Origin of the sequence: Chromatocurvus halotolerans, from assembly GCF_004340525.1 — a bacterium.
GTDB lineage: Bacteria > Pseudomonadota > Gammaproteobacteria > Pseudomonadales > Halieaceae > Chromatocurvus > Chromatocurvus halotolerans.
The window spans coordinates 1-57,671 of record NZ_SLWX01000019.1 but is presented as its reverse complement, the minus strand read 5'-3'; the positions used below and the strand labels follow the sequence as shown (position 1 = coordinate 57,671).

The following is a 57,671-nucleotide window of genomic DNA, read 5'->3' as shown; positions in this document are numbered from 1 at the left end:
CCAGCCGCCCGAAGCGTTCGATGGCCGTCGCCACGATTGCCCGGCACACTGCGGGGTCGGCGTTGTCACCGACGGCGGCCGCCATGGCATCCCGATCGAAGCCCTCGGCGACCAGCGTCTCGATAAACGCATCAAGCTTGTCGCCGTTGCGGCCCGCCATGACCACCCGGGCACCCTCGCGCAGCAGGCTGCGGCTGATCCAGCTGCCGATATTGCCGGCAGCGCCGGTGAGGACGACGACCTTGCCCGCAAGACGTGCGCCGCTGGTGCTTTCAGGGATAGCTGTGTTGTCGCTCATCGCAGTGCTCCTGCTGATCCAGTGTCGATGTGTGCCAGAGTCTCACCGCGCTTTTCCGCCTCGCTGATGGCCCATGCCCGGTAAAGTTCGTCGCGGGTTTTCAACCCCGCGCGGGGTAATCCGTGCACCGCAACGTAATTTGCACCGGCGTGACGGTTCTCCCACATGGCCTGGTGTGCCCCGGCAATGTCCTGCAGCGCAACCGGCACTGGGGGCATCACATCTCCCATGCCCGCGGCAATACGCTCCTGCATCTCGGCAAACTCGCGCGCCGTGTTGAGGTGGGTGCCGCGGATCTCGGCGCTGGGCATGAGGATGCGTCGCTGCCGCATCCAGACCTGCGGTGCGTAGAAGGACAGACGCTGACCCGAGAGATCCTCGGCGTAAAGCACCTTGCCGACGTTGGGCTTGACCAGCGCCGTGGCGAGGCTGAGTCCATCCCGCCCGGGGCGTTCGAAGATCACATCCGGCAGGCCCCGCTTGTCCAGCGTATTGCGCAGCAGCGGGGCGACCGCGGAACCGATGGGCTTGAGTGTGCGATCAGAGAACCGCCGTACCGCTTCCTTGAATTCCGCCGATTCCGTGAAAGCATCCGGCAACAGGGGGAAGGGTCCCGGCGGATCGAAGTCATCGCCCAGGCGGCGGGCGATCGAATCCATGCTGACAACGCCTGTCAGCCGTGTTCCAAAGCCAAGCGAGGTCACGAACTCACGCTGTGAGGCGGTATCGGCAAGCACCGCAACCTGAGCCCCCAGGGCACAGCCAACCTCGATGGCTTCAATGGCGACGGGGTCGACGATACCGTCATCCGCGCCGGGTCCGTAAACGATGAGGAGCGTGTTGCCGGCGCGCAGGCCAGCACGCTTGAACATTGCCGCCGGGGTGCTGGCTCCGGCCTTGCCCATGAACGAGAAGCGGTAGCCTGACGACGCACCGTAGAAAGTGAGCACGCCGCCCTCACCCAGGGCCTGGAAGGAGCGCGGGAAGGCGTTTTCGCCAGCGTGGGACACAACATAGTCAATCTCTCCACCGGCCTGCTCACGCACAACATTGACAAAGGGCTCGCCGGCCTGTTCCCAGGCCGCCCAGTCTGCGGGATTGTCCGGCACGGGCGTAAAACACGCGGCCCAGCGCTCGTCGCGTCGATTGACCGGCTGACCGCCATGCTGTCGCACCCGCTCGCCACGCTCCTCCGAGGACACCATCCCGACAACGGCAAGGCCGGTCTGCCTGGCCATACGCAGGCAGTCAAGGCCCGTGCCGGTGGAGGCGCCTTCCACGAACAGGCGACGCCCCGGCTGAATGGCCAGCGTGGTGAACAAGGCGCGGTGAATGGTGCCCTGGGTCAGGCCGTAGGAGCCGGCCTCCTCGATAGTGAGTCCCGGAAGCTTGCGGTGCATCTGCGGTCCCTGAACTACCAGGAACTGGGCATGACTGCCATCGTTGCGCTCGTAGCCCTGAATGCGAAAATCCGCCGCCATGGGGTCGAGACCCTGGTCCGGAGAGAGCAGTTCGCTCTGCCCGGAATAAAGGGTGACCAGGTCGCCTACCGCGAGGCGGCCTTCGCGCACCAGTTCTTCGCCCAGTTGCGCAACCATGGCAACGCCGCCGGAGCCGGTGACCTGTACATCTGCGTCACGGGCATCGAAGGGCGACACCGGGATACCGGTGATGGCCCAGATATCGTTGAAGTTCATCTCCGAGGCAAGCACGTACACCAGTGCCTCGTTCGGGCCCGGCTCCGGGGTCGGGAACACCAGCAGGTGCTCGGCGTCCACGGGGTCGCCATGCGCGGGTGCGCCATCCTGCGGGCTCTTGGCCACGCCCATGCCATACTGATAGCGCGGCAGCGGGGTGACCCCCGGATAAAAAGGCGCGTCCAGCGGCAACAGGTCTCCCCTGCCCTCAAGCTCACCGCGCAGCGCCGCGTCGGCATCCGGCGGCACGACCGTGTACTTGACAGGAAGCGGCGCACTGCGGCGCTCCAGGAAGGCACTGATGCCGACCGGGCCCGCAGACGGATCGCACACGGCTTCGGCGAACAGCTGGGCCTCGTGCCTGAGGCCGGCTGCCTGCCCTTCCCGCGCGCCAAAGCTCACAGCATCGAGAATCCTGTCGAGACAGCGACCACGTCCACCGGCCCGCAGCTGCGCGAGGGTTGGTGCGAGGCGCGGGTCCTGCAGCAGGCCGTCGTCAAAGGGCAGGGTTTCCTCCCGCGCCGCCAGGTAGGCCGTGTGCTGAGCCATGGCCTCCTTCAGGGGACCGTCGCCGGACAGGTACTCGCGCACCAGAGCCATCGCCGCTTCGACTGGGCCTTGCCGCGACACCACGCTGTCGACGAGACCCGCGGCCAGCGCTTCCTGCGCATCGATGGCGCGGCCGGACGCGATCATGCGCACAGCCTCAATGAGACCGGCTTCGCCCCGGCGCTGGTACAGGCGGCGCACCAGACGCTGTGTCCCGCCGTAGCCCGGCAGCAGGTTGAGGTTAATTTCGGGCTGGCCAAAGCGCGCATGGCGATCGGCAACCACGCAGGCGCAGGCGAGCATCAGCTCACAGCCCCCGCCGAGTGCCGGCCCGTTGACCGCGGCAATTACCGGCTTGCCCAGATTTTCCAGCAGCGAGAATGCCGTGTGTGCGGCATTGGGCGGCGTCTGCGCAGATTCAAGATCGCCCGCCTCACCCACTTCCAAAAGTTCCTTGACGTTGGCGCCGGCGACGAAGGCGCTGCCGGCGCCGGTGATCACCAGTGCCTCGATGTGGTCCTGATGGCCGATATGCTGAAGCACGGTGTTCAGCTCATCCAGCGAGCGCTCGTTCAGCGAGTTCACGGGCGGTGAGTCGATAACCAGAAGCGCGACCTGACGCCCGGGGGCAACGCTGTGGGTCTCCACCCGCAAATGGCGGTAACTCTGGACGATCTGTCGCGCCTGGGCCAGCTGCCCGAAGGCTTTCCAGCCGGCAACCGTATCGCGGATCTCATCGACGACTTCGGGATTGCGTAGAGTGGACAGGTCACCGAGCGGGTCGTCCAGCAGCAGGGCGCGCAGCGTGCGTCGCATATACTTGCCGGAGCGTGTCTCGGGCACTGCGGAGACAACAAGGAAGTCCGAGGGCACGGCCGTCACCCCCTTCTCGCTGCGCACCAGACCCTGCAGCCGGGCGAAATCGTCGTCGCCGAGGCGTGCGCCCGGCGCCGGCACGAGGAAAGCCACCGGCGTCTCGCCCTTCTCATCGTGGGGGGCACCAACAACGACGGCGTTGCCCACCGGGGAGTCCTTGCGCAGGGTCTTGTCGCGCAGGATGGCGCCCTCAATCTCCTCGGTGCCGATGCGGTGGCCGGACACATTGATGACGTCGTCGGAGCGCCCGTGCAGGGTCACGCCGCCGTCGTCATGCTCCCGCGCATAGTCGCCCTGGGTGTAGGCCAGGCCGTCGCTCCATCGGTGGAAATACACCTCGGTAAAGCGCTCGATATCGCCGCGCCAGTCATCACTGCCAAGATTCCCGGCATCGCCCCAGAGGGTACGCGCCAGATACGGATAGGGCTGCGTAATGACCAGCTCGCCTTTTTCGCCTGGCTCAGCCCGCCGCCAGGCAGTGGCCCGCCCCGCGCTATCGCTTTCCGTGGCGATGCGGACTTCGGCCTGTATCCACGGCAGGGGCCAGGTATGGGCGTCCGGCTTCAGGTCCTTGATATCGCCCCAGGGACAGGAGAACACCATGCCGCCGTGTTCGGTCGCCCAGTAGGAATTGATGTAGCGCGGGCAGATGCGCTCCATACCGAACTGCTGCACCGCCGGTGACACCGGTTCCGCGCAGAAGGTTGCCACCTTGACACCGCTCATGTCGTAGGCGGCCATGTCATCGACGCTGGCGGGGTCGGTCATCACGGCCTTGAGGAAGGTCGAGCCCGCCTTGAAGATCGTGACCCCGTGGCGCTCGATAATGGAGGCAAAGCGCCCGGCGTGGGGGAACAGCGGTGATCCCTCGGATAGCACCGTGGTCATGCCGAGGGCCAGGGGCGCCGCGACAAGGTAGGACTGCCCGGTAATCCAGCCGGGATCGCCGACCACGTACAGGCGATCGTCTTCCCCGGCGTTGAACACCATGCGCATGGTATGCGCGATACCCGCAAGCCAGCCGCCGTGGGTATGTACGACGCCCTTCGGTTTCCCGGTGGAGCCGGAGGTATAGATGATGAAGAGCGGCCAGTCCGCGGGCACGGGCTCGGCTGGGTGGCTGGCATTGAAGGCCCGCCAGTAATCCCGGTCGTCGAGATCGTCCAGGGCGTCGAGGCTCGGCGCATCAAAGCCCGCCTCGCGCGCTGCCGCAAGCACGCACCCGGCGGCGTCGCTCACCAGGTCGTCGGACCAGCGGTCCCGGGGTTGCACAGTGATATCCTGGCCGGTGTACCGCACGACGATGACCTGGTCCACGGCGTGGCCAACTCCGGCGAGCTCCCGGGCAACCGTGGTGCGCAGCGCAGCGGAGCGCTCCGCAGGCAGCTCGGCCTCGGCCGCGAGAGCCACCCCGAGTTCACGCATGAGGTCGCTGCGCTCCAGGGTGATTTCGCCGGCGACACCCGCGCGCACGGCGTCGACAATCCGCGTCCGGGCATCGCCAAGGTCGCAGTCGTCGAGGACAGCCTCGAAACACGCAAGGGCCGCGGTGCGGGGTATGAAATTGTCCAGCGCCGGATCAGTAAAGGTTTCCTTGTAGGCCACCACCTCCGCATTTCGGTAGCCGCCATCTGCAGTGACCACAACCCGGGCGCCGGCATCGAAAACGCGGTCTGACAGGGTCTTGGCAGAGAAGCCGCCGAACACGGGCGTGTAGATGATGCCGAGCCGTTTGGCGGCCTCGGTGTAATAGATCTGCTCGAGAATATTTGGCAGGTTGAAAGCGATGCGATCACCGCGCGACAGTCCGAGGCTCGAAAGCACCTGGGCGCGAAGAACGCTCTCTCGCAGCAGTTTCCGGTAGCTGATGTGTTCCTCGTGAACGGGGCCGCCCTTACCGGCATTGCGGGACGGGTCCCAGCGGTCGCCCTCAAAGACAATCGCGGTGTGACTGCCCCGCCCCGCCAGCACGTGTCGATCGACTTCGTTGAAGCAGGCGTTCGTTTCTGCGCCCACGAACCAGCGATAGTAGGGAGCGGCGCTATCGTCCAGGCCCTGCTGCCAGGGGCGCCAGTCATCGTCAGGCGTCTCGCTTTCCCCCGTCAGTCGCTGCCAGCTGCCGCGGGAGCTCCGCGTTAGCCAGCCATCGCCGTCGAACCAGTGCAGCTCGCTTGCGGCAATGTCGCCGTGGTAGCTGCCGGGATCGTCGATAGCACGCCGTCGCTGCCGGCTCTCATCTGCCTCGTCGGGCAGCAGGCCCCATAGGTCACTGTTCACAGTCACGCGATTCCCCCTCATTACCGGTTGTGCTGCTATGACATTGTTGAAATATACCTGTGCGCCTTTAACGACCTGTCCCGAAAATAGACTGACCGAAGATCAATCGCAAGGGTTCATCTTCGGTGATTTGTCGCTACCCTCCCGATGGCGTCAGTCTGGAATGACGCTGGCGTTATGCGGTAACATATTGCCATGAGTGGACTGAAGCGTAGCGGCAAGATGGTGCGGCAATCCCTGGAAGGCGCAGAGCGCGCCTGTCGTACTCAGGGCCTGCGACTGACGGATAAGCGAAAGCGTCTGCTGACATCGCTGCTGAAGGCCGCCGGCCCCATCTCAGCCTACGATCTTGCACACCATTACCGTGCAGACCACGGCGAGGAGCTGCCGGTAATGACCGTTTATCGCATGCTCGACGTGTTCATCGATGCGGGCGTTGTCCACAAGCTTCGCTCCACCAATCGCTTCATGGCTTGCCGGCACATGGCCTGCGACCACCCTCACGCGGCCACGCAGTTCCTGATCTGCGACAGCTGCGGCATTGTGCGGGAAATGGACTTTGCCGATGCCGAGATCAGCAAGCTGAACCAGAAGGCCCGCTCTTCAGGGTTTCACCTGTACCAGGAACAGCTTGAACTGCATGGCGTGTGCGATCGCTGTCATTCGGGGATCGAGGAGAAAACGCCGGATGCACGCGCTCATGGCTAGCGTTGCCTAGCGGGCACACATCTCCACCCTTGCCACCGCAATCTCAACCGTCCCGGGCGCGCCGATAGCCACAATGCCGAGTCGGCGCACGGCGTCCGTTGCCAGTGGCGCGTCCAGTCGATGAGCCTCGAATGCGGAAAACGGCAGCCAGACCCCCGACCATTCCCGGGGCGCCGTGAAGCCCGCCCTGTAGCTCTGCCAGGGACGCCGACAATCCACCGTGCGCAGGTGAACATGCCATTTCTGATCTTTTCCCCGCACTGTCAGCGCCACGCCTGACCACGGCGACACATCCACAAAACCGCCATCCGGTGACAGGTCCAGCGCGACCTGAACGAAGCCGCCGTTGTTGGCCAGACTTACCTCCCCCTTCAGGCAAAGCGCCGCACTCCCGCCCAGCTGCTCATGACTCGCGCGCGCCCGTGACACGCCACCCATCACCTGATCAGTAAAGCAGCGCCAGGCCGTACCGGTGCCCGTCGCTGCAGTGGGCCGGGTGAAATCGTCCAGACACCACGGTTGGTTCCCGGGAGCAGTTTCCGTCATGACATTGTCCTGTGGGGAAGTTGATCGGGCGCACTGATGCGACCGCATTGATCACGGCAAAGCGAGTCTCGCGATGAACCATGCCTTGCGGACATCCCGGTATTGTCGGGCCGCCGCGCTGTCGGCGTCAAAAACCGCGAAACGGAACTGGAATGACAGGCGTTCATTCATCTGCCAGCTCACGTCGAGGTCAAATTCGTGCCCATACCCCGCGTCTCCCCGGTCTGCTTCGAAGCGGTGCCCGACTACGCGCCACGTCAGGTCTTCCACGCTGCCCTGAAATGCCAGCGATGTGTCCTCGATGCCGTCCGCGGGTGTAGTGAGAAAGACATCAGCCCATCCCTGGAATTTATGCAGCGTGGCAAGCGGCGTTCGAAAGCCCGTATTGCTGTCCGAGCCCAGCACCTCGCGGGCGATTTCCACCTGCACAGCGCCAAAACGGTAGATGCCCTGCGCCAGGGAGTAGTTGGCCGCGTAGTCCAGCGTGCTGTCACCGTGCTCCCATTGACGAGCATAGGCGCCGCGGAGTGTCAGGGGGCCCACGGACCAGTCGGCTTCGATGCCCACGGTGTCGGTACTGTTATCGACGGTGAGTGCAGGTCCGAAATCGGCATCGGCATTGACGTCGAGGCGATAGGCGAAAGGACGCAGTTCGATGTCGTCTGTTGGCTGCCACACAGCTCTCAGAAACAGACTGTCGCCGTCCCAGCTGGCAGGCTGGGCGCCGTCGTCGGGACCAAAAATCCTGCGCACGGCGCCAACATAGCTCATATCAAGGGACGCCGTCTCCGAGAGCTGCCACTGGCCGCGCAGTCCGTCATAGGTCTGCTCATTCTGGCGCCAGGCCACCCCGCCGACGAAGCGCTCGCTGCCGTGCACGATTCGCTGTCGTCCGGCTCGCAGGCTCACATCAGTGTGGTGCCAGGCCAACGCTGCCCGGTTGAGGTCAGTACCTTCCGGATCTGCCACGATCGGGTAGTGGGTCTGTCCGTTGCCTGTAGAGTTGTATCGTTCCGCGCCGATCACGCGCACATCATCCACCTCGACAACCCAGGACCACCCGGTAGCCGGCTTACCCGTCAGCGTCAGGCGCGAGCGCAGGGTGGACGCGAGCGCATCCTCGGCAGCGCCGGACAGATCCACGGACTCGGCCCGGTAACGAAAATCTGCCGCCAACGACAGCGCATCCGCGACCCTCGACTCTGCGGCGACAAGCGCGCCCGAACGACCGCTACAGACCAGTAGCGTCAGGATGAGCACGCGCCATCTCTGCAGTACGCTGCGGAGCATCATCATCATGAGCGTTGCTACCATTTGCTGCGCGTGTACAGGGATTGTCCCAAATCCGGTTGCCGCGACCAAGTCTTGTGTCATTTCGGTCTCAAATAATGTGTCAAGTCAGGTTGACACGCCCTCTGTCTGCTTCGTAAGCTTCCCCGGCTTTCGCGTACGGCACTTCCCGGGCTTGCCGGCGGGGCGCTACTACCCTCCACAATCGAGAAACTCCATGAAAAAGACGCATCCGCAGACTCGCCACGCTCTTCTGCCGCTCGCCCTGAGTGCCACCCTCCTGGCACTTTCCCCGCCCGCACAGTCACAGGACAGCGCCTCGCGCGACGCGGGTCGACTGGAGGAGGTTCTGGTAACGGCACGCAAGATGGAGGAAAAAAGCCAGAGCGTGCCCCTTTCCCTGCGTGTACTCACCTTTGACGAGATGCAGAAGCAGGGCTTCGACACGCTGAGCGACAGCGGACTGCTGCTCCCGGGGGTTACCTTCGACATCGGTGGCTTTGTACAGGATACGCGACCCGCCATGCGAGGCATGCAGAATGAGCGCGGCCGGCCAAGCGTCGCCATCCTTATTGATTACATTGACGCCTCTACGGAAAACCTGAGCATAGCCGGTGGATCCAGCGCGCTCTATACCCGCCTGCTTGATGTTGAGCGTATGGAGGTTGTGAAAGGACCACAGACCCTGCTGTATGGACGCAATGCGTTCGGCGGTGCCATCAACGTGGTGACGCGCCGGCCAGCCTTCGAGTGGGAGGGGCGTGCCGGTGTGGAAGTCGGCAACGAGGGCAGACGCACCCTGGACGCGGGCGTCTCCGGCCCCATTATTGATGACGTGCTTGCCGTTCGGGCATCGGTAGCGAAACACGACTTTGACGGCTTTTACGACAACCCGAATACCGGGGCCGATGTTGGCACCGAAGAGTCCCTTGCGGGCTCTCTGGCCCTGCTCTGGACACCGACAGACCGCCTCAAGGTCTACACTCGGTATCAGCAGAGCGATGAAAAGTACAGCCAGCCGGCGTCAGCGCTGGTCACCTGGAGTGATAGGCTGCCCGTGCCCGGTGGAACCTTCAGCGCCGGCCCTCCCGGATCGCCGGGACAGCCCTGCCCCGCTGACCTCGGCGGCGTTCCGCCATCAGTCCTGCAGGCCTGCACGCGGGGCGTGGTGACAGGAAAGCTCGAAGCCAGCGAGAGCGATATCGATTTCTCCCTCGATCCGGCAACGGGCGCCCCTTTTCCCGGGCTTGAGCAGACTCAGCGGTTCGGCACTCTCCAGGCGGATTACGAGGTCTGGAACGGCACACTGACCTACCTGGCGGGTTTCATGAAAAACGACAGCTCCGACCGCTCGGACACAGACTACACGGATTACCCCGCGACAAATCCGTTCTCGTTTTCCACCTCGACAATCAATCTCCTCGACTACCAGTTCGAGCACCAGTCACATGAAATCAGGCACGTCGGCGAGCATGGCGCCTTCAGCTGGATCGGCGGCGCTGCTGTCTACCTGGAGGAGTCCACGCTGGACAATGCGTCCCTATTCTGGATGCGCAACCCTGACTCACTGCTCGGGGGGCCGCCGTTCAATCTCGCCACCGAGCCGAACCCCGGTGCGAAGCCCAACAATCCGCAAACCCGCGAAACGGAGCATTATTCGGTGTTCTTTTCGTTGGGCTACCAGCTGAACGATCAGTGGCGCATCACCGGTGAAGGACGCTATTCCGAGGACACCATTGACTACCGGGTTCCCACCTGGTCGCGACAGCAGGTCAGTCTGCAGCAGCAGGTACCTCTCTCCTTCTGCCCCCCGGAAACGGACGACCGCGACGTACCGCAGTCCCAGAAGTATCCCAACGTTGCCTATGACTGTTTTGACCAGGACCGGGTGAAGAGTCAGGTGTTCACGCCGCGAGCCCTTGTTGAATACATGCCATCTGCGGACGCGCTGTACTACGCGTCTGTGACGCGGGGCTTCAAGCCAGGGGGCTTTGCCGCGAATGAGGCGGTTATTCTCGAGGGGCAGCGCTACCAGGAGGAGACGGTTACCACCTACGAGATTGGTGCCAAGACCGAGTGGCTGAATAATCGGTTTCGGCTGAATGGTGCGCTCTACTTCAACGACTACCGGGATCAGCAGATTGGTGTCCAGCAGCAGCCCCCCGGCAGCGTGACACCGATACCGGGCATCACCAACGCCGCCCGGGTCGAGGTCTGGGGGCTTGAGTTCGACAGCAGCTGGCTGGTCACCAACAATTTTCAGATATCCGCCGCTTACGCCTGGACCGATGCGGTGTTTGAGCGCTTTACGCAAACCCGGGAGGGGTCCACGGCCCTGAACAAGGCCGAAGCCGGGAATATCGATGCGGATTTCTCGGGTAACTACGTGGGCAAGAACCCGAAGCACGCGTTCAATGCCTCCGTCGACTGGTTTGGCCAGCTGGGTGGCAGCGATTATGAGTGGTTCGCGGGAGCGACCGGGCTATACCGCTCCAAGCGTTACATGGATGAATCCAACCTCAACTACCTGCCCGAGTTCACGCGGGTCAATCTGCGTGCCGGCATAGAGAATTCACGCTACCGGCTCATTGCCTACGTTGACAACGTCTTTGATGACGATGAAATTACCAATGGCCAGCGCGTGGTGGATCTGGGTAACCCGGATGGCTTCGCCCCGGGGCGCGGCTATCTGCTGCACATGCCACTTCCCAGGGTTTATGGCCTTCGCCTGAGCGCTCAGTTCTGACGACAACGGGGCGGCCGCCTGATGACCTGCCGCCCCCCTCTTCCTATGAACCCTGTGGCGTTCTATCCGCCTGGGCGGTTGTCCGGGACCCTGAAGAGAGAGTAGACGAAGCGACGCCTCACACCATGGGTGCTGTCAAGATCGCTCCAGTGATCGGCCGCAAAGGCGTCCAGCCGGGACATGACACGCGTCAGCAGATCGTCGGGCAGAACCCAGCTTTCGGCATCATCCCGCGAGCGAATACCGTCCAGGACCTGGCGCGGACTCAGAGCGGTCTGCCACTCCACGGCGACCTGTTCCTCACCGTTATAGACCGGTTCGCCACCGAGCTCGCTCAGCTGCTGCACCAGGCCTCGCGCGCCGGTAGGGAAATCAATGGACTCCGCCAGATCCACCACGGCCTGCCGGAAGGCATTGCGCAGGGCGCCGGCAAAGGATGCGGGGTCTACCCAGTCCCTGCCGAGGACAATCACGCCGCCGGGCCTGACCATGCGCAGCAGGTCGGCGAGCACTGTCCTGGAATCCACCAGGTGCAGTACGTGAACGCACACCGCAGCGTCGAAGGCATTGCTGCAGAAGGGCAGCCGGGTGATGTCGCCTCGGACCAGCGCCAGATTCGGCTGCTCCCTCCCGGCGAGCGCGCGAAGCATTTCCGCAGAGAGGTCCACACCGACGACGTCGCCACCGGCAGAGACCGTAGGCAGGGCGATACGTCCGGTACCAACGCCTACCTCGAGAATGCGGGCGCCGGAACCGGCGAGGCCGGCAATGGCCTCGCCAATGCGCGGCGACACCTCCGGCGGATGTCCACGCAGCGCGTCATATTGCACGGCGACGCGATCATCGAAGCGGTAATCCAGCCTGTCTGAAGAGGGATGCAAGGGCTTACGCGCTCGCAGTTGCGACGTCGAGAATCACCGCGCTGTCTGTGCTTGTCTCCTCGACTGACCGCACTGCCGTGCGCTGGAAGGCCGCGACATCCACGCGTGTCAGTATGGCGGCGGCGCCGAGAAGCACAGAGGCTTCCAGCGAAAAGATCATCCAGTAGGCGTGCTGGGGTTCCAGCAGGCCACTTCCGATCAGCGATGTGTGCAGAGCCCCCGCCGCTACCGAGGAGCCACCCATCCCCATGGCCTGGGCCGTGCCCCAAAGCCCCATGTAGAGGCCGGTGGCGCCCTCCACCGTCATGTCCATCATCATGGCAAGCGCACCGACATTGAATACCCCGGCGCAGATCCCCATCACGAATAGGGTGGGCACCAGCAGGAATTCGAGGCGCAGCAGGGCAATGATGCCCAGCAGAAAGAATCCGGCGGACGCTGCGGCACAGCCGACCAGCGTCAGTGTTTTCTTGGGCGCACGATAGAACGCGCTGAGCAGGCCCATTCCCAGCATACCGAGAAGAATACCGCCGCCCCATATCGGCTGGAAACGGGTGGTTTCCCGTATTCCTGCACCGAATACCTCAGCGCCCAAAACTTCGATAAGGCTTTCCTGCAGGAACAGGGCAAAGATGGCGCAGGCCACGAAGATGAAGAAATACCGCGCCTGCCGGTTGCCCGCGACCAGCCGTGCCGCGGATGCCAGCGGGTTGCCAGGCGGTGCCATGGCGCGCGCCCGGGTCGCCGCCTGCGTGAGTTCCGAAGGGCTCAGGCGGCGTTCAACGCCAATGACGCCGAGAAGCACGGCCCCTAGCACAATCGGGGGCGTCATGTTGTAAAGATTCTGCATGGCTTCCGGCGAAAATTCCGGTCGTACGGCGTTCATGACGACGGCGGCGAGAATCGTCGACAGGATCATCACGATCCATACCACGGAAATCACGCCGGCGCGGGTGTCCTTGGTAGTCGTTTCGGCGATCAGCGAATGATAGCTGTCAGCCATGACGGCCATACACAGGCCGAACAGAACAAAGAGTACCACCGCCACAGCTGTCGCAAGGGAGGACCCCTCCCCCATGGCGAACGTCACACTCGGCAGGGCGAGAAACAGCAGACTGGCAACCGCACTGGCGCCGATCAGGTAAGGTGTGCGGCGATAGCCAAGAATGGGCCGGGTATCGGCGATGCGACCGGCGATTACCTGAAAGGGCGCGATGAAATAGTGAATGGACAACAGCGTGGTGACGACCACGGCTGCCACCCCCATTTCGACAATGGCAACCCGATTGAAGTCGATGGTAAGCAGCGCGAACATCCAGCCCACAGCCACCTTGGGGAGAGCAATTTTCAGTGTCCACAGGAAGCTCTTCAAGGCTCGCCACATAGTCCGGTCTCGTACCGATGAATATTCTGCAGTTATAGGGTAGTCCGGCAGGTGTGTCAACTAAATTGGACAGTTATAGATGTTAAAAGTAGATGACAACCGTCCCATGCCATGGCAATCGTGCGCCCGGCAGGCGAGAGCGCCGATTTCCGGTACAGTAGCCGCTGTTCCGTTGGCAGACTGCTGGTTGCAATGCTGGCTTCAAGAGACAGGCCACACATGAAAACATCACCGCCGATGGGAGCGCGCTCGCTATCCCGTCAGTACCAGTTTCGCCCCGCCAGCGAGCTGGATCTCGATGCCCTGCTGCAGATTGAGGAGCGCGCCTACCAGACCGATCGTCTCAGCCGGCGCAGCTTTCGGCGCTGGATCGGAAGCGATCATGCCGCGTTGATCGTCGCGGAGCACGCCGGCACCGTTGCCGCCTATGCCCTCGTCCTCCTGCACAGAGGAACGCGCCTCGCCCGTCTGTATTCAATCGCTGTGGATCCCGAGTATACGGGCCAGGGTCTGGGTCTGGCGCTGCTGCAGGAAGCCGAGACGGCGGCGCTGGATGCCGGACGTATCGACATGCGGCTTGAGGTACGACGGGACAACATCGGCGCCATCGCCCTCTATGAGAAGCAGGGGTATCGCCGCTTCGGCGAGTATGCCGACTACTACGAGGATCACGAAGGCGCCTACCGCTACCAGAAGCGCATCCGCACCTTCGATCCGCGCTTGCGCCATCACCCTGTCCCCTGGTATCGACAAACCACCGAGTTCACCTGTGGTCCGGCAAGTCTGATGATGGCCATGCGGGCGCAGGATGCGAGCTACCGCATGTCCCGCGCCGAGGAACTCCGTCTCTGGCGCGAGTCCACAACCATCTACATGACATCCGGCCACGGCGGCTGCCATCCCCTGGGGCTGGCACTCGCCGCCCACCGCAGGGGTTTCCATGCAGAGGTCTGGATCAGCGTCAGAACGCCTCTGTTTATCGATAGCGTGCGCAACGAGGACAAGCGTGCCGTGATCGAGCAGGTGCACCGGGATTATCTGCAGCAATCACGGGAGGCAGGCCTGCGCGTGCATTACAGCGAGGTGACCCAGATCGACCTCGACCGGGCGTTGAAAGCGGGTGCGGTTCCCGTGGTGCTGATTTCAACCTGGCAGATGGACCGCAAACGCGCACCGCACTGGGTGGTGGTGTCGGCCATCGATGATCGATTCATCTACCTGCATGATCCGGACCCCGAGGACAGCCTGCAGAACGAACTGGATTGCCAGTACCTGCCCATCGCCCGGGACGATTTCGAGCGCATGGCCCGCTTCGGGCGCGACCGACTGCGCGCTGCGCTGGTCATCTGGCCGCCGCCGGCAACATCCAGTGATTGACCGCGGCTGCCAATACCCCTACTCTTCGCACCGTTGCGCCCGTAGCTCAGCTGGATAGAGCACCTGGCTTCGAACCAGGTGGTCGGGAGTTCGAATCTCTCCGGGCGCGCCAACCTTCACCGATGACCTCCATCAACGATCAGAAGCCGTCGTAACGTACCCGGGCAACCTTCACCCGATTTGCGTCACCGACCTGTGTCCAGGTGACATAGACCGTATTGCCGACGCTGTGAATGCGGGGGAAGCCACTGCGCCGCGACGCGAGGATCGGCGAGACTGCCACGGTGTCGATAAACTCTGCATCGGCGCTGTAGCGGGACAGCATGACGTGCGCGTCGGTTCCACGCAGGTCAAGCCAACTGGCGATGATCTCGCCGTTATCGAGCAGGGTCGCATCAACGCGGCCCAGGGTGTCGGCACCGGCGATCAGTGTCGGCGCGGTGAAGTGCTCACCGTCGTCCCGGGAGACCGCGAGCTGTACCGCCGGCAGGTCATCGCGGAGGGTGAACCAGACCACGACGACGGTGTTTTCGCGGGCCGCCACGGCAGGGCCATTGACGGGGCATCCCGCCACCTGCCAGCCGTCGTCATGCACCGTTTGCGGCTCGGTCCACTGGCCCTCAATCTGGCGTACGATGGCGATATCGCGGATGTCGTGTGGCGATCGATCGCGGTAGACCACGATCGGACCGCGGCTCGTCATCGCGGCAGCGGTCTGGCAGCAATCGCAGACGCGAGAATCGAGTTCCCATTCGTCCAGTCGCTCCCCCGTGCTGGCGTATTCGGCGCCGCGAAGCGTCATCGGTCCCGGCTCGGGCTCGCTCTTCGTCCTGCGGCCGTCCAGCCAGGTGATCAACGTTCGATACGGACCCGTAGGGACCATCGCAACAAATCCGTGCTCCGCCTGTATGCCGTCCGTGTTGATCAGGGTACCGTCGCGCCAGCGCTGCCGTGAGGGGTCGTAGAAGCTTGCGACCACGTCGTAGTCGTAGCTGCTGCTGCCACTGCGGCGCAGCCAGTGCGCAAGCTTGCCGTCGCCGTGGACCGAGAGCCTGGGAAAGTCAGCCCAGTTCACAAACCAGTCCCTGCCTTCGCTGATGATCGCTGCATCGCTCCAGTCGCTACCGTCCCAGCTGGCGAAGGCGAACTCGGCCAGGCCATCGCGCTCGGTCACCCAAGACAGATAAACGGTACCGGTGTCATCGCTGGTGACTCTCGAAAGATGGCTGTGCGCCGGTGCCGGTGATGCCAGCAGTTCCGGCGTCACGGCGTCTCTGCCCGACTCCCCCGCAGCAACCGGACAGATCAGGCCGAAAACACCGAGCATCACGCCCGCCATACGCGGGACGAGGATCTTTTTCGCCTTCATGGTTGTCTGCTCGAGGTAGCGGCTATGGGCAAGCCGAGGCGGGCGAGCTGCGTCATGATCGCTTCCTCGTCCTGAAGACCAACGAGGCGGGCCGCGACGTCGTTCGCGGGAGTCAGGATGACGGTGGTGGGCATGGCCTCCGGTGGGCGCAGATTGAGCGCCGCGACCTCGTCCCCCGTGAGCGTTGGAAACGCGATGCCAAGGCGCGCAGCAATCTCCAGGGTGACTGCGCGGGGATCCTCGTCGAAATTCACGCCGACCACGGAAATACCCAGGGGTTCGAGGCTCCGGCTCAGCGCATTGAGCATCGGGATCTCTTTGCGGCACGGCGCGCACCACTCAGACCAGAAATTGACAATACGCCAGGTGGCGGCGTCTTCCGCCTGCGAAACTGGACAAAGCATCGCGGCGATCAGAATCGCTGCAGGCAGGGCAGGCTTCATCGGTTAGGCCTCCAGTCAACATATAGTGAGAGAGGGAACACAGAGGAAAGAGCGTAGCAGAAGGCCCGAAATCCGTCACGATGAGACCCAGCGGGACACCAATAGTCACGGCGCAGGCGACGGGGCAGAGTGACAGGCCGCTTGATTATCCCGGGCAGCACGCGGTTATACTCTGGTCACATTTTTTCGAGGAGTGTACCGGCATGGGCTTCGCACTATCCGAGCTTCAGCTTACCAGTCCCGCTTTCGGGCAGGGAGACCCTATCCCGACCCTCTACACGGGAGAGGGAGACGATGTTTCCCCGCCGCTGTCGTGGCGTGACGCGCCCGAGGGCACCCGGTCTTTTGCCGTGATCTGCCACGATCCGGATGCGCCGCTTGTGAGTGGACACGGCACCTATGGGTTCGTGCACTGGGTGCTATACAACATTCCCGGAAGCGTCAGCTCGCTGGAAAAGGGAAGCACAGATTACACCGTCGGCAGGAACGACTTTGGCAATTCGGGCTACGGTGGCCCCATGCCACCGCAGGGACACGGTGAGCACTACTACTATTTCTGGCTGCTTGCGCTGGATAACGATGCACCGCTCGAGGAGGGACTTACGCTGTGGGAACTGCTGGCGAGGGTGGAGCCAACCCTCAAGGGGATGAATCGTCTGGTCGGGCGTTATCGACGCGATTGAGGCCACCGCCACGCCCTGCCTCGACCCTGCTGCGCCGCTGCCACGGCAGCCACGGGCTTCGGGGGACCTCATGCTGTCCTGACTCTGCCACGAGCCATCGCGAGGTCTCCCGCGACCCCGGTGCCGTCGGGCCCGAACCGGCTGCAGGCTCTCGAGGTCAGCGTCAGCGAATGCAGCCTCGCCTCATGGTCAAAGACATCGGTTACCAGCATCAGCTCATCCGCGCCGGTCTCCGTTGCCAGTTGTTCGAGACCGGATGCCACTGATTCCGCGCTCCCCACCACGGAACAGGCCAGCATTTGCTGCAGGTGGGCGCGCTCCGCCGACGTCCAGTAATCGTCGATGGAATCGATCGGAGGCTGGCTGAGCCCGCGCGTGCCGCGAATCAGGTTGACAAAGGACATCTGCTGGGTGGTTGCCAGCCGCCGTGCTTCGATATCGGTGTCTGCGGCTATCACGTTCACGCCCACCATGGCGTAAGGCCGCTGCAGCTGTTCGGACGGCCGAAAATTGTCGCGATAGACACGCAGTGCCTGGTGCAGCTGTGCCGGTGCAAAATGTGACGCAAACGCGTAGGGCAGGCCGAACTCCGCGGCAACCGCGGCGCCAAAGGTGCTTGACCCCAGTATCCAGAGCGGCACCCGGGTGCCCGCGGCCGGCACCGCCTGTATTCGCTGGTCTGCGGCCTCCTCCGAGAAATAGGCGCGCAGCTCGAGAACATCGTCCGGAAATGTATCTGCTGAGGCGGGGCTACGCCGCAGTGCGCGCAGCGTGGCCTGGTCAGTCCCGAGGGCTCTGCCAAGGCCGAGGTCGATGCGCCCCGGGTACAGTCGGGCGAGCGTGCCGAACTGCTCCGCGATCACCAGCGGAGCGTGGTTCGGCAGCATGATGCCGCCGGCACCGACCCGGATATCGCGGGTTACCTGCGCCACGTGTCCGATCACTAGCGCGGTGGCAGCACTGGCTATGCCCGGCATGTTATGGTGTTCGGCGTACCACAGTCGGTGAAAACCGTGGGCCTCCGCGTGGCGCGCGAGGTCTGCGGCACGCTGTAGCGCTGTCGCCGCATCACTTCCCTGCGTGACCCGCACGAGATCGAGAATCGATAATGCAACGTTCATGTTTTCTCCCGCTGCGGGAGCAGCCCCGCAGAATAATGGATCAATGAATCGGGCGGACTCATCCCCTCGATTAGCGTCCGATGATACATCATGCATAATCCTCCCGCGTTTGCCACGGTTCCCAATGGCCGTGAACTTGACCCATACTGTCGCCCGCTGCACGGCGCAGAAGACCCGTTGTCCCGCAAGCGCCGATTACCCGATAGCGAAAAGAGATGGAATCCTATGTTTTACCAGCGCAGCGAGCGGGCCGCATGAGCACGACAGGCGTCATTGATGTGCAGCGGCTCGAGAGGGAATTCGACAGCGCCATCGCGCGGCTGCAGCAGGCCGGTCCGGTCACCCGGCCCGGCTGCCAGAAACCCGTCCTTGAGCTCGCCAGACAGCTGCTGACTGTGGAAGACGGCGCCGAGAGACTGCACCGGCGTGCCGCCGCGCTGGACTCGGCAGGCCTGTTTGCCGGTAGCGACTGGGATGCGCCCGGGTCGCTGCTGCCGTCGCTGGTCAAAACCACGCTCGAATCCGGGGATCCGACGACGGTCACGCTGGACAGCATCAGTCATCTTCGGCTGCTGTCCATCGTCCGCGGTGAGCACGAGCACGCGGGGGTTTCACCGGAGATTGCGCGTCACTTTCTCACACAGATGCTGGCACTCAATCTCAACCGCCTGTTTGACACCGGCGATGAAACGCTGCGCGTGCGCCTTGGCGATCTGGCTCCCGGAATTGATCGCCTGTTTCGCTACATCCTCGAGCATGTCGGCTTCGAGGACATCATTGGCAGCCTGATTGACGAAATCTGGCGTATCCTCGCCCAGCGACCGATACAGGTCAGTCACGTCAGGGCCATGGTCACCCAGATCGCGCTGGTGCTGTCCCAGCCGCGGGGGGATATCGGCGAGGCCCGGCTGGGCGCCGATCGACTCACCAGTGCCCTGTTCGGGCCCACGAAAGGCTGTCAGGATGATCCCGGGATAGCGGTTTACCGTGATCGGCTGGCTGCCATGGACAATGCCTCGCTGCAGCAGGAAGCGAGCGGCTTTGCGCGGGCGATGCACGATGTCGGTCTGGCCTCGGATTACCACGCTGCATTCCTTCGCTGGTTGCTGAACAACGATCAGGAACCGCTGGTGCCCGGTGCGCTCGGCTTGAGCAGTACGGGTCTTGACGTTTTCGCAACCTACAACGAACTGGTGACAGCACTCATTCGTGAAGCCATTTATCTGGAGACGGCGCAGGCGGTTTATGGCCTGGCCATGCTGCTCGAACGGGGTCTGCTCTATTCTGCCCCTCTGGCGCCCAGTCTGTGGCGGCAGATCAGCCTGGTCCTGTCGGCGGATAACGCGCAGCGACTCTCCGCGGTATTCGGCACGAGTTTGCCGCCGCGGGTGCATCTCCTCGCGGGCGTGATCAACCTGCTTGGTCTGCCGCTCGGGGTCGGTCAGGGCAACAACCCGACCTGCCAATCCGCGCGCGCAGTTTCCATGTGGGCCTACAACGACCCGGATTACCTGATGCACCTGATCGCCCAGGCGGCCCGCTACGACAATATCCAGATGCATTTCGAAGGGATCACGATTGACTCCCACGGCCTGCCTGCGGGCCTGGTGAGTGACGTTCCGCTGGACACGGATCCCGTATCCATGGTGCTGGTTCCACACCTGGATCGCGTCTACAGCGAAATGGGCCGACTCTGCAGCGACCGCGGTGAGGACCCGCATCGATGGATCAATCCCGAGTTCCATGGCTGGTGGGTGGGCCGCGACTTTGTCATCGCTGTCGACGTCGCCACCGGCGCCCTGCTGGACTACGATACCTTTCTGCGGCGGTTCTACTGCAGCTTCCACCCCATGTTCAATGGCAACCAGCCGGTGATCCACCCGCAGCCGGCAGGAATTGCCATCACTGACAGCAATGCCAGCTTTATCGGCTGGCACGCAGTGACTCTGGTGCGTGTTGCGCTGGACCAGCAGCAGGTGATGCGGGTGTACTTTTTCAACCCCAACAATGACAGCGGCCAGGACTGGGGCAATGGCGTGGTTGTCTCTACCCAGGGCCACGGTGAGCGTTTCGGTGAGGCATCGCTGCCCTTTGCCCAGCTCGCCTCACGTCTGTACATCTTCCATGACGATCCCCTGGAGGACCACGTCATCGCCAACATCCCCGAAACAGAAATCGCCGAGGCCAGGGAACTGGCCCACCAGAGCTGGGCGGCGGATCGCCTCGGGCATCAGCGGGCTGTGAGTTAACCGCGGCTCATGGAGCGCCTACAGTCGGTCCTCCAGGAACGCCATGAAGGAAGCCCACGAGTGCTGGTCAGCGGCCTCGCGGTAGCGATCGCTGCCGAACACCGTAAACGCGTGGGGTGCGCCGCCGTAGCTGATCATCTGATGGGGGATATCGCTCGCCTCCAGGCTTTCGGCGAGCGCCGCGAAATCCGCCATGGTCACGGCGGAGTCTGCTGTGCCGTGATAGATGCGAACCTCACCGGCGACGTCGGCGTAGTCCTGATCCTGCGGCGTGCCCAGACCGCCGTGAAAGCTGGCGAAACCTCGCAGCGCCGCGCCTGATCGCGCAAGTTCAAGAACCGCTGCCCCGCCGAAGCAGTAGCCTGCGGCAACGGCGTTATTGGTGTCGGCCCCCTCCTCGCCGGCTGCGGCCAGCGCACCCTGCAGGATGGCGCGCATCTTTTCACGGTCCTGGTAGAGCTCACCCGTATGCTGGCGTCGATCCTCGACTTTCTCCGGACGGATGCCCTCACCGAAAAGATCAACCGCAAAGACGCTGTAGCCAGCATCTGCCAGCATGTCTGCCCGACGCTTTTCATACGCCGTGAGGCCATCCCAGTCGTGGATCAGCAGCACCAGGCCGCGACTCTCTTCGCCGGTCACGAAATAGCCCTCGTAAGGCCGTCCATCGACGGTATACAGCACGTCCCTGCCGTCTGCAGAGCTCTGCGAGTAGCCGAGTACGGGAAAAATCAGCAGAAGGGTTCCGAGGATGCCTGCTGTGAGTGTCTTTGCCGGCGTGAACTGTGAAAACATGGGCGTGACCGTCGCTAAGAGAGTGGATCTCTACGATACTGCACCGGTCGGCTGCACCGCAATCGGGGGTGCGGAATCGCTAAGTCACGCCGCCTGACAGATGTCAGTAGACAGCAAAGCCTGCTATCCTTGCACCTGCAGGCTGCACGCCAGATACGGGATCGCGCAGCAGTGGTGCCCAGGCGACAGGCCGTCGGGAACTGCCACTCAGTCGCGGTGTCATACAGGTGGATGGCCAGCATCAGTCGGTTTGTCCGAATTCAGTCACAATCTGGAGTCAGTGATGGAAAATAGAAGTGTCTATAACGTGGCAGGCAGTGGTGTTGACAGTGTCGTCAGCACGAACAAGGTATTGAAAAATACCTACATGCTACTGGGCATGACGTTACTCTTCAGCGCGTTTACCGCTGGCGTCTCCATGGCAATGGGGCTTCCGGCAGGTGCGGGTCTGATTCTTACGCTCGTGGGTTTTGGTCTGTTGTTCGTGGTTCATAAAATGGCCGATACAGCGAAGGGCCTCCCGGCCATCTTTGCCTTCACCGGCGTGATGGGCGCCTCGATCGGTCCCATGCTGAGCCATTATCTGGCCATGCCGAACGGTCCTGCCCTTGTCATGCAGGCGCTGGGGGGCACTGCCGTGGTGTTCTTTGGTCTCTCGGCGTATGCCCTGACCACCCGCAAGGATTTCTCCTTCATGGGGGGATTCCTCATGGTGGGTCTGATCGTGGCGGTGGTGGCGATGATCGCCAACATCTTCCTCGCGATACCGGCGCTGTCGCTGACCATCTCGGCGGCGGTCATCATGATCATGTCCGGGCTGATACTGTTTGACACCAGCCGTATCATCCACGGTGGAGAAACCAATTACATACGTGCGACCGTCGGTCTGTATCTGAACATTTACAACCTGTTCATTCACATGCTTCACCTGTTGACCGCACTCGGTGGCGATGACTGATCGCAACGTCAACCAGCCTGTAAACCCCGGCCACGGTCGGGGTTTTTTTGTTGATACTCCCGCCCATGCAATACACCCTACTGGCGCTGTCCTCGCCCTCTGACGGGCAATGCCTGTTGACTGCGGCGCGTGTTGCCGAGGCGATCATTGGCAAGGGCCACCGGCTGGATACGGTGTTTTTTTCCGACGCCGCCACGACTGTCGGTCTGGCAACACTGTCCATGCCGCAGGACGAGATCGCCGTGCAGCGACAGTGGCAGCGGCTCGCCGCCGATCATGCGGTTGAACTGGTGCTCTGCGTGGCGTCCGCGATGCAGCGTGGTGTTGTCGGTGTGGATGAGCTCCCGTCCGACAGCGAACTTCACCCCACCCTGGCGGAGGGTTTCAGGATCGGCGGCCTCGGACAACTGGTCGCGGCAACCCACGCCGCAGATCGCGTACTGACCTTTGGAGGCTGACAGGTACGTGGCGAAAAAGTCGGTTCTTTTCATACTCCAGCACGCGCCATTGGGCGCCAGCCTGGCGCGCGCGGGCATCGATACTGTGCTCGCCTATGCGGCCTTTGACCAGCCGGTGAGTGTCCTGTTCAGTGGCGCTGGGGTATTGCAGCTGGCGCCCGGTGCGGATTGTCAGCGCGTCGGACGCCGGGATCTGCGGCGCATGATTGACTCCATGCCACTGTACGATATTGACGCGGTATTCGCCGATGCGGCCGCATTATCGGCCTATGGTATTTCAGGCAATCTGCCCCCCTTTGTGGAAGCGGTAGAGAGCAATGCCATACGCCAACTGCATGAACGCAGCGACCACATTCTGAGTTTCTGACGGTGACCCTGCATACAGTCAACCTTTTGCCGGATCACGCTGACTGCCGGCGCTGCATCAGCCAGCTGGCGTCTGGCGATAGCGTCGTGTTCCTGGGGCACGGCGCCTGGATCGCGTCCGTGCCAGGCGGCTGGCATGAGACGTGGCATCGGGCTGGCGTGGCGCTGTATGTGCTGGATGATGATCTGGCCGCCCGCGGACTGTCGGAACACTGCGCCCGGTCAATCTCCACCATAGATATCGCGGGTCTCGTCGCGCTGACCGAGCAGCACAGCCGTCATCGTGCCTGGTTCTGATCCGGTGGACATCGCCTCCCCTGCAGTTGACCCTGAGGGCTTTCTGCGCGATCTGGATGCCTGGAATCCCGAGGCGGCCCGGATTATCGCCGCAAGGGAAAATATTCCGCTGACGCCGGCGCACTGGGAAATCATCGAGCTGGTGAGGCGCTATTACGAACGCTTCGACAGCTCACCTTCCATGCGCCCACTGGTGAAGTACTGTGCTCTTGAGCTCGGCAGGGAGAAAGGCAGTAGCCTGTATCTCCTGCGCCTGTTCCCGGGTTCGCCGGCGAAGCTCGCAAGCAAGATCGCGGGCCTGCCAAAGCCCCCCAACTGCCTTTGAGCCCGCCGATGCAGCACGATACCCCTCCCATTGCCGACTACGATCGCCTGCTCGAGCGCAAGGTTGAAAAGACGCTTGATCTTTTTTCCGGGCTGTCTCTGCCGGCCCCGGCGGTGGTCGCTTCTGCGCCCGAGGGCTTTCGCATGCGCGCAGAGTTCCGTGTCTGGCATGAGGCGCAGGACAGCTTTTACGCGATGTTTAACCCGGATGCGCCGCGCGTGCCAGTCCCGATCCATGCATTCCCGATCGCCTGTGCACCGATACAGGCATTGATGCCGGAACTGATGCAGCGCATAAAGGCCTCGCCTGAGCTGCGACGGAAGCTGTTCCAGGTGGAGTTCCTGTCGACCCTGGCGGGAGAAAGCCTCATCACGCTGGTGTATCACCGCCCGCTGGAAGACGCCTGGGAAATTGAGGCACAGGAGCTGGCTGAAGCGCTCGAGGTGTCCATCATCGGGCGCAGTCGCAAGCGTAAAACCGTGATCGGCAGGGACTACGTGACCGAAACGCTCAAGGTCGATGGTATCCGCTACCGCTATCGCCAGTACGAGCAGGCATTCACGCAGCCCAACGCCGCGGTAAACACGGCAATGCTCGAGTGGGCCAGTGCCTGCGCATCGACGCTAGGCGGTGATCTGCTGGAGCTGTACTGCGGCAACGGCAACTTCACGCTGCCACTGTCACGCCATTTCGGTGCCGTTATTGCCACCGAGCTGTCCAAGGTGTCCACCCGCGCGGCGCAGTACAACCTGGAAGACAACGCGATCGGGAATACCCACATCATTCGGCTTTCTGCGGAGGAAGTGGCCCAGGCCCTGGGCCGGGAACGCGAGTTCCGTCGCCTGCAGGTGCTGCCGCAGGCGCTCGACGCCTACCGGCTGGACAGCGTATTTGTCGACCCGCCACGTGCCGGCCTGGATGCGGCGACGCTCGACATGGTCAGCCGTTTCCGCAATGTCCTGTATATCTCCTGCAATCCGCGAACACTGCACGACAATCTGCTTGCGCTCAGGGATCACTTCGATATCACGCGTTTTGGCTTGTTCGACCAGTTTCCCTACACTGACCATATGGAATGCGGTGTCCTGTTGCGGCGCCGCTGAATCAACCCGGTATGCAGAAGGAATGGACTCATGGCACTGTTGAATGACGCGGAACTGACCACGGCGCTGGCGCGACTCGACGGCTGGGAGCGCAAGGAAAAGACGATCGTGCGTGAACTCGAATTTGACGACTTTGTGGCTGCCTGGGGTTTCATGAGCGGCATTGCCCTGATTGCCCAGGCCATGGATCACCACCCGGAGTGGAGCAATGTGTACAACCGCGTGTCCATTGCCCTCACCTCCCACGATGCGGGTGGCATCACCGAGCGCGACGTGCAGCTCGCCACCGCCATCAATGAGCGCGCTCGGCCGGCCTCGGCTCAGTAACGCACGCCGTAAGCGAGCAGACGACGGCCGATCAACTCGTCGAGACGCTCCGCGTCACGGGCGTTGACCTCGAGGTAGCGCAGCTTGAGCTCGTCGTAGCACTCGCGTTTGCGCAGCCGTCCGCTGAGCTCCATGGCGGGAACGTTCTCCTCCCAGCAATCAATATAGACGGCGGCACCGGGCAGGTAGAAATCGGCGACCAGGTCTTCCTCTGTCGGCAGGGCACGCCGGTGCGCATGCGCAAGCTGTGCCAGATAGAGCCAGTTGCAGACCTGCATCTGCAGAGGCGTATTCAGGCAGTGTCCGTCCACCGCAGGATAACCCCGCGCCTCTGCCTGCGCGCCGGATGAAAACAGATCCGGCATGATACTGTCGTCCACGGGCGGTGCACCGAATGCCGAATGACGACTCAGCTCGCGGTGCACGACGGGGTCGTCGATAATCTCATGTGGCCAGCTGACATACAGTGAGCCCGAGTCATCGCTTTCTTCCTGCTGGCCCGAGAAGTGCCGGCCCAGCGGCGTCAGCTCCCACCCCAGCAGCGTGTGCTGCTGCAGGCCAAGCTCGGCCAGTGCGCGATTAACCTCCCGCGGCCTCAGATGGGGATAGTAACGGCACAAGGCGGCCCCCGTAATGCGCTGGTTGGACTCTATCGCCAGCAGCAGCGGATGTTCCGCCAGCGAAGACGGCCAGACGATATAGCGGCCATAGCGTTTGCTGGTGTGATACTGCCCACCCTCGAATTCCCCTTTGGCTGTGAGCATCCAGGTATCGGCGCGCCGCTCTATCCAGCCGTAGTCGCGGAGCGTGGCGAATAGCTGCTGTATAGGGAGCTGCAGGCGCTTTGCCAGCGCCGAGGTTGAAAAGCCCTCAAAGTCCCGCGACGACACGGCGAGGCGTCAGGCGGCTTCGCGGTAGCGCCGCGCCAGCGCGGCGTACAGATCGTCGGGAAAGGTCGGGCTGGTATTGTCCAGATTCGCCAGCAGTTCGTGCAGGTGCTCGTTGTCCTCGCGCCCCTGCCACTCCTTGCGGTAGGTACCTTCCTGATACCCGTGATCCTGGCGGAAAAAGTTCAGCACATTCTTGCCGACATAAGTGGCGTATAGCGTATCCGCCGTGAGGCCGGCAGCATGCATCACGTCGAGGAAGGCGGCCAGCGGAAAGGCCCGGGATGCCAGCGTGTCACGCGCGAGGTTCTCGGTGGCCAGACGCAGGTCTGGCTCTGCGATGTCATGCGCATGTATCTGCGCATCCAGCTGCACCGCGAGCGAGGGAATATCGCGATTCTCCACCAGCATTGCCGAGAGTCCGAAGTGCCAGATATCGACCACCTCCATCTGCACCTGCGGCATGTCGGGGTGCTGTGCTTTCCACCATTTGTAGCCGTAGTGGTCGAGCAGCTCTGCGCACTCGATCCACAGGGCCCGGTACCAGGCAAATCCCTGATCCTGCCAGTCGGGGTGCACGCGGGCATTCATGGCGTTCTGCATGGTCAGCATGGTGGCGAGTGCCTGCTGCACGGCTGTTCCTCCGCTGTGGTGTTTTGATAACGCCGACAGTGTAGCGCCCTGGCGCGGGTTGTCACGCCATTGACCACTCGTGCATGACCTTGGTCGCGCGTCACGCCATGACCTTGCTCTGCACAATACGAAAGCGCTGGGCCACAAAGGCCAGATCCGCAAGACAGGCATTCCCCGCCGGGTTGAGTCCGGTCACGTGGTAGTCGGAATAGGCGGCGGCAAAATTGATCGGCATTCCGGTCAGGTTGCAGGCCACGGAGGCGCCCGCAGCGTGGTAGGCATCGATGGCCTGCTGCATGAAGCCGTCATCCGTTGTGTACACATGCGAGGTAATTGCGCCGCACTCGCGCGCATTGCCGGTGGCGTCGGCCAGGCAGTCTGCGCGAGAGCCGTTGGCAATCACGAACGATACGGGACCGAACACCTCCTGGCGATACCACTCCCGGTGCGCCGGATCCGCCGCAATGATCAGCGGCGTCGCTGTGCGTGCTCCGGGGAATTCTTCATGGGAATAGGCTGCAGAATCGCGCAGGATCGTGGCGTCGGCAGCGGCCTTTTCGCGGTAGCGATCGACGGTGGCCTGCACACTGTCATCAAACAGGGTGCCGCAGAGCGTTGCCGCGCGTCGCGGGTCAGCCAGCCAGAAGTCCACCGCTTCCACCAGCGCCCGTGACACCGCGTCCACGCCGACGCGCTCGCCGCCCACGCGAACCCCATCCGCCGGCACATGAATGTTCTGCACACTGGTGCACATCTGCGCGGAGGCCTGGCAAAGCGATTGCGCAATCGCACGTGCCGTCGCCGTAAGATCGTCGGTGGATTCAAGAATCACGGAATTGCAGCCCGCGGTCTCGGTGTAGACAAGCCTGCCCGGCAGGTTGTTCTCGAGCCAGGTGCCGAAGGCGGGACTGCCGGTAAAGTCGACGATTGCTGTTTCCGGCTGTTCCAGCAGGGCCATGGTTGCCGGAGCGTCGCGTTCGTCAGCGACCAGGGACACCAGGTTCGGATCGAAACCCGCATCGGCGAGCACCTCGCGACAGGTCCTGACCACCAGCGCAACGGGCAGGATGGCGCTGGGGTGCGGCTTGAGCACCACGGGATTGCCGGTTGCCAGCGACGCGCACAGTGCCGGGTAGGCGTTCCACAGAGGGAAGGTGGCACAGCAGATCACCACCCCCACGCCGCGGGGCATCAGGCGGTACTGCTTGTGCAGATCGGCAACGCCGTCGCGACCGAACTGGCGCTGCCAGCGGGCCTCCCCGGGCACATCCGCCATTGCCTTGTGTGCATAGGCCAGGGCTTCAAGACCGCGGTCGAGCGCATTGGCGCCGCTGCCGGCGAACGCCATGACATAGGACTGGCCGGAGGTGTGCATGGTGGCGTGTGCGTTCTCGAACAGGTTGTCACCACAGCGCTGCAGAATTTCCAGGCAGACACCGACGCGCTCCTGCGGCGACGCCTGCGCCCAGGCCGGCTGCGCCTTGCGGATGGCGTCATAGAGTGCCGGCACATCCGTGGCAGGATAGCGAACGCCCAGCGGCTTGCGGGTGTAAGGTGAGACCTCCGCGCCAAGGTGTCCGGTCGTGCCTGGCTGGTCGAGCGGAAAATCGGCCTGCAGCCGTGACTCGAACGCCGCCTTGCCCGCGGCGGGCTTTTCCTCGCCGTGGATCTTGCTGCTGGGGTTTTCAGGCCAGGCGCTCCAGGAGTAACGCTGGGCACAGGCATCCAGCGCCTTGTCCAGCAGATCGACATGCTTCTGGAAATAGTCAGTCACGGCATTCCTCCGGTGTTGTCTGGCGCAATTTCTAAGCGCCGAAGTCTACAGGTCTGTTTATGCAATTTTCGAGAGAGTGGCGTCCGTTCCGCGCCGCTCTCAGGGGCACGCAGGTCAGTTCAACGTGATCCTGACATTGTAGGCTTTCAACGCCTCCCCGCAGTGACTGCAGACCACGTCTCCGCGCAGTGGTCTATCGCAGCTGTCATGATGCAGAAGTATCGGAGGCCCGCCCCCCGGGCCATCACACCATTTGTCGCCCCACTGCAGCAGCGTGACGAAATAGGGGAACAGGTCCCAGCCTTTTTCTGTCAGGTAGTATTCGAAGCGACGCGGACGCTGCTGGTAGGCGCGGCTGCCAAAGACGCCCTCCTGCTCCAGGAGACGAAGGCGGTCAGAGAGAATGTTCGTAGCAACCGGCAGCTCTCTGTGAAACGCTTCAAAGCGGTGATGTCCATGGAATGCCAGAGATATCAGATTGGCGGTCCAGCGATCACCCACGATATTGATCAGGTTGCGATACACGCTGCGTTCGCTCGGTACGTCATCGACAGAGATGGACGAGCGACGGCGAACCTTTTTTTCACGTTCATCGATCGTTGCACCGGGTCCCGCCCGGTAGGACACGTGGCGACCGTCCACCGACTGTCTGCATTCCTGACACTGCATTCGCGGTGAAAATGCCATTCCACAGCGGTTGTGGACCAGCTTGACGGCGTCCAGCGCGGGCTTGCGGTAATACCTGCGCTCCCACTCTACCGCCATCATGGCGCTGTCATAGAGGTCAATGGACTTGCGGGTCAGGTGATAGCTGCCGCCACGGCTACCTTCGGTCGGCAAGGCCTTGCGCAGGCAGCCGACCCGCTGCAGCCACTTCAGGCGGTTGGACAGCACCCCCCGGGACGCGCCAATCGCCTCAAGCATGCCACTGAAGGTGTTGATACCCCAGAAGACCTCCTGGATGATCAGAAGGCACCATTTGTCGCCGATTTCGTCCAGTGCCCGATTGATGGAATTGGCACGGGTGGACAACGTGGTGTTCACGGTAGTGGCGATGACGGCCCCCGGTAACCTGTGAGGGCCGGACTTCAGACGCTGAACAGATCCTGGCCGCGAACCCAGGTGGCATGGAACCCAAAGGGCACACGATGTGGGAGGTTGACCCGGGCCACCGGGCCCTTCTCGATATCCTGTGCATCAAACACCAGGCAATCCGATTTCCAGGTGCCGCTGTCGGTGACCAGCGTAATGACGTAACCGTCGTCTTCGGGACCGCTTCTGTCGGCACCCACTCGCGGCGCAAATACCGCCTCGCTGCCGAAAACGCCTTTGCCGTAGTCATACTCCCAGCGCCTGCCGGTCTCGTTGTCGTATTTCACCAGTCCTGTAAAGCGCAGCGTGTGGCCGCCCTCATGCAGAAGAGGAATGCGTTGATGGTAGGCGAAACGGCTTTTTTCGCCGTGAAAAATCGGATTGGTCTTGTTGAACTCGGTGTTGAGATCGTCAATCGGACCCTCACGCACTTCGCCTGTCCGGAGATTGAAGCGCCACCGGTAGTTGTTCGCCTCGAGGCGCATGTAGGCGAGCATGTGCGATAGATCGCCCTCATTATCCTGGGCCTGGGGCATGGGATTGATGGAACGGCAACCGTCCATCACCACCCAGTCACCCTCTTCCCAGCAGTTGCTGGTGTGCAGGATGTAGCAGGGCTCGCATTCAAACCAGCGCACCTCACTGCCCTTGCCGTAGCGGGGAATGATGCCGAATCGGGTCGGGATATCACGGTGGAACGTCAGCACCCGCAGTCGGTGCTTGCGCAGCACGTCAATGTCGTGGAAAAACGGCAGGTCGTGCAGGACTGCATAATTGCGGGTAAAACCGAGGTCATGCGGCAGTCGCGGGCCCGGCAGATCGATATCAGCCTCGTGCACGAGCTTTCCCGACGGGTCGGCAACGCCGTAGGTCATGAAAGGCGGTTCGTCACCGTAGTCAAAGAACAGCATCTCGCCCGTTGCCCAGTCGACCTTGGAATGCGCCGACAGCCGGCGATGGCGACGCCCGGGGATATCAAACGCGCCCTGTGTCTTCAGGGACTGCCCATCGAGGGCATAGGGGTTGCCGGCGTTGTACCAGAGCGTAACCAGCTGGTCATTGAAGAAAACCACGTCGGTATTCGATGTGTCCTTGATGCCAAAGGGCGACACCGAGTAGTCGAACGGACCCATGACACCGGGTGAGATGGAGCGGCCGTCGGCGCGTTCAGACAGCAGCGCTTCGGTCTCGACATAGCGGTTGCGGTAGGAGACCTTGCCGTGCTGGAAGTACACGCCATGCACCATGCCGTCACCGTCAAAGGGATGATAGCGATTCTTCGGCTGGTACACAGGATTCGGGCCATTGCGGAAGTAGGCGCCCTCGAGATCTGCCGGCAGCTCACCCTCGACTGTCAGGCCGGACACATCCATCTCGTCCACGGTCGGCGCATAGACACCGTGCAGATAGGGATTGTCGAGACTGTATATCCACTGCGGCGCGTCGGCAAAATGCGTGGCAGCGCCGATGCACTGCTCGACCGATGGGTACTCCTGATGTGTGCGTTGCGCGTGCATGACGCCTCCTGTAGAGCAAATATGTGCAATGGGCCAGTGGCCTTGCCTTCAGATTATAGGCAACTGGTTTTGTTATGCAAGTGATAGACCTGCAGACCTTCAACGCCGCGTCGATCCTTGCCTGAGCCAGTACAGTGACCTACACTCGCGGTCTGTTAACAAAAGTGACCCCTCGCGAGATACCGCATGATCAGTCCCCTTGAGCGCCTGCGCTTACCCGTCTTTCAGGCTCCCATGTTTCTTCAGTCCGGCCCCGATATGGTGATCGCCTGCTGCAAGGCCGGCATCGTGGGGACGTTTCCCTCGGTGAATGCACGCACCCTGGAAGATCTCGATGCCTGGCTGCAGCGCATAACCACGAACGTCGATGCAACCGGCGATGCGCCATGGGCCATGAACCTCATGATGCATCGCTCCAATGTGCGCCGCCTCGATGATCTTGCGCTGGCGGTTCAGTACAAAGCGCCCATCGTGATTACCGCGCTGGGCAGCCCGCGTGAGGCGGTGGATGCCGTCCACGCCTATGGCGGTCTGGTCCTGGCTGACGTCATCGATACCCGGCTGGCGGCCAAGGCGATTGACGCCGGGGCAGATGGGCTGGTTCTGGTTGCGGCGGGAGCCGGTGGCCATACGGGTCAACAGTCGGGTTTTGCCTTCGTCGAGGAGATTCGCCGCAGCTGGGATGGCATTGTTGTCCTCGGCGGGGGCATCTCCACCGGGCGAGCCGTGCGCGCCGCCGAGGTGCTGGGGGCAAATTATGCGTACATGGGGACACGCTTTATCGCCACCGAGGAAAGCATGGCGGACCCCGCCTATAAACAGATGGTGGTGGATGCCAGCGGTGCGGATATCGTCTGCTCTGACGCCCTCACCGGCGTCAAGGCCAACTGGTTGCGCGCCAGTCTGAAAACCGCGGGTTATGATCCGGACAACATGCCCGCCGCCGGCGATATTGACATTCTCGAGTCCGCGGGTGATGCCAAACGCTGGCGGGATGTCTGGTCCGCCGGCCAGGGCGTCGGGGCGATCTCCGATATACTGCCCATCGCCACCCTGGTGGCGAGACTGGAAACCGAATACCGACAAGCCTGCGAGGCCTGATACATGCAAACCAGCAGCCAGGAACGGATCAGAACGCTGACAGAGAGCGGCCTCTGGGGTAGCGATACCCTGCACAGCCTGCTGGCAGCGAATGCGACCCGCCATCCCGACCGGGAGGCGGTCATAGACCCGCCCAACAAGCATGAGCTGACCGGCCTGCCTGAACGTCGCATGACCTTTGCCGAGGTGGATGCCGCGAGCAGTGCCCTCGCCTCTGCCCTTGCCGCAGTCGGCATCGAGCGCGGTGATTCTGTGCTGGTGCAGCTGCCCAATATCAGCGAGCTGATACTGACCTACTACGCGCTGAGCAAGCTCGGGGCCATTATCTCTCCCATCGCCATCCAGTACGGCAGCCACGAAATCGCCGGCTTTGCCGGGGCGCTGAAGCCGAAGGCCATGCTGACGCTTGCGGAGTGCCGTGGCTTGCCGCTGCTCAGGCAGGCACAGGATGCACTGCCGGGCGTACGCGTGTGGGATGTGATCCATGACCTCAACGCTGGCGCGACGACTCACAGCGAGACCTGGAAGCAGCCGCAGAGCGATGCCAACGACATCGTGACGCTGTGCTGGACGTCAGGAACCACCGGCACCCCCAAGGGCGTCCCGCGATCCCACAATATGTGGGTTACCCAGGGCCGGCTGACCATGAACGCGGGCGGATACCAGCCCGGCGAACGGCTGCTGGCGCCCTTTCCTTTCATCAATATGGCCGCGCTCGGCGGATTCCTGTTCCCCGCCGCGCTCCTGGGCTGCACGCTGGTGCTGCATCATCCGCTGGATCCCGCCATTTACCTGCAGCAGCTGCAGCAGGAGCGAATCCATTTTTCCATCGCCCCGCCCGCCCTCCTCAACCGGCTGGCACAGCAGCCCGAGCTCTGGAGACAGTTCGACTTCAGTGCGCTGCGTGCCTTCGGTTCCGGGTCCGTGCCCCTGTCCCCGGCAATGATCGAGGTGATCGAGGGGCAGTACGGCAAACCGGTCATCAATTTCTATGGCTCCAACGAGGGCATTGGCCTGTTTGCCACGCCGGAGAATGCGCCCTCTGCCGAGCACCGCGCCAGGCTGTTTCCCCGCCTCGGCGTGAAAGACACAGCGTTCGAGGGCGACGACGGCAAGACGCTGATGACCCGGGTCATCGACCCCGAGACCGGTACAGAGATCACGCAGCCGGGGATTCCGGGCGAGCTGTGCATCGCCGGTCCAGGGGTATTCGATGGCTATCTGGACAGCGTCACCGATGAGGTTTTCACTGCAGACGGCATGTTCCGCACCGGCGATCTGGTGGAAATCTGCGGTGATCCTCCCATCTATTACCGGATTGTTGGACGCTCCAAGGACATCATCAACCGCGGCGGCACCAAGATCTCGCCAAGTGAGATCGACACCCTGCTGGAAGGCTTCCCCGGGCTGGCGGAGGTGGCGGTCTGCGCCTACCCGGATCCGATTCTCGAGGAGCGGATCTGCGCCTGTGTGGTGCCGGTGGAGGGTCAGGAGCCGCCAACCCTTGAGGCCCTTTGTGGGTGGCTGTCGGAACGGGGTATCGCCCGGTTCAAGCTACCGGAGCGCCTGGAGGTTTTTGAGGCACTGCCACGCAACCCCCTCGGCAAGATAGTGCGCAGCCAGCTGCAGCAGGCCGTCAGTGAACGAGGAGCACCATCATGAATCATGTCTATATCCTGGGCGGCGCGCAGACCGACTTTGCCCGCAACTGGCACCGCGAAGGGCTCGACCTTTACGCCATGTTCAGCGAGGCCCTGCAGAGTGCCGTGGCAGACGCCGGCATAGAGCCACAGCAGATAGAAGTTGGTCATGTCGGCAATTTCGTTGCCGACCTGTTTGCTGGCCAGGGCCTCATTGGCGGCTTTTTCGGCCACGTGTATCCCGAATTATCGTCCATCCCCACGTCGCGTCACGAGGCGGCCTGCGCATCCGGTTCAATGGCCATGCTCGGAGCCATGCGCGATATTGAAGCGGGCCACTACAGTACGGCCTGCGTTGTCGGGCTGGAACTCATGCGCAATGTGGACGGACGCACGGGCGCCGAATATCTCGGCGCCGCTGCCTTCCGTGGCCAGGAAGCCATGGACTGTGACTTCCCCTGGCCCTTCCTGTTTGATCGGATCACCGAGGAATACGAGCAGCGTCACGGCATCCGTCCCGAGCACCTGGCACAGATTGCGCAGATCAACTTTGCCAACGCCAGGCACAATCCGAATGCCCAGACACGGAACTGGGAATTCCCGCCGGGCTGCTTCACGCAGGACGATGCGCTGAACCCGGTCATCGAGGGTCGCGTGCGCAAGATGGATTGCGGTCAGATTACCGACGGTGCGGCCTGCCTCATCCTGGCCAGCGAGAACGTTGCCCGGGTGCATGCAACGGCTCTGGGTCTGCGCCTTGAGGACATACCCCGCATCAAGGGCTGGGGCCATCACTCGGCGCCGCTGCTGCTGGAGCGCAAGCTGGCGCTGAGCAAGGGCCAGCCCCTGCTGTTTCCCCACGCGCAGGCAACCTTCAGGGATGCCCTCCAGCGCGCCGGCTACGCCGATATCACCGACGTTGACGGACTCGAGACACATGACTGTTTTTCCGTCACCGAATACATGGCGATCGATCACAGCGGCCTGACACCACCGGGAGCGAGCTGGCAGGCAGTAGAGGACGGGCGCATCGCGCGGGACGGCAGTTTTCCCGTCAATGCCAGCGGCGGCCTTATCGGTCTCGGTCATCCGGTCGGGGCCACGGGGGTGAGGATGGCATTGGACTGCGCGCGTCAGGTCTCGGGCCGCGCCGGTGATACCCAGATCCGCGATGCCCGCAACATGATCACGTTCAACGTTGGCGGCAGTACCACCACCTGCGCCAGCCTTGTTATAGGAGTGGGAGAATGAAAGACGCGTTCCTGTTTGACGCGCTGCGCAGCCCCCGCGGTCGCGCCAAGGACACGGGCGGACTGCACGAACTCACGCCACAGGCGCTACTGCAACAGCTTTACGCGGCGCTGGTGGAGCGCACCGGGCTGGACCCCGCAACGGTGGATGACGTCATACTGGGCTGCGTCACGCAGCAGGGGGAGCAGGCAGGCAACATCGCCAAAAGCTCCACGCTGTACAGCGGCTGGCCCACCTGGGTGCCGGGCATCACGGTAAATCGCTACTGCTCGTCAGGCATCGATGCCATCGCCCTGGCCGGCGCCAAGATCAACGCCGGCATCGCCGACACGGTGGTCGCCGGCGGTGTCGAAATGATGTCGAGGGTGCCAATGCTGGCGGACAGGGCGCGCGTCTTCAGCGACCCCGAGTTTGCAGTCGCCTGCAAGATGCTGATGATGGGCAGCGGTGCCGATCTCATCGCCAGTCTGCACGGCGTCAGCCGGGAAGCGGCAGATGCGGTCGCCCTGGCCAGCCAGCAGCGCGCGGCCCGTGCCCGGGAAGCCGGCTATTTTAGCAGGTCCCTTATTCCCATCAGCACGGCGCAGGGCACGGTGGATCAGGATGAGTGCATTCGCGCCGCTATCAGCGCCGATGATCTGGCGGGCCTGCCCCCGGCATTTGCGGAGCTCGGTGCTGCCGGCACCGATGCGCTGCAGCTGCAGGGGCACGATCATCTTGAGAGCATCAGCCATATTCATACCGCCGGCAATTCACCGGCCATGGCCGACGGTGCTGCGCTGGTGCTTGTGGGCGACAACGAACTTGCCAGCCGCTGTGGCGTATCCCCGCGAGCGCGGATCAGCGCCAGTATTACCGTCAGTGCCGATCCTCTCCAGGTATTGTCGGGGTGTGTCGAAGCGGCACGGGCACTGATGCAGCGCCAGGGCCTGAGCAGCGCCGATGTCGATCTGTTCGAGATTCACGAGGCCTTTGCCGCTACCAGCGTCATGTGCCAGCGCACGCTGGGTATCGATGACGACAAGCTGAACGTCAACGGCGGTGTCATTGCGCTGGGTCATCCGATGGGGGCCACCGGAGCAATGATGGCAGGGACCCTGCTGGACGAGCTGGAGCGTCGCGATCTCAGCTGCGGCATCGTCTCTGCAGCGGGCGCGGCGGGAACGGGGAGCGCCCTGTTTATCGAGCGGCTGTGAGGCCCGGAATGTCCGGCGAGTATGCGGTAACGTGCGTTCGCGGTTTGTGGAATTCCCTGCAAGCGTGACCGTCAACAATCCCGGATAGTGACCCTGATTTCCACTAAAAAGGAAACTTTTCTGCTGTCGGTGGCTTTTTCCGCGCCATTGGAGTAAACTATGGGCCAAATTCGCTACGGAGTGTAGTCATTACACCTGATAAAACGAATGGCCCCGACCGGCTCGCGAGCCTCCGGGAGCCCGTTGCGACAGACGGCGCAGCGGTCCACCAACTGATTGCCGATTGTCCGCCCCTGGACACAAATTCCCTCTACTGCAACTTGCTGCAGTGCTCCCATTTTCGCCACACGTCGGTGGTCGCCGAGATTGAGGATGCCATCGTCGGTGCCATCTCTGGCTATCTGATACCCGAGCGGCCCGATACGGTGTTCGTCTGGCAGGTGGCGGTGGGCAGTGCGGCGCGCGGTCAGGGTCTGGCTCTGAGAATGCTCGATCACATCGTTGATCGCCCTGTGTGCCGTGACGTGCGCTTCATGGAGACCACCATCACCGAGGATAACGCCGCCTCCTGGGGCCTGTTCCGCAAATTTGCCGAGGCCCGCGGCGCCGAGCTGACGCACGACGTCGGCTTCGACCGCGACGCACACTTCGGTGGCCAGCACGACACGGAAATGCGAGTCCGGATCGGACCCTTTGCCAGCAGCGGCGGATAGCCGGGCAACTTTCCCTTAATCTTCAGAGGACGAAAGAGGAATACAGCATGAAAATTTTTGACGAAATCGAATCAGAAGTTCAGAGCTATGCCCGGTCTTTCCCGCGCATCTTTACCAAGGCCCGTGGCGAGTTCCTGTACGACGAGGACGGTGTCGAATATCTCGACTTCCTCGCCGGCGCCGGCGCTCTTAACTATGGCCACAACAACCCCGTGTTCAAGGAAGCCCTGCTCGAGTATATCGCTGGCGATGGCGTGACCCACGGTCTCGACATGCACACCCGCGCCAAGGGCGAATTCCTGCAGACCCTGAACGAAAAGATTCTCAAGCCCCGCGGCCTGAGCTACATGGTGCAGTTCACCGGCCCCACCGGCACCAACGCCGTCGAGGCTGCCATGAAGCTGGCGCGCAACGTCACGGGGCGCCAGAACATCATCTCCTTTACCAACGGATTCCACGGCGTGAGTCTTGGCGCACTGTCGGCAACAGGCAACCAGCATCATCGCGGCGCAGCCGGTGTGCAGCTTGGAGGCTCCTCCCGTGTTCCTTATGACGGCTACATGGGCAAGGATGTCGACACGACGACTTACCTCGATAAGGTTCTTTCGGACCCGAGTTCGGGCATCGACAAGCCGGCAGCGGTACTGGTTGAGCCGGTACAGGGCGAAGGCGGCGTAAATGCCGCGTCCGCCCAATGGCTGAGAAACCTCGAAAAAGTCTGCAAAAAGCACGATATCCTGTTGATTGTAGACGACATTCAAGCGGGCTGCGGTCGCACCGGGACCTTCTTCAGCTTTGAAGAAGCGGGCATCAAGCCCGACATCGTCACACTGTCCAAGTCCCTCAGCGGCTATGGTCTCCCGCTCGCGGTGGTGCTGCTGCGTCCGGAACTCGACGAGTGGAAGCCGGGGGAACACAACGGCACTTTCCGCGGCAACAACCTCGCGTTCCTGACGGCGAAGATCGCCATTGATCACTTCTGGTCGGACGACAGCTTCAGTTCCGCGGTCAAGCGCAAGGGTGCCTACGTCGCCAAACGGCTCAACACCATTGCCGACAAATTTGGCGACGGCAATTTCAGCGTTCGCGGTCGCGGCATGTTCCAGGGCCTGAACTGCGTCAGCGGTGAGCTGGCTGACAAGATCACGTCACGCTGCTTCAAGGACAACATGATCATCGAGACCAGCGGCGCGGAAGACCAGGTCATCAAGATCTTCTGCCCCCTCACCATCTCGGATGCCAACCTCAAGCGCGGCCTCGACATTCTCGAGAACGCGGTTGCCGAAATCTGCGCCAACGAGGACGAAATGCCCTCTGTGACGGAGTTGTTCAAAGTGCGCGACGCTTCTTGAGCAACAACCCTGCACGACTACCTCAACTCAGAAAGGAGAAAAGCACATGATCGTCAGAACACTCCAAGAAGCAGAAAAGTCCGACCGCCGCATCGTCTCTCCGGATGGCAACTGGGAGAGTACCCGCCTGTTGTTGAAGAACGACAACATGGGGTACTCGTTCCACATCACGACGATTTACGCCGGCGCGGACTTTCACATGCACTACAAGAATCACCTGGAGTCCGTGTACTGCATCTCCGGCGAGGGCGAAGTGGAAACCATCGCCGATGGCAAGAAGTATCCGATCACGCCCGGCACTCTGTACAACCTGAACCTGCATGACGAGCACTACCTGCGCGCCTTCAAGGAACTGAAGCTGGCCTGCGTCTTCAACCCGCCGGTCACTGGCAAGGAAGTGCACAATGCCGACGGTGCCTACGAGCTTCTCGAAGAATAGGGAGACCCATGAATACCCACACTGTCGAAAAAATCGGCGGTACGTCCATGCTGGACTACGAGGCGGTGCGCGATAACATTATTCTGGCCGGTGCGGGCGATACGCCCTACGGCCGTATTTTTGTCGTCTCCGCCTATGCCGGCATCACCAATCGCCTGCTGGAACACAAGAAGTCCGGACGTCCCGGCGTCTATGCGCTTTTCGCGAGCAGCGAGCACGAGGGCAGCTGGCGGGAAGAGTTTGCCCTGTTGCGCGACGATATCTATGCGCTCAACGAGTCGCTCTTTCCGCAGGCCGACGAACTGGAGCGGGCAAACAGCTTCATCAATCAACGGCTGGCCTCGGCAGAGCGCTGTCTCGAGGACCTGCAGCGGCTGTGCCAGCACGGTCACTTTGCGCTGGAGTCACACCTGGCGACGGTGCGCGAAATGCTGGCGAGCCTCGGCGAGGCGCACAGCGCCTGGAACACCGCAACCCTGCTCCAGCGCGATGGCGTGGACGCCTGCTTTATCGACCTGACAGCCTGGCGTAGCGAAGAGCACCTGCCTCTGGATGAGCGCATCCTGCAGGCCATGACCGGTGTGGACGTCAACACCACCATTCCCATCGTCACCGGCTATGCGCACAGTGATGACGGGTTGATGGCAAGCTTTGACCGTGGCTACAGCGAGATGACCTTCAGCCGCCTCGCGGTCCTGACAGAAGCGCGTGAGGCCATCATCCACAAGGAATACCACCTGAGCAGTGCCGATCCCAAGGTGGTGGGTGAAGAAAATGTGGTGCCTATCGGTCGCACCAACTACGACGTGGCCGATCAGCTTGCCAACCTTGGCATGGAAGCGATCCATCCCAAGGCGGCCAAGGGCCTGCGCAAGTCGGGCATACCGCTGCGCATCAAGAATACCTTTGAGCCGGAGCACACCGGCACCCTGCTGACATCGGATTACGTCAGCAGCAAGCCCTGTGTCGAGATCATCGCGGGCAGCCGCAATGTCTACGCGCTGGAGGTTTTCGACCAGGATATGGTGGGACAGGTGGCTGTTTATGACCGGGAAATTCTCGCGGTCATGCGGCGCTACAAGGCCCACATCGTGTCCAAGGACATCAACGCCAATACGATAACGCACTACCTTGCCTGCAACCTGAAGACGGTGAAGCGCATACGTCGCGCCATCGAGGAAATCTACCCCAGTGCCGAGCTGGATCAGCAGAAAGTGTCTATTGTTTCAGCCATTGGCAGTGATATGCAGATACCCGGCGTCCTGGCACGCACCGTCAGCGCACTGGCCAAGGACGATATTTCCGTACTGGCGATGCATCAGTCGCGACGACAGGTGGATATGCAGTTCGTTGTCCTGCAGGATGATTACGAGAAGGCCATCATGGCCCTGCATCGTGATCTTGTGGAAACGACCGATCACGGTCGTGCGATCTGTCTCGCCGCGGGCTGACACGCCAGATCCTGATTTGCAGGATACACGACAAACCGGGGATGAGAGTCTCCGGTTTTTTTGGGTCCGAAAACCGCTGACCGTCCCGGGCAGGGCTTGAACTGCCCGTTTTCAAGAGAATGCCACCTTCTGCCAATCGGTGGCTTATACTGAAGCCATGCTCCTGATCCAGACCCTGCAGCGCGCGCGTCGACCGATACGGATAAGTCTGTGTGTCCTGGCTTACCTCGTTGCCGCGGCCGTCGTGCCGTCGGGCTACATGGCGGCGCCGCTGGCGTCCGGCACGCCGTTCCACCTCTGCCCGGGCGATACCCGGAGCGCGCTGATTATCAGTGCACTGACAGACTCAGTGTCACTCGCCCATCAGTACGGCGATCCACACGCGGGGCATCACGGCGCTGGCGCTGACATTTCTGTCTCTCCCATTAGCGCAGAACCGGATTGCCAGTTCGCCGGCGTCAGCGCGCTGCCCGCCGGCCTGGCTTTCGCCGACGCCGACGCTCCGGAGTCGATCTCGCGGGTGCAACGTGCACCCGGCGGGCCGGCTACCCGCAATCCAGCCTGGCTGCGCCCCCCCGTTCGCTCACCGCCGGCCTGAGTCTCCCCGCGGCTTCTGACCGCAGCGATAACCCTCGAATTTACCGGGACCGTCTGTGATGGCCCCGCTTTTCAGGCTGTGCTGAGCACAGCCCCTGGAGACGGCTATGCGAACCTCTGTTTTTTTCTGCGCCCTGCTGGGCGCAGCGACCCACTCCGCGCTTGTGGCGCAGGACCTCGAAGAGTTACTGGTGACCGCGAAGCACAACACGCGGGTAATAGATGTGACAACAGCCCTGTCGGTGTCTCCCGATGCCGCCAGGCTTCTGCATGAAGCCCCGGGCGCCAACGTCACCAGCAACGGCCCTCTCACCGGCATCCCGCAATATCGCGGTCTGTTCGGTCCCAGGATCGCCATGACGATGAATGGTTCACAATTGGCGCCCGCCGGTCCCAACTGGATGGATCCCCCAATTTCTTATGCGGTGACGGCCTAGCTCGAGAGCCTGGAGGTCTACCGCGGTATCGCGCCGGTCAGTGTGGCGCAGGAATCCCTGGGTGGTGCCATTGACGCACGAACCCGACGCATCGACTTTGGCAACGGTCCGGGTTTTCAGCGTGAGGGGCGTCTCATGGCGCTTGCTCAGACGGTCAATGCGGGCTACCAGATGGATGCCGATGTTCAGGCGAGCAATGAACACCACCGATTCAAGGTGTCGGCCATGCTGCAGCAGGGTGACGATGCGGACTTTCCCAGCGGGGAGATTCTGCCGTCGAATTACCAGCGGGAGCGCTACGACATCGGTTACGGGACACGATGGGGTGATCACAGCCTGCAGTTCGACTATGGCCGCAACGACACCGGCGATGCCGGGACGCCTGCCCTGGCCATGGACATACGCTATTTCGAAGGCGACCTCTACACACTTACCTACCGCTATTCGCCGAGCGGTATCTACGACGTTGTAGCCTCTTTGTACGGGAGCGAACTCGATCACGGCATGAGCAATTTCCATCTGCGTCCCCCTCCGCCGGCAGGAATGCATCGACGCAATATCGCGACAAGCTCCAATCGCGGTTTTCGCCTCCAGGTGGCGCGTGAGGATGACGCCGGGGTATGGCGGGCCGGCATCGATGGATTCCGTGAAGAGCACGACTCCGATGTCGACAATCCGAATAATCCGATGTTCTTCGTCGACAATTTCAATTCCGCTGAAAGGCGCTTGCTCGGCCTGTTTGTTGAGCGGGAACACAGTATCAGTGCCGGATTGAGCGCTGAATTCGGGCTGCGGATCAACAGTGTCCGGACCGATGCGGGTAGCGTGAACGCGACGCCCGCAATGATCATGCCGCCAGCGCAGTCACTGAGAGACGCCTTTAACGCCGCAGACCGGAAACAGGCGGACACGAATGTGGATCTGGTGGCGAAATTCACGCACCGGCTTGGAGAAACGATGACACTTTACGCAGGCCTGGCGCAGAAGCAGCGTGCCCCCAGCTACCAGGAACGCTACCTCTGGCTGCCGCTGGAGGCCACCGCGGGCCTGGCCGATGGACAGCTGTATGTCGGAGACGTCGATCTCGACCCGGAGCGTTCACGCACTGCCGAAATCGGGTTTGATTACCTGGGCGAGCGTTTGCGTCTGCATCCCAGGCTTTTCTACACGCGTATCGATGACTATATTCAGGGCACTCCCCTGGCTGAAGATGATCCGGGAGCGCAGATGGTGCGCATGATGAACGCCGCCAACAACACCCGGCGCCCTGCCCCTCTGCGCTTCACCAATGTCGAAGCCGAGCTGTACGGACTCGACATGGACTGGTCCTGGCGAGTCGGCGAACGGCTTGAGTTCTCCGGACTGGTGAACTACGTGCGGGCCACGCGCAGGGATGTTGATGACAATCTCTACCGGATTGCACCGCCCAATGTGTCGCTGCGCGCATCGCTGCAGCTGGGCTCGTTGCGCGCCGCCGTGGAGACTGTCGTTTATGCCTCACAGCGCGATATCAGCGCCACCAACCGTGAACAACCATCATCCGGATACGGCGTGGTAAATGTGCATGGCGCATGGCAGGTCAGCCCGGCCCTGCAGTTGGCAGCGGGGGCGGACAATCTACTGGACCGGAAGTATGCGCCGCATCTCGGTGGCTACAACCGGGTGAGCAATCCCGATGTTATCATCGGGGAACGGTTGCCGGCGCAGGGCTTAAACCTGTTCGCCCGGGTGCTGTATACCTTCTGATGGCCCGGTCCCTTTTGTCTAGGTCGCCAATACTGCCGGTGGGTGGCCTTGATCAACCAGGGAGTGGATGAAATGCGTGCAACAATGCTTGTCCCCGGCAACGCGCAGGGCGCCGTCGTTACCTGCAGCGAGGGCCTTAGCTTCTGGGGCGGGGTGGATCCCGACTCGGGCATCATTATCGACGCCCACCATCCCGAGCACGGCACTGCGCTTGCCGGGCGCGTGGTTCTGATGCCGACATCCCGCGGTTCCTGCAGCGGCAGCGGCGTACTGCTGCAGCTTGCGCGCAACGCAAGGGCGCCCGCTGCACTGGTGTTTAGCGAGCCGGAGGACATTCTGACGCTGGGCGCCATGATTGCGGCGCGACTGTTCAACGCGACGGTCGTGGTCCTGCGGGTATCGCCACCCCTCTTCCGTGCGCTGTCACAGGCATCCCACGCGTCCATTGACGGCGGCATTCTGCGCTTCGAGGATCAAGCGGTCCCGCTGGCACCGGTCGGCACAGAGGCTGTCTATCTGACTGACCCAGACCGTGCGATGCTTGATGGTCGCCAGGGGCTGGCACAGCAGGTGGCCATGGAGGTCCTGTGCCTGATGGCCGCTGCGCAGGGAGCGACAGATCTCGTCGACGTCTCGCGGGCACATATCGACGGCTGCATTCTTGCGCATGATGCCAATCTCGACTTCGCCGAAAAGATGCAGCAGATGGGGGCCAGGGTCTGTATCCCTACCACCATCAACGCCATATCCGTCGACCGGGAGAACTGGACGCACCAGGGGGTCGCTGAGGATTTCGGGGACAGGGCGAGCCGCCTTGCAGACGCCTACGTCGCCATGGGCGCCCAGCCCACCTTCACCTGCGCACCCTATCTTCTTGAGGACGCACCCGTCGCCGGAGAGGCCATCGGCTGGTCCGAGTCGAATGCGGTTATCTATGCAAACTCTGTCCTGGGGTCGCGCACCGTGAAACACCCTGACTATCTTGATCTGTTCATTGCCATGACCGGGCGCGCTCCCAACACCGGTGTCTATGCCACTGACAGCCGTCGGCCGGCGCGTGAGATCCACGTGGTTCTGCCCGACACCTTCGATGACGCTCTGTGGCCGATGCTCGGTTGGTTGGCAGGAGCGCTGTCGCCACGGCAGATTCCCGTGCTCACCGGTCTGGAAAGCACCGCTCCTTCACAAGACGATCTCAAAGCCCTGTGCGCGGCGTTCGGCACGACCTCCGCCGCTCCCATGCTGCATGTGAGGGGGCATACCCCCGAGGCACACCTTGCTGTGCTGCCCGGTTCAGAGCGGCTTCCCATTACCCCCGACGATCTGGCGCAGGTCTGGCGGAACTTCAACCGGGCAGATGACAAAGTGGACCTGGTGGCCATCGGCAGCCCACACGCCTCGCTGGCGGAATGTCGCAGGCTTGCCGAACTGCTGCAGGGGCAGCGCTGTCATGCCGGCACGCAGATGATTGTCACCGTAGGGCGCCAGGTGCTCTCGGTGGCGAAGTCAGAAGGCATTCTCGAGAGGCTGCAGCAGTCGGGAGTGCAGGTCATCCCGGATCTCTGCTGGTGTTCCATCACCGAACCCGTTTTTCCTAGCACCGCAAAGGTCCTGATGACCAATTCCGGGAAATACTCGCATTACGCGACCGGGCTCACGGGTCGCGGGGTGCGCTTCGGGAGCCTGTCGGATTGTGTCCGGACTGCAGTGACCGGTCGGGTACCGGATCAGCTCCCGCACTGGCTATTGCAAGCTGGCCAAGTGAGTCAGCAAGGCCGGTAGCGGCAGATGATCAGGCCAGACCTTCTGGGCTCCGTGCGTCGGCCGTTTGTATCAGCGCTCGGAAATCGTGATCAGAGCGTCGCATAGCGCATCGCCACGTAAGGTCGAAAGCTCCGGCGTCAGCAGCTGCCCAAGACGTGCTTCAATGATCTGCAACACGGATTCAAAGGCCGCGGCGCGATCGGCTGACGATCCCTCAGCGCGCGACGGGTCCTGCAGACCCCAGTGCACCTTGACCACCTTACCGAACCAGAGAGGGCACTGCTCTCCCGCTGCGCTGTCGCACACGGTGATCACGGCATCCGGCGACAGATCGGCAAAGTCGTCCCATGACTGGCTGCGAAGCCCCTCGGTCGGTACGCCGCGCAACTTGAGGTGCTGCAGCGTCTCGGGATGCACGTTTCCCGCGGGCTGGCTGCCTGCGCTGAAAGCGGCAATTCTGCCCTGTCCCAGATACCGGGCCAACGCCTCGCACAGGATGCTGCGACAGCGATTGTGTGTGCAGATGAACAACAGCGTCAGTTGGTGCGGCTTTGTTGGGTCTGGCGCTGACTCGGGCATGGATGACATTCCTCCTGGGCCGCTCTGGCGGTGTAAAGGATTGGGTTTCTCTGGAGCGCAGTGCCGGGACTTTCGCGCGGCAGGCATGGCTTTACGATGAACGATGATACAGTAAGCCGCGAGGCGCCACTGGCCCACCTGACTGGTCACCTGAGACGGGGAGAATCTGCTCAATGAATGTGTCTTCGATACTGAATCAGCTGCTGAAACAGGCTGGCGGACAATCCTCCGGCCAGGGCTCCGGCAACGACATGGATATTGGCAAAATTGTAGGCAACCTGACATCGCAACTCGCGGGCAGTCAGGGAGCGGCGGGCGGAATCGATGTGAAAAGCCTTCTCGGGGGCGGGGCCCTGGGCATGCTGGTAGGTTCGAAGCGAGGTCGAAAGCTGGGTGGCAAAGCCCTGAAATACGGCGCGCTTGCGGGGGTCGGCTACCTTGCCTGGAATGCCTACCAGAACCAGCAGAAGGGCTCCTCGCAGGCCAGTTCGCAGGCGCTGGCACAGCAGGAGGGACAGCCGCTGGAGCAACTCCAGGGACATGCGCAGGAACAGCGGGGCCTGGAAATCCTCCAGGCCATGATCATGGCCGCCAGAGCGGACGGCCATGTGGATGCGGATGAGCGCGCGCTCATCACGCGGGAGATTGACAGCCTCGGTGCAGATGCCGAGCTGCATGCATGGGTCGAGCGACAGTTCGATGCCCCTCTCGATGCGGAAGCGCTGGCAGGCCAGGCAGATTCGCCGCAGGCGGCGCGTGAAATGTACCTGGTAAGCGCTGTCATTGTCGATGATCAGAACCCGATGGAGCGCGCATGGCTGGATCAGCTGGCGAAGGCACTGCGGCTTCCTGACGGCATGGCAGCAGAGCTTGACCGACAGATCATGGCGTCCGTTCAGCAAAGATAAACCCGCGCAGCTCACAGGAAATCCTTTATGTTATTGGCCTCACTGGCTATTCTGGCCGGCTTCGTTCTGCTGCTGTGGAGCGCGGATCGCTTCGTGGAGGGGGCGGCGGCAACCGCCACACACGTCGGGATACCGTCACTGGTTATCGGCATGGTAATCGTGGGCTTCGGCACTTCCGCGCCGGAAATGGTGGTCTCCGCCATGGCGGCGCTGGACGGCAATCCTGACCTGGCGATGGGCAATGCGCTAGGCTCCAACATCACCAATACCGGGTTGATTCTCGGAATTACCGCGCTGATCGCGCCGATTGCCGTCCACTCCAGTATCGTTCGCAAAGAGCTGCCGCTGCTGTTCGTCATCGGCCTGGTGCTGGGCGCCCTGCTGTGGAATGGTGCCTTCAGCCGTGGCGAGGCCTTTCTGCTGCTGGCGGGCTTCTTCGCCTTGCTGGGCTGGAGCGTTTTCACGGCGGTGCGCGGACGGGGAGATTCTCTGGAAGCGGAGACCGATGTGGAGCTGGCTGCCCACGCCATGACACGAGGCCGCGCCCTGTTCTGGCTGGTGGCTGGCCTGATCCTGCTGGTCATCAGCTCCCGCATTCTGGTGTGGGGGGCGGTCAACATCGCGGAGGCACTGGGCATCAGCGATCTGGTCATTGGCCTGACGATCGTGGCGCTGGGCACCTCGCTGCCCGAGCTGGCGGCCTCCGTCATCGCTGCGCGCAAGGGCGAGCACGACATTGCCATTGGCAACGTCGTGGGTTCCAACATGTTCAACCTGTTGGCGGTGGTGGGCATTGCCGGCAGTATTTCCCCCATGCCCGCCCTCTCCCCCGATCTCTTGCTGCGCGACTGGCCGGTCATGATGGCTTTGACCGCGGGCGTGCTCGTGATGGCCTATCGTCGTCGCGGGCCGGGACGGATCAGTCGGCCAGAGGGTGCGATGCTGCTTCTCGCCTTCGCTGCCTATAACGTCTGGCTCGTTATCAGCGTTATCCAGGGCGCATAGTCTCTGCCGTGATGAGGGCGCTCGCAGACCGCCGACGATGCTGCGATAACAGCGCAGGATGTCCGTTAGACGCCTCTCCGATGGGCTGCTACTCTGAAGACAGTCCATCAGCATTGGCCAACTGACAAAGGAGACTCTAGGTGATGAAACGCTTGGCCATCGGTACCGTTGCGCTCCTTGTTCTGCTGCTGATGGCGATGCTGATCCTGGCGTGGGAGAGCTCGATCGCGCAGCAGGACGCACCGGCAGAGGATACGTTCAGCCAGCGGCAGATCGACAGGGGGGAAGTGATCGCCGGGCTCGGCAACTGCCAGAGCTGTCATACGGTCGATCCCGAGCGTCCCTATGCCGGCGGCCGCGCTTTCCCAACGCCGTTCGGCACACTCTACGCCACCAATATCACTCCCCATCCCGAGAGCGGTATTGGCCGCTGGTCAGAGGCGGCGTTTATCCGTGCCATGCGGGAGGGGGTGGCCCGCGACGGCTCCCATCTGTTCCCTGCCTTCCCTTACACCCACTTCACCAGAGTCAGGGATGAGGACCTGCAGGCGCTCTATGCCTACACCATGACCCGCGAACCGGTCGATGCCCGGGCACCGGAGAACGATCTGACCTTTCCTTTCAATATTCGTCTGCTGCAGGCCGGCTGGAAACTGCTGTTTTTTGAGCCCGGCGTCTGGCAGCCAGACACGGAAAAAAGCGACGCCTGGAACCGCGGCGAATATCTCGCCGAGGGGCTGGCACACTGCTCCGCCTGCCATACACCGCGCAACACGTTTGGCGCCGAAAACCAGGATCGGGACTACGACGGAGCGATGGTGAACAACTGGTATGCCCCTGCAATGTCTGCCGGGAATCCCCCACCGGTGGCCTGGACAGAGAGCGAACTCTACACCTACCTGCGTGAGGGTGCGTCCACCTACCACGGCGTTGCCCTCGGCTCAATGGCGGATGTGGTACACCAGGGTCTGGGTATTGTGGACGATAGCGATATTCGTGCGCTGGCCACCTATTTCAGCGACGTTACCGGGGCGTTGCCAGAGGATCAGACAGCCGCTCAGGCGAGTCGCCGCATCGCCGACGCCCAGCGCGAAAGCATGGCGATGCGCAGCAATGACACGGGTGAGCTGAACCGAGGCGAGCAGCTGTTCAGCAACGGCTGCGCCGCCTGCCATTACAACAGCGCGGATGACCCCAATGTACTGCGCCCGGAGTTGAGCCTGAACAGCGCGTTGAACGCCGATAATCCGGTCAACCTGATCCGCGCCACTCTTCGGGGAGTGAGCAACGAGAGCGGAATCCAGGGTGTGCTCATGCCGGGCTTTGCCTCCTGGAATAATGCCGATCTGGCCGCACTGTTCGCTTTCCTGCGCGCCACCCACACGGATCACCCCGCCTGGAACGATCTGGAGCAGCGTATTGCGCGTCAGCGTTCTGACGTCACCACGAGCACGGAGTAAGGTCATGCCCACATCCTTTGAACTCAATGGTCGGTCCGTAACCCTGCAGGTGGCCGACGACACACCGCTGCTGTGGGGCATTCGCGAGGACGCTGGCCTCACCGGCACCAAGTACGGCTGCGGTATTGGCCTGTGCGGGTCCTGCACCGTGCTGGTTAACGGCCGTGCGACCCGCTCCTGCATCACACCGCTGAGCGAGGTGAAGAATCTTGCGGTAACCACCATCGAAGGACTGCATCCGTCCGGGGAGCACCCCCTGCAGAAAGCCTGGATCAAGACCCAGACGCCGCAGTGCGGCTACTGCCAGTCGGGCCAGATCATGCAGGCTGCTGCCATGCTGGTGGATTTCCCCGATCCGAGTGACGAACAGATCGACAACATCATGAGCGGCAACCTGTGTCGCTGCATGGCCTATGTGCGCATCCGCAAGGCGATCAAGCTTGCCGCTGCCGAGATGCGCGACGATATCGCATCCTCGCCCACAGCGCCGGAGACAGCTGCCCATGAATAAGCTGTTCCAGTCTTTGCTCAACCCCGAAGTCAATGGCGTCCCTGCGACTGGCGACAATCCCGGGAGTGCCAGCGCCGAGGGCCACAAAAAGCGGCCCATCCTCAACCGCCGTGGCTTTCTTATCGGCGCAACCGGAGCCGGGTTCACGCTTGCGTTCTACCGTCCCGGCCTGAGCGTTGCTCAGCCCGGGGATGTGGTGGCCGACAAGACCTTTGATCCCACCATCTGGTATCAGCTGCAGACCGACGGCCGCATCATCGTCAATATTGCCGAGGCGGAGATGGGCCAGCACGTCGGCACCGCCCTCGCCCGTATCGTTGCCGATGAACTGGAGGCAGACTGGTCCCGGGTGGAGCTCAATCACGTCGACAGCGATCCCAAGTGGGGGCTGATGGTCACCGGGGGCAGCTGGTCGGTATGGCAGAATTTCATGCCCCTGAGTCGCGCCGGCGCGGCCGGCCGGCAGGTGCTCATCGAAGAAGGCGCGAAGCTGCTGGGGGTGTCGCCGGATGAATGCCGGGCACGCAACAGCGAGGTACTGGCAGGCGGACAGTCAATCAGCTACGCGGAGATCGTGCAGCGCGGCGATCTGTCGCGCACCTTCAGTGAGTCCGAACTGGAGAACATCCCGGTCAAACCCGCGGCGGAACGGCGACTGATCGGGCAGGAGGCCCTGGCGCTGGATGTCCCGGGCAAAACCAACGGCCGGGCCATGTACGGCATCGACGCCACCGTGGAGAACATGGTGTTTGCGCGGCCGCTAATTCCGCCCACCCGCTATGGCTCGACCATTCAGGCAATTGACGACAGCGACGCCAAAGACATCGATGGCTATCTGCAGACCATCCAGCTGAACGACCCCACGGGTACCGTGCCGGGCTGGGCCGCCGTGATCGCCACCTCCTTTACTGCGGCCAACAAGGCCGCCGAGCGGATCAGGGTGGACTGGGCGGCGGGAGATACCGCCACCGTCAGTGAGCAGGATATTCTCGACCACAGCCTCAGATTAATCGAGGAGACCAGCCAGGGGGCACTGGTGGTAGACGATGAGGGCGTCGATAGCGCCTTCAGCAGCGCTGACTCCCTGCTGACGCAGGATTACATCGCTCACAGTGTGCTGCACTTCCAACTGGAGCCGGTGAATGCGCTGGCCTTTCAGGAAGAGGGTCGATGGGAGATTCACACGGGGAATCAATGGCAGTCCCTGATTCTGCCGGTGCTGGCGAAGGCACTTGATGTGCCGGAAAGCCAGGTGATCATGCGGACCTACATGCTGGGTGGCGGTTTCGGGCGTCGCCTTAACGGTGACTATGCGGTTCCCGCGGCACTCGCCGCCAAGACAATCGGCCGACCGGTAAAGATGATGTTCACGCGTGAGGACGATGTGCGCTTTGATTCCATTCGCTCACCGGCCTATCAACGCCTGCGCATGGCCTTTGACGCAGACGGGCAGCCCATCGGCATGGAGCACCACGCCACTGCAGGCTGGCCGACCCAGGTGATGGTGCCGGCCTTCATGCCGGCTGCCACCAACGAGGTGAAGTACGACCCCTTCGCCATTCAGGGAGCCGCACACTGGTATTCTGTGGGCGCCCACCGCTTGCGCGCCATATCCAACGACCTCGCCAACGACACCTTTCGTCCGGGCTGGCTGCGCTCCGTCGGCTCGGGCTGGGTGAACTGGGCGCTGGAATCCTTTATGGATGAGGCGGCGCACCACGTCGGCCGCGACCCCATCGAGTTTCGCCTCGCGTTATTGAAAGCCGAGGGCAAGAATGCCGGCTCGGCGCCAAACGCAGTGGGCGGGGCTGCCCGTCAGGCGAACGTGCTGCGCCGGGTGCGCGAGATTGCCAACTGGCAGCAAACGATGCCGGAGAACACCGGCCTCGGCGTGGCAACCAGCTATGGCCAGGAACGCAATATGCCGACCTGGACGGCCTGTGTCGCACGGGTGCGGGTGGATCGCGAAACCGGAAAAGTCAACCTGGAAAAGCTCACGCTGGTGACGGATGCAGGGACCGTGGTGCATCCCGATGGTGCGCGGGCCCAGGTGGAAGGCGCCGCCCTGTGGGGTGCCAGCATGGCGCTGCACGAGGGCACACTGATTGAAGACGGCCAGGTGCAGGCGCGCAACCTGAACACCTACACACCGCTGCGAATGCGCGATGTGCCGGAGATCGAATCCGAGTTTATCGACAGCACCGAATTGGCCGTTGGCCTGGGGGAACCGGCGACAACCGTGGTCGGACCCGCCATTGCCAATGCCATTTTTGCTGCCGTGGGTGTGCGCATGCGTGACCTTCCGATCCGTCCGGCCGCGGTATTGGCGGCGCTTCAGGGTTAATCACTTCGCGTCGGATCGTCGGTTAACGCTGGCGAGGGGTTCGCAGCAAATGGACTATCGCCCCTCGCTGCGTCCGGCAATGAACAGGACAGCAAGGAGCGGATTGCGCTAAAAAAGAACACCTGCTCCTTCAGAGCAAGGGCCGATCGTCTCTTGCGTCTCCGTCAGCCCGGTTTGCCATCCGCTCTGGGGGTGGTCAGTATGAAGGCGTACCTCCAGAGAAACAGCACGAATGCGAACGTCCAAAGCAGCGCAGTTGCGCTGACCCCGGCCTGCCACGGCAGGCCCCCGAGCGCCGTGATAACACGAACCAACGCGCCAGCATGAATCAACACGAAAGCGGCCACCATGCCCTGAGGCAACACCAGCGGCCTGCCCGCATGCCCGAGGCTGACCCGGCTGATCACGCCGAGGATAAGCCCGCCCATGGCGCCGATCCCGAGCGCGTGATACCAGACCGTAGCCGGCCACCAACCTGCCTCGGCACCTGCCAACAGTAAAAGGGCGATTGGAATCCAGAGCAAGGACACATGCAGAATCCAAAGCAGCGGCTCTGCGCGCACCAGCCAGCCCCGCCAGGCCAGCAGTCGCCCACCACTTGCCAGCGCCGCGAGCAGCGCGACCGCAATGATCCAGACACTGCCGGCGCCGATCAATGTGAGCGCGAACAGTGCCAGCAGACTTCCCACGGTGACCGTTTCCAGCCACGGGTAGATCCGGATCTGGCTCGGATCCCCGCCGTGCATTCGCATCCACCCTGCCGAAAAGGCCGGCGTGATACGCCCGCCAATCACCAGCATCAACGACGCCGCACCCACCAGAGCTGCTGGCACGGCCGTTACCGGGTTCAACAGGAGGAAGGCTGCCTGCGCCAGCCAGATAGCATCAACCGCAACCAACACGATCACGTGCCGCTTCTGTCGAGCCCGCCAGATGCGCCAGCCAGCATCCAGCATCACCAGTGGCAGGAACAGCAGATTCACAGCAATAACCAAAACGTCCGAAAGGCCCGCGCCAAGCAGCATCAGAAGTCTACCGGCAAGCCACACGAGCGATAGTGCCAGTAGCGGTGACCCGTGCAGCCGCTCGGTGTCGGTCCAGACACACACAGCGGTGAGCAGGAAGCCGGCAATGGCGGGCGAGAGAAAACCGAACAGCATTTCATGCCGATGCCAGGCAAGAGGATCCAGCGCCAGCGGCAGCTGCCACAACCCCATGATTTGCGGCATCCAGAGCAACACGCCTATGACTGCCCACAGCGCGAGGGACAGGAAGAACACCCGGAAGGGACTCGCCAGGATCATGAGTGGCATTTGTCCGTCGGGGCCGTTCCAGCCTGGGATTCCTGCGGATTTGCCGCACTTTCGTTGTTCCGGATCTCGAACGCCTTCCGGGATTGCACGGATTCCGCTTCCGACGCGCGTGTGCCTGGATTGGCCATGCGAAAAATGTTCCCTCCGATCAACCCGCACAACATGAGAGCAGTCTATCGATAAAGTTGGACAACGTCAGTGGCACGGCGGCCAGGGAGTTTGCCAGCGATGGCATCACTGTGAACGCCGACTGCCCCGGCGTTGCCGGCACCGACATATGGGTCGAGATTGATCAGCGCATGGCCGATATTACCGGGGCCGATCGGGAAAATAACGGATGGCCGCAGACCTCACCGCCGCGCCAAAGAATCACCTGCTCTACCCTGCGGGCGCCGCAACCGGTTGTAGGAAAGCGGCCAAAGAAGCGCGAATGCAAAACACAACAGACTGGCGGTAACGGGCCAGGACGCGACGTGCAGTGCGGCCGATCCGTTGTGCGCCACATAAAGCACCACGAGCGTGATCAGGCATCCTCCAAGAAGCAGTGGATAACGCTGCCGTACAAGACCGGCATCGAGGCGTGCACCCAGAGAAGTCGTCACCAGCAGAACAAGCCAGAACACCCATCCGGCGATACCTGCGCCACCCGCCAGCGTGGCGATGGCGGATGTGGCGAGGGCTATCGGCGTACCCCAGACAAATGCGGGCCAGAGGGCATCCATCATGGTGCGACGCTTACGCTTGCCCAGCCAGATTGAGACTCCAGTCGCGCTGACGACGGCGAGCATCATCCCCAAAATGAAATAGAGAACCTTCGTACCCACACCCGCAAAGTCACCGAAATGAATTCGGTAAAGAGAGTAGACAAACTGCTTTCCGCCGGCGCCGTCGCGATAGCCCCCGCGTCCGATCAGTTCACCGTCGGGTGAAAATCGGTAGTTTTCGGAATAGATCAGCCGCCCGGGCTGCTGCACGTAAATCTCCACAAATTCATCGACCGTACCCGGGTCGTGAATGGTGAGGAAAATGGGCCTGCCTTCGGGGTCCTCGCGGAGTACGTGATCGACCGCACGGGCAATATCGGGGAGCTCAGCGCCCTCGACACCGTAACCGGATGGCTCGGGCGCAAATACGGGCGCGGTGACCGCCTGGGTATCGCCATCGAAAAAAGCGTGCGCCGCGAGTGACACAAGCAGGCCTACCAGGCCGTAGTAGGCGCCGGTAACGGCAATCGTCAGGTGAAACGGCAGACCCCACACACTCAGGCGATTATGCAGATCGATGTTGGCCTGGGTGCCGTTGCCGCCTCTGCGAAAGCGGAACGCATCCCGCACTATGCGAGGATGGGCAAGAACCCCTGACACAATCAGAGCCACCAGTAATGCCCCGCAAACACTGACCAGAATCATGCCGACGTTCTTCGGCAGGTGCAGGTAGTAATGCAGGTCGATCAGCATCCGTGTCCATGGAGCTGACTCAACCGCACCCAGGGTCGCGTCGTCGCGAACGAAGTGCGCGATGTCGTCGTTCTCGACCACCAGTCGCGGAATACCGGAAGTCGGAAACACAACGTGAAAGTGGCCCGTATCGCGACCATAGCGCTCCACAAAATGCTCGAGACCCTGCGCCGCGAGTTCCGGCCTGACCCGTGTGTCCTCTTCAACCGCCGGCTGCTCCCAGCGCTCGAACTCCTGATTGAAAACCGCGAGCGCGCCCGACAGGCAAATCAGATACAGGGCCGCGCTGATCATGAGGCCCAACCAGGCATGGGCGTCTAGCGCCGCCGCATCGAGCGCTCTCCCTGAATTTGGGCCCGCCACCATGCGCTTCATAAGTACATCACCGCGGCCAGAACCGATGTGCCGGCCGCCCCCACGAGTAACCATTGCATGCGGCGTCGGCTCGCCAGATACAGAAAGACGTACAGCGCCGTGAGAAAGGGTAGCAACAGAATCCCGATCGCTGCCTGACTGGCCCCCGCCACGGGAAGCTGAAAGCTGACAAAGACCGTAAGGACTCCGGCCATGAGGGGCAGGACAAGGGCGACGACCACTGCAGCCCCGGCATTCACGATCACCTGCGCGACTGACCATTGCGACGCCTCACGGGGGCGCTGCTGGCCGGCACGGGACGGAATCCGGGAAGCCTCTCTGCTGACATAGGGCCACACCAGCAGAGCGGGCGCAAACAGCGCATATACCAGCCCGTACTGCAGGCCTGCAGCGGGGATCCACGCCAGAACAGAAGACGTTATCAGGGCCCAGCCTAGCGCACTGCTCACGCGGTTTGACGCTTTCCAGCCCCAATAAACCCATCCGAGTCCGAAAAAGCAGAGAAAAACGGCAAATGGTGCCAGTATGGACGCAATGAACATCAGCTTCGCTCGACTCAGAAGGCGTAAGTCAGGCTTGCGCTGAGCTGCCGACGCATACCCGGAAAGCAGTCGCCGCGGGTCAGGCAGGAGGTCAGGTACTGTTCGTCGGTCACGTTTCTCACGTTCATTGCCAGGTCGAGGCCATTACCCATGGCATAGCCAAGCATGAGGTCACCAAGAAAATAGTCCTGTGTTACATAGCGCAGGTTATTATTTTCCGAGACACTCTCGCCTACCCAACGTACGCCGCCCCCAGCATGAAATCCCTGCAGCGCGGAAGGTTCCCACGTTACCCAGGCGGATGCCTGTCCGTCCGGTGACGCCGAAAGCGCAAAGCCATTGGGGTCTTTCGCATCCAGCGTCGCGTACGCGACCTGCACGGCAAAATCACCGAGGCGGAACTTGCCTTCCAGCTCAATCCCTCTGAGCGTGGATTCACCCTGTTGCTGGGCCGCATCGCCGGGCAGGCTATTTGGATTCGGTAGATTCGTGATATCAATATCGAAGTACGCCAGCGTGAAATAGCCGGGGAATGCCAGCGACTCATACTTGATGCCCGCTTCAACCTGGGACGCACGCTCCGGCTCCAACGGATCGCCAGCCAGGGTCTGGCCCACCACGGTTTCGAAAGACTCTGCGTAGTTAAGGTAAGGCGACAGGCCATTGTCGAAACTGTACATCACCGCAGCGCTGATCGACGTCTCACTGTCGGTCTGGACCAGCGCGCCGTTAGTGTTCTCGAGCTCGTCGTAACGAACGCCGGCCGTGACGCGCCAGTTTTTCCAGCTGATCTGGTCAGATATGTAGAGCCCCAGGTCATCGATCTGCTGGGCTGGGTTGTCGCTGTAGATGGCGTCGAAGACCGACTGCTCGGGAGCCCCGGTGTACACGGGGTTGGCGAGATCGAGGGCAAAGCGATAATCTCCTGACAACGCGCCACCGCCATACAGAAAGGATACGTTGTTATCCGTCTCGACATCCTGATATTGAACACCGAAGAGCAGCTCGTGCCCCAGCGCTCCCGTGGTGAATGAACCGCTGAGCCGAACATCGAGCGCCTTCTGCTCGGAGGTATTGTCCGCCTGGTAAAACGATCGCGGCACGGTCGTCGGCGTCGCGATAGCGTCGCCCACGATGTCATTGAGGTAGCGGCTGCTGCCTGCGCCCGTAAAGATTGGCCACGCCTGGTGGTAATCAGCCTCGCCGTCGCGCCACAGCGCCGTCGCATTGATATACCAATCCCCCGTCAGCCGATGTTCGGCGAGCAGCGTGATCTGCGTGGACTCGGTATCAAAGCGATTGAAACCAGGCTCACCGGCGTAGACATCCTGGTCCAGGGCAACGCCACCCGGTCCGGGCTGCAGCGTGCCGGCCACCGGCACGAACTGTGAGCCCGTATCGCTCTCGGTTTCCTGGCGCAGGAGGATGCCGGTAATGGCGGTATCGGGTGTCGGTGCGAAAGTCAGGGACGGCATCAGCACGAGTGTGTCGTCGAAAACGTTGTCTACCTGTGTGTCGCTGTCACGGTAGAATGCGACGAAGCGGCCGCGCAGCGCCGCGTCCGCACCAACGGTGCCGTTCAGGTCGATGCCCAACTGCTGTCGGCTGAAGTTTCCAACCTGCGCGGTGACCTCCCCGCCTGTTTCCGTCTTTGGGGTTTTTGAAACGACATTGACAATACCGCCGGGAGAACCCTGACCGTAAAGGACAGACGCCGGGCCGCGCAGGACCTCAACCTGTTCAATGGTATACACCTCGGTGCGCGTGGTGTTGTAGCTGCCGAACAATTCCTGAATCGAATCACGGTACCTCGGAATGTCGAGCCCACGGGATCGTATCCAGTCGCCGCGGGTGGCAAAGCCATAGGTCTCGGCGGTGACGCCCGGCATGTAGGCTGTCGTCTGCGACAGGTTCAAGGCGCCCTTTTCCGTGAATGCATCGGCCGTCTCAATGGACAACGATCGCGCCGTATCGACGATCGGCGTGTTGGACTTGGTAGCGCCAAAGCGATTCATATCGCCATAGACAAATACCTCCTCAATACGGTCGTCGGGATTTGCCGATTTACCCGCGATATTGTCCTGCGCAACCACCGATGAAGTGACGGCCACGGTGGCAGCGACCACCAGCAGACTGCGTTGTGTTCCTACCCTCATACTATCTCCCCTGGATTCTCGGCCGCTTTGACGACCCGACGGGGACGTGATGGTAATACGAATGGTTATCGTTTGCCAGTGATTTAGTGTTACCGATAAATAAAGAGTGGGATTGAGGTCGTGGGGCCCCAGTCGAACATCTACCCGAACCTCTGATCGGGCGCGCCGAAGTCGGGAGTTATCGCGAGGAGGATCACGCTTTTATGAAGTGTCTGTTGGTTGCCGTTTAAAACTGACCCAGGATTTCCATCCAATTCTGACCCGGGTTACGGGTGCCCAGTATATCTAGGCGTCTGTGGATAAGTCTG

At 62.2% G+C, this 57,671-nt stretch carries 49 protein-coding genes and 1 tRNA gene (1 of these 50 running past the window's edge); 30 read left to right on the top strand and 20 right to left on the bottom strand.

Annotated elements, in window-relative coordinates; translation table 11 throughout:
• Nucleotides 1–298, bottom strand: partial view of an SDR family NAD(P)-dependent oxidoreductase gene (locus tag EV688_RS15470; protein WP_117319374.1) — the beginning only. Its footprint begins 3,344 nt before the window's first position; only the first 298 of its 3,642 coding nucleotides appear in the window; it begins with the start codon at nucleotides 296–298; its stop codon lies beyond the left edge, outside the window.
• Nucleotides 295–5,697, bottom strand: coding sequence for an AMP-binding protein (locus EV688_RS15465; protein ID WP_240624444.1), 5,403 nt, complete (start codon nucleotides 5,695–5,697; stop codon nucleotides 295–297). Before EV688_RS15465 ends, EV688_RS15470 begins: the two co-directional genes overlap by 4 nt.
• Nucleotides 5,698–5,892: 195 nt before the next feature.
• Here EV688_RS15465 and EV688_RS15460 point away from each other — a divergent pair, with 195 nt between their 5' ends.
• Nucleotides 5,893–6,405 (top strand): transcriptional repressor, encoded by a 513-nt coding sequence (locus EV688_RS15460; RefSeq protein WP_240624445.1) that lies wholly within the window; start codon nucleotides 5,893–5,895, stop codon nucleotides 6,403–6,405.
• Nucleotides 6,406–6,411: 6 nt separating this feature from the next.
• On the opposite strand, the gene EV688_RS15455 is transcribed toward EV688_RS15460, so the two are convergent.
• Nucleotides 6,412–6,951, bottom strand: a complete 540-nt coding sequence (locus EV688_RS15455; protein WP_117319376.1) for a CIA30 family protein — start codon at nucleotides 6,949–6,951, stop codon at nucleotides 6,412–6,414.
• Between the two features lie 51 nt (nucleotides 6,952–7,002).
• Entirely contained in the window at nucleotides 7,003–8,250 is a 1,248-nt protein-coding gene (locus tag EV688_RS15450) for an alginate export family protein (RefSeq protein ID WP_162883992.1), read from the bottom strand.
• A gap of 208 nt (nucleotides 8,251–8,458) precedes the next feature.
• Here EV688_RS15450 and EV688_RS15445 point away from each other — a divergent pair, with 208 nt between their 5' ends.
• Complete coding sequence (locus EV688_RS15445) at nucleotides 8,459–10,987, top strand: TonB-dependent receptor (protein WP_162883993.1); 2,529 nt, start codon at nucleotides 8,459–8,461, stop codon at nucleotides 10,985–10,987.
• 62 nt (nucleotides 10,988–11,049) lie between these two features.
• Here the strand turns inward: EV688_RS15445 and EV688_RS15440 are convergent, their stop codons facing one another.
• Nucleotides 11,050–11,868, bottom strand: a complete 819-nt coding sequence (locus tag EV688_RS15440) for a class I SAM-dependent methyltransferase (protein ID WP_117319379.1) — start codon at nucleotides 11,866–11,868, stop codon at nucleotides 11,050–11,052.
• A gap of 4 nt (nucleotides 11,869–11,872) precedes the next feature.
• Entirely contained in the window at nucleotides 11,873–13,252 is a 1,380-nt protein-coding gene (locus EV688_RS15435; protein WP_117319380.1) for a BCD family MFS transporter, read from the bottom strand.
• Nucleotides 13,253–13,471: 219 nt separating this feature from the next.
• On the opposite strand from EV688_RS15435, the gene rimI reads away from it, so the two are divergent.
• Nucleotides 13,472–14,629 (top strand): ribosomal protein S18-alanine N-acetyltransferase, encoded by a 1,158-nt coding sequence (rimI, locus tag EV688_RS15430; protein ID WP_240624446.1) that lies wholly within the window; start codon nucleotides 13,472–13,474, stop codon nucleotides 14,627–14,629.
• A gap of 35 nt (nucleotides 14,630–14,664) precedes the next feature.
• Nucleotides 14,665–14,741 (top strand) — tRNA-Arg (locus tag EV688_RS15425).
• A 27-nt stretch (nucleotides 14,742–14,768) separates the two neighbouring features.
• Here EV688_RS15425 and EV688_RS15420 read toward each other — a convergent pair.
• Nucleotides 14,769–15,998 carry a sialidase gene (locus EV688_RS15420; RefSeq protein ID WP_117319382.1) on the bottom strand — a complete coding sequence of 410 codons (1,230 nt, stop codon included), beginning with the start codon at nucleotides 15,996–15,998 and terminating at the stop codon, nucleotides 14,769–14,771.
• Nucleotides 15,995–16,441: a TlpA family protein disulfide reductase gene (locus tag EV688_RS15415; protein ID WP_117319383.1), complete on the bottom strand. Its 447-nt coding sequence runs from the start codon at nucleotides 16,439–16,441 to the stop codon at nucleotides 15,995–15,997. Before EV688_RS15415 ends, EV688_RS15420 begins: the two co-directional genes overlap by 4 nt.
• 203 nt (nucleotides 16,442–16,644) lie before the next feature.
• On the opposite strand from EV688_RS15415, the gene EV688_RS15410 reads away from it, so the two are divergent.
• Nucleotides 16,645–17,124, top strand: a complete 480-nt coding sequence (locus EV688_RS15410) for a YbhB/YbcL family Raf kinase inhibitor-like protein (protein ID WP_117319384.1) — start codon at nucleotides 16,645–16,647, stop codon at nucleotides 17,122–17,124.
• 68 nt (nucleotides 17,125–17,192) lie between these two features.
• On the opposite strand, the gene EV688_RS15405 is transcribed toward EV688_RS15410, so the two are convergent.
• A complete protein-coding gene (locus EV688_RS15405; RefSeq protein ID WP_117319385.1) occupies nucleotides 17,193–18,245 on the bottom strand; it encodes an LLM class flavin-dependent oxidoreductase in 1,053 nt (350 codons plus the stop codon).
• A gap of 254 nt (nucleotides 18,246–18,499) precedes the next feature.
• Between EV688_RS15405 and EV688_RS15400 the strand changes: the two genes are divergently transcribed.
• A complete protein-coding gene (locus tag EV688_RS15400) occupies nucleotides 18,500–20,494 on the top strand; it encodes a hypothetical protein (protein WP_117319386.1) in 1,995 nt (664 codons plus the stop codon).
• An 18-nt stretch (nucleotides 20,495–20,512) separates the two neighbouring features.
• Here the strand turns inward: EV688_RS15400 and EV688_RS15395 are convergent, their stop codons facing one another.
• Complete coding sequence (locus tag EV688_RS15395) at nucleotides 20,513–21,289, bottom strand: dienelactone hydrolase family protein (protein ID WP_117319387.1); 777 nt, start codon at nucleotides 21,287–21,289, stop codon at nucleotides 20,513–20,515.
• Nucleotides 21,290–21,572: 283 nt separating this feature from the next.
• Between EV688_RS15395 and EV688_RS15390 the strand changes: the two genes are divergently transcribed.
• The 7 genes from EV688_RS15390 (at nucleotide 21,573) to EV688_RS15360 (ending at nucleotide 25,123) form a co-directional block, all read left to right on the top strand.
• Nucleotides 21,573–22,247, top strand: a complete 675-nt coding sequence (locus EV688_RS15390; RefSeq protein ID WP_117319388.1) for a Bax inhibitor-1/YccA family protein — start codon at nucleotides 21,573–21,575, stop codon at nucleotides 22,245–22,247.
• 65 nt (nucleotides 22,248–22,312) lie between these two features.
• Nucleotides 22,313–22,705: a sulfurtransferase complex subunit TusD gene (tusD, locus tag EV688_RS15385; RefSeq protein ID WP_117319389.1), complete on the top strand. Its 393-nt coding sequence runs from the start codon at nucleotides 22,313–22,315 to the stop codon at nucleotides 22,703–22,705.
• A 7-nt stretch (nucleotides 22,706–22,712) separates the two neighbouring features.
• Nucleotides 22,713–23,072, top strand: a complete 360-nt coding sequence (gene tusC, locus EV688_RS15380; RefSeq protein ID WP_162883994.1) for a sulfurtransferase complex subunit TusC — start codon at nucleotides 22,713–22,715, stop codon at nucleotides 23,070–23,072.
• A gap of 2 nt (nucleotides 23,073–23,074) precedes the next feature.
• Nucleotides 23,075–23,368 (top strand): sulfurtransferase complex subunit TusB, encoded by a 294-nt coding sequence (tusB, locus tag EV688_RS15375; protein ID WP_162883995.1) that lies wholly within the window; start codon nucleotides 23,075–23,077, stop codon nucleotides 23,366–23,368.
• Entirely contained in the window at nucleotides 23,355–23,693 is a 339-nt protein-coding gene (locus EV688_RS15370) for a TusE/DsrC/DsvC family sulfur relay protein (RefSeq protein ID WP_240624447.1), read from the top strand. Before tusB ends, EV688_RS15370 begins: the two co-directional genes overlap by 14 nt.
• A gap of 8 nt (nucleotides 23,694–23,701) precedes the next feature.
• A complete protein-coding gene (gene trmA, locus EV688_RS15365) occupies nucleotides 23,702–24,796 on the top strand; it encodes a tRNA (uridine(54)-C5)-methyltransferase TrmA (RefSeq protein WP_117319393.1) in 1,095 nt (364 codons plus the stop codon).
• Nucleotides 24,797–24,826: 30 nt separating this feature from the next.
• Nucleotides 24,827–25,123, top strand: coding sequence for a 4a-hydroxytetrahydrobiopterin dehydratase (locus tag EV688_RS15360; RefSeq protein ID WP_117319394.1), 297 nt, complete (start codon nucleotides 24,827–24,829; stop codon nucleotides 25,121–25,123).
• Here the strand turns inward: EV688_RS15360 and EV688_RS15355 are convergent.
• The 5 genes from EV688_RS15355 to EV688_RS15335 form a co-directional block, all read right to left on the bottom strand.
• A complete protein-coding gene (locus EV688_RS15355) occupies nucleotides 25,117–26,013 on the bottom strand; it encodes a hypothetical protein (RefSeq protein ID WP_117319395.1) in 897 nt (298 codons plus the stop codon). The genes EV688_RS15360 and EV688_RS15355 overlap by 7 nt on opposite strands.
• Nucleotides 26,014–26,022: 9 nt before the next feature.
• Entirely contained in the window at nucleotides 26,023–26,643 is a 621-nt protein-coding gene (locus EV688_RS15350; RefSeq protein ID WP_205686721.1) for a dUTP diphosphatase, read from the bottom strand.
• Nucleotides 26,644–26,743: 100 nt separating this feature from the next.
• Nucleotides 26,744–28,417, bottom strand: a complete 1,674-nt coding sequence (gene paaN / locus EV688_RS15345; protein ID WP_117319396.1) for a phenylacetic acid degradation protein PaaN — start codon at nucleotides 28,415–28,417, stop codon at nucleotides 26,744–26,746.
• 114 nt (nucleotides 28,418–28,531) lie between these two features.
• Nucleotides 28,532–29,461, bottom strand: a complete 930-nt coding sequence (locus EV688_RS15340) for a winged helix-turn-helix transcriptional regulator (RefSeq protein WP_240624448.1) — start codon at nucleotides 29,459–29,461, stop codon at nucleotides 28,532–28,534.
• 44 nt (nucleotides 29,462–29,505) lie between these two features.
• Complete coding sequence (locus tag EV688_RS15335) at nucleotides 29,506–31,026, bottom strand: carotenoid oxygenase family protein (RefSeq protein WP_117319398.1); 1,521 nt, start codon at nucleotides 31,024–31,026, stop codon at nucleotides 29,506–29,508.
• A gap of 186 nt (nucleotides 31,027–31,212) precedes the next feature.
• Between EV688_RS15335 and EV688_RS15330 the strand changes: the two genes are divergently transcribed.
• From EV688_RS15330 to lhpI, 12 genes are all read left to right on the top strand, one after another.
• Nucleotides 31,213–32,127: an NAD(P)H-dependent flavin oxidoreductase gene (locus tag EV688_RS15330; RefSeq protein WP_117319399.1), complete on the top strand. Its 915-nt coding sequence runs from the start codon at nucleotides 31,213–31,215 to the stop codon at nucleotides 32,125–32,127.
• Nucleotides 32,128–32,130: 3 nt separating this feature from the next.
• Nucleotides 32,131–33,789 carry a class I adenylate-forming enzyme family protein gene (locus EV688_RS15325; RefSeq protein WP_117319400.1) on the top strand — a complete coding sequence of 553 codons (1,659 nt, stop codon included), beginning with the start codon at nucleotides 32,131–32,133 and terminating at the stop codon, nucleotides 33,787–33,789.
• Nucleotides 33,786–35,018, top strand: a complete 1,233-nt coding sequence (locus tag EV688_RS15320) for an acetyl-CoA acetyltransferase (protein ID WP_205686722.1) — start codon at nucleotides 33,786–33,788, stop codon at nucleotides 35,016–35,018. Before EV688_RS15325 ends, EV688_RS15320 begins: the two co-directional genes overlap by 4 nt.
• Nucleotides 35,015–36,214, top strand: coding sequence for an acetyl-CoA C-acyltransferase (locus tag EV688_RS15315; protein ID WP_117319402.1), 1,200 nt, complete (start codon nucleotides 35,015–35,017; stop codon nucleotides 36,212–36,214). The genes EV688_RS15320 and EV688_RS15315 overlap by 4 nt, the downstream gene beginning before the upstream one ends.
• Nucleotides 36,215–36,360: 146 nt before the next feature.
• A complete protein-coding gene (gene ectA / locus EV688_RS15310; RefSeq protein WP_341539186.1) occupies nucleotides 36,361–36,927 on the top strand; it encodes a diaminobutyrate acetyltransferase in 567 nt (188 codons plus the stop codon).
• Nucleotides 36,928–36,974: 47 nt separating this feature from the next.
• Nucleotides 36,975–38,279 (top strand): diaminobutyrate--2-oxoglutarate transaminase, encoded by a 1,305-nt coding sequence (gene ectB, locus EV688_RS15305; RefSeq protein ID WP_117319404.1) that lies wholly within the window; start codon nucleotides 36,975–36,977, stop codon nucleotides 38,277–38,279.
• A gap of 46 nt (nucleotides 38,280–38,325) precedes the next feature.
• Nucleotides 38,326–38,718: an ectoine synthase gene (locus EV688_RS15300; RefSeq protein ID WP_117319405.1), complete on the top strand. Its 393-nt coding sequence runs from the start codon at nucleotides 38,326–38,328 to the stop codon at nucleotides 38,716–38,718.
• 8 nt (nucleotides 38,719–38,726) lie between these two features.
• Complete coding sequence (locus EV688_RS15295) at nucleotides 38,727–40,169, top strand: aspartate kinase (RefSeq protein WP_117319406.1); 1,443 nt, start codon at nucleotides 38,727–38,729, stop codon at nucleotides 40,167–40,169.
• Between the two features lie 157 nt (nucleotides 40,170–40,326).
• Nucleotides 40,327–40,767 (top strand): hypothetical protein, encoded by a 441-nt coding sequence (locus tag EV688_RS15290; protein ID WP_117319407.1) that lies wholly within the window; start codon nucleotides 40,327–40,329, stop codon nucleotides 40,765–40,767.
• A 106-nt stretch (nucleotides 40,768–40,873) separates the two neighbouring features.
• Nucleotides 40,874–41,203 (top strand): hypothetical protein, encoded by a 330-nt coding sequence (locus tag EV688_RS17765; RefSeq protein ID WP_240624449.1) that lies wholly within the window; start codon nucleotides 40,874–40,876, stop codon nucleotides 41,201–41,203.
• Nucleotides 41,204–41,245: 42 nt separating this feature from the next.
• Nucleotides 41,246–42,949: a TonB-dependent receptor gene (locus tag EV688_RS15285; protein WP_240624450.1), complete on the top strand. Its 1,704-nt coding sequence runs from the start codon at nucleotides 41,246–41,248 to the stop codon at nucleotides 42,947–42,949.
• A gap of 72 nt (nucleotides 42,950–43,021) precedes the next feature.
• Entirely contained in the window at nucleotides 43,022–44,731 is a 1,710-nt protein-coding gene (lhpI, locus tag EV688_RS15280; RefSeq protein ID WP_117319408.1) for a cis-3-hydroxy-L-proline dehydratase, read from the top strand.
• A gap of 51 nt (nucleotides 44,732–44,782) precedes the next feature.
• Here the strand turns inward: lhpI and EV688_RS15275 are convergent, their stop codons facing one another.
• Entirely contained in the window at nucleotides 44,783–45,253 is a 471-nt protein-coding gene (locus EV688_RS15275; protein ID WP_117319419.1) for an arsenate reductase ArsC, read from the bottom strand.
• 212 nt (nucleotides 45,254–45,465) lie between these two features.
• Here EV688_RS15275 and EV688_RS15270 point away from each other — a divergent pair, with 212 nt between their 5' ends.
• The 5 genes from EV688_RS15270 (at nucleotide 45,466) to EV688_RS15250 (ending at nucleotide 51,520) form a co-directional block, all read left to right on the top strand.
• Nucleotides 45,466–46,200 carry a tellurite resistance TerB family protein gene (locus EV688_RS15270; protein WP_117319409.1) on the top strand — a complete coding sequence of 245 codons (735 nt, stop codon included), beginning with the start codon at nucleotides 45,466–45,468 and terminating at the stop codon, nucleotides 46,198–46,200.
• A 27-nt stretch (nucleotides 46,201–46,227) separates the two neighbouring features.
• The gene (locus EV688_RS15265) at nucleotides 46,228–47,205 is read left to right on the top strand and encodes a calcium/sodium antiporter (RefSeq protein WP_117319410.1); all 978 of its coding nucleotides are present in this window, start codon (nucleotides 46,228–46,230) and stop codon (nucleotides 47,203–47,205) included.
• Nucleotides 47,206–47,348: 143 nt separating this feature from the next.
• Complete coding sequence (locus EV688_RS15260) at nucleotides 47,349–48,665, top strand: cytochrome c (RefSeq protein WP_338065957.1); 1,317 nt, start codon at nucleotides 47,349–47,351, stop codon at nucleotides 48,663–48,665.
• A gap of 4 nt (nucleotides 48,666–48,669) precedes the next feature.
• A complete protein-coding gene (locus EV688_RS15255; RefSeq protein ID WP_117319412.1) occupies nucleotides 48,670–49,176 on the top strand; it encodes a (2Fe-2S)-binding protein in 507 nt (168 codons plus the stop codon).
• Nucleotides 49,169–51,520: a xanthine dehydrogenase family protein molybdopterin-binding subunit gene (locus EV688_RS15250; RefSeq protein WP_117319413.1), complete on the top strand. Its 2,352-nt coding sequence runs from the start codon at nucleotides 49,169–49,171 to the stop codon at nucleotides 51,518–51,520. Before EV688_RS15255 ends, EV688_RS15250 begins: the two co-directional genes overlap by 8 nt.
• 164 nt (nucleotides 51,521–51,684) lie before the next feature.
• On the opposite strand, the gene EV688_RS15245 is transcribed toward EV688_RS15250, so the two are convergent.
• The 4 genes from EV688_RS15245 to EV688_RS15230 all read right to left on the bottom strand — a co-directional run bounded on the left by EV688_RS15245 (nucleotide 51,685) and on the right by EV688_RS15230 (nucleotide 57,363).
• A complete protein-coding gene (locus tag EV688_RS15245; RefSeq protein WP_276309903.1) occupies nucleotides 51,685–52,824 on the bottom strand; it encodes an NnrS family protein in 1,140 nt (379 codons plus the stop codon).
• Nucleotides 52,825–53,183: 359 nt separating this feature from the next.
• Nucleotides 53,184–54,665 (bottom strand): PepSY-associated TM helix domain-containing protein, encoded by a 1,482-nt coding sequence (locus EV688_RS15235; RefSeq protein WP_162883996.1) that lies wholly within the window; start codon nucleotides 54,663–54,665, stop codon nucleotides 53,184–53,186.
• Nucleotides 54,662–55,114 (bottom strand): hypothetical protein, encoded by a 453-nt coding sequence (locus EV688_RS17495; RefSeq protein ID WP_162883997.1) that lies wholly within the window; start codon nucleotides 55,112–55,114, stop codon nucleotides 54,662–54,664. The genes EV688_RS15235 and EV688_RS17495 overlap by 4 nt, the downstream gene beginning before the upstream one ends.
• Before the next feature lie 107 nt (nucleotides 55,115–55,221).
• A complete protein-coding gene (locus tag EV688_RS15230) occupies nucleotides 55,222–57,363 on the bottom strand; it encodes a TonB-dependent siderophore receptor (RefSeq protein WP_117319416.1) in 2,142 nt (713 codons plus the stop codon).
• Between the last annotated feature and the right edge of the window lie 308 nt (nucleotides 57,364–57,671).

Bases quoted from the DNA above. Each gene is read 5' to 3' on its own strand.
- EV688_RS15250 (WP_117319413.1), top strand. From the start codon at position 49,169: ATGAATAAGCTGTTCCAGTCTTTGCTCAACCCCGAAGTCAATGGCGTC.
- EV688_RS15410 (WP_117319384.1), top strand. From the start codon at position 16,645: ATGGGCTTCGCACTATCCGAGCTTCAGCTTACCAGTCCCGCTTTCGGG.
- lhpI (WP_117319408.1), top strand. From the start codon at position 43,022: ATGCGTGCAACAATGCTTGTCCCCGGCAACGCGCAGGGCGCCGTCGTT.
- EV688_RS15245 (WP_276309903.1), bottom strand. From the start codon at position 52,824: ATGATCCTGGCGAGTCCCTTCCGGGTGTTCTTCCTGTCCCTCGCGCTG.
- EV688_RS15320 (WP_205686722.1), top strand. From the start codon at position 33,786: ATGAATCATGTCTATATCCTGGGCGGCGCGCAGACCGACTTTGCCCGC.
- EV688_RS15300 (WP_117319405.1), top strand. From the start codon at position 38,326: ATGATCGTCAGAACACTCCAAGAAGCAGAAAAGTCCGACCGCCGCATC.
- trmA (WP_117319393.1), top strand. From the start codon at position 23,702: ATGCAGCACGATACCCCTCCCATTGCCGACTACGATCGCCTGCTCGAG.
- EV688_RS15400 (WP_117319386.1), top strand. From the start codon at position 18,500: ATGAGCACGACAGGCGTCATTGATGTGCAGCGGCTCGAGAGGGAATTC.
- EV688_RS15395 (WP_117319387.1), bottom strand. From the start codon at position 21,289: ATGTTTTCACAGTTCACGCCGGCAAAGACACTCACAGCAGGCATCCTC.
- EV688_RS15435 (WP_117319380.1), bottom strand. From the start codon at position 13,252: ATGTGGCGAGCCTTGAAGAGCTTCCTGTGGACACTGAAAATTGCTCTC.
- rimI (WP_240624446.1), top strand. From the start codon at position 13,472: ATGAAAACATCACCGCCGATGGGAGCGCGCTCGCTATCCCGTCAGTAC.
- EV688_RS15460 (WP_240624445.1), top strand. From the start codon at position 5,893: ATGAGTGGACTGAAGCGTAGCGGCAAGATGGTGCGGCAATCCCTGGAA.
- EV688_RS15230 (WP_117319416.1), bottom strand. From the start codon at position 57,363: ATGAGGGTAGGAACACAACGCAGTCTGCTGGTGGTCGCTGCCACCGTG.
- EV688_RS15290 (WP_117319407.1), top strand. From the start codon at position 40,327: ATGCTCCTGATCCAGACCCTGCAGCGCGCGCGTCGACCGATACGGATA.
- EV688_RS17765 (WP_240624449.1), top strand. From the start codon at position 40,874: ATGCGAACCTCTGTTTTTTTCTGCGCCCTGCTGGGCGCAGCGACCCAC.
- EV688_RS15295 (WP_117319406.1), top strand. From the start codon at position 38,727: ATGAATACCCACACTGTCGAAAAAATCGGCGGTACGTCCATGCTGGAC.
- EV688_RS15415 (WP_117319383.1), bottom strand. From the start codon at position 16,441: ATGAAGCCTGCCCTGCCTGCAGCGATTCTGATCGCCGCGATGCTTTGT.
- EV688_RS15260 (WP_338065957.1), top strand. From the start codon at position 47,349: ATGAAACGCTTGGCCATCGGTACCGTTGCGCTCCTTGTTCTGCTGCTG.
- EV688_RS15235 (WP_162883996.1), bottom strand. From the start codon at position 54,665: ATGAAGCGCATGGTGGCGGGCCCAAATTCAGGGAGAGCGCTCGATGCG.
- EV688_RS15445 (WP_162883993.1), top strand. From the start codon at position 8,459: ATGAAAAAGACGCATCCGCAGACTCGCCACGCTCTTCTGCCGCTCGCC.
- EV688_RS15405 (WP_117319385.1), bottom strand. From the start codon at position 18,245: ATGAACGTTGCATTATCGATTCTCGATCTCGTGCGGGTCACGCAGGGA.
- ectB (WP_117319404.1), top strand. From the start codon at position 36,975: ATGAAAATTTTTGACGAAATCGAATCAGAAGTTCAGAGCTATGCCCGG.
- tusD (WP_117319389.1), top strand. From the start codon at position 22,313: ATGCAATACACCCTACTGGCGCTGTCCTCGCCCTCTGACGGGCAATGC.
- EV688_RS15330 (WP_117319399.1), top strand. From the start codon at position 31,213: ATGATCAGTCCCCTTGAGCGCCTGCGCTTACCCGTCTTTCAGGCTCCC.
- EV688_RS15360 (WP_117319394.1), top strand. From the start codon at position 24,827: ATGGCACTGTTGAATGACGCGGAACTGACCACGGCGCTGGCGCGACTC.
- EV688_RS15335 (WP_117319398.1), bottom strand. From the start codon at position 31,026: ATGCACGCGCAACGCACACATCAGGAGTACCCATCGGTCGAGCAGTGC.
- EV688_RS15455 (WP_117319376.1), bottom strand. From the start codon at position 6,951: ATGACGGAAACTGCTCCCGGGAACCAACCGTGGTGTCTGGACGATTTC.
- EV688_RS15315 (WP_117319402.1), top strand. From the start codon at position 35,015: ATGAAAGACGCGTTCCTGTTTGACGCGCTGCGCAGCCCCCGCGGTCGC.
- EV688_RS15420 (WP_117319382.1), bottom strand. From the start codon at position 15,998: ATGAAGGCGAAAAAGATCCTCGTCCCGCGTATGGCGGGCGTGATGCTC.
- EV688_RS15390 (WP_117319388.1), top strand. From the start codon at position 21,573: ATGGAAAATAGAAGTGTCTATAACGTGGCAGGCAGTGGTGTTGACAGT.
- EV688_RS15265 (WP_117319410.1), top strand. From the start codon at position 46,228: ATGTTATTGGCCTCACTGGCTATTCTGGCCGGCTTCGTTCTGCTGCTG.
- EV688_RS15325 (WP_117319400.1), top strand. From the start codon at position 32,131: ATGCAAACCAGCAGCCAGGAACGGATCAGAACGCTGACAGAGAGCGGC.
- EV688_RS15450 (WP_162883992.1), bottom strand. From the start codon at position 8,250: ATGATGATGATGCTCCGCAGCGTACTGCAGAGATGGCGCGTGCTCATC.
- EV688_RS15255 (WP_117319412.1), top strand. From the start codon at position 48,670: ATGCCCACATCCTTTGAACTCAATGGTCGGTCCGTAACCCTGCAGGTG.
- EV688_RS15270 (WP_117319409.1), top strand. From the start codon at position 45,466: ATGAATGTGTCTTCGATACTGAATCAGCTGCTGAAACAGGCTGGCGGA.